The sequence below is a fragment of the Streptomyces sp. NPDC001393 genome (assembly GCF_053597455.1).
The window spans coordinates 1-54,175 of sequence record NZ_JBSFIH010000028.1; the positions used below are offsets into that span (position 1 = coordinate 1).

57 protein-coding genes and 5 pseudogenes (1 of these 62 cut by a window edge) are annotated in these 54,175 nt (G+C 71.4%); 31 read left to right on the forward strand and 31 right to left on the reverse strand.

The window, feature by feature from the left end; genetic code table 11:
* The 5 genes and pseudogenes from ACWC2T_RS26670 to rpmG all read right to left on the reverse strand — a co-directional run.
* A pseudogene (locus ACWC2T_RS26670) lies at positions 1-913 on the reverse strand (hypothetical protein); the annotation flags it as partial.
* 338 nt (positions 914-1,251) lie between these two features.
* Complete coding sequence (rpsR, locus tag ACWC2T_RS26675) at positions 1,252-1,494, reverse strand: 30S ribosomal protein S18 (RefSeq protein WP_450672888.1); 243 nt, start codon at positions 1,492-1,494, stop codon at positions 1,252-1,254.
* Positions 1,495-1,575: 81 nt separating this feature from the next.
* Positions 1,576-2,754 carry a CobW family GTP-binding protein gene (locus ACWC2T_RS26680; protein WP_450672889.1) on the reverse strand — a complete coding sequence of 393 codons (1,179 nt, stop codon included), beginning with the start codon at positions 2,752-2,754 and terminating at the stop codon, positions 1,576-1,578.
* Positions 2,751-3,008 carry a type B 50S ribosomal protein L31 gene (locus ACWC2T_RS26685; protein WP_450672890.1) on the reverse strand — a complete coding sequence of 86 codons (258 nt, stop codon included), beginning with the start codon at positions 3,006-3,008 and terminating at the stop codon, positions 2,751-2,753. Before ACWC2T_RS26685 ends, ACWC2T_RS26680 begins: the two co-directional genes overlap by 4 nt.
* A 5-nt stretch (positions 3,009-3,013) precedes the next feature.
* On the reverse strand, positions 3,014-3,178 hold the full coding sequence (gene rpmG, locus ACWC2T_RS26690) for a 50S ribosomal protein L33 (RefSeq protein WP_014150502.1): 165 nt from the start codon (positions 3,176-3,178) through the stop codon (positions 3,014-3,016).
* 74 nt (positions 3,179-3,252) lie between these two features.
* Between rpmG and rpmB the strand changes: the two genes are divergently transcribed.
* Both rpmB and rpsN read left to right on the forward strand, forming a co-directional pair.
* Positions 3,253-3,489 carry a 50S ribosomal protein L28 gene (gene rpmB, locus ACWC2T_RS26695; RefSeq protein ID WP_450672891.1) on the forward strand — a complete coding sequence of 79 codons (237 nt, stop codon included), beginning with the start codon at positions 3,253-3,255 and terminating at the stop codon, positions 3,487-3,489.
* Entirely contained in the window at positions 3,489-3,794 is a 306-nt protein-coding gene (rpsN, locus tag ACWC2T_RS26700) for a 30S ribosomal protein S14 (RefSeq protein ID WP_450672892.1), read from the forward strand. The genes rpmB and rpsN overlap by 1 nt, the downstream gene beginning before the upstream one ends.
* Positions 3,795-3,929: 135 nt before the next feature.
* Here rpsN and ACWC2T_RS26705 read toward each other — a convergent pair whose 3' ends face one another.
* Positions 3,930-4,604: a hypothetical protein gene (locus tag ACWC2T_RS26705; protein ID WP_450672893.1), complete on the reverse strand. Its 675-nt coding sequence runs from the start codon at positions 4,602-4,604 to the stop codon at positions 3,930-3,932.
* A gap of 842 nt (positions 4,605-5,446) precedes the next feature.
* Between ACWC2T_RS26705 and ACWC2T_RS26710 the strand changes: the two genes are divergently transcribed.
* The 3 genes from ACWC2T_RS26710 to ACWC2T_RS26720 all read left to right on the forward strand — a co-directional run bounded on the left by ACWC2T_RS26710 (position 5,447) and on the right by ACWC2T_RS26720 (position 8,306).
* On the forward strand, positions 5,447-6,316 hold the full coding sequence (locus ACWC2T_RS26710) for a hypothetical protein (protein ID WP_450672894.1): 870 nt from the start codon (positions 5,447-5,449) through the stop codon (positions 6,314-6,316).
* Between the two features lie 180 nt (positions 6,317-6,496).
* Positions 6,497-7,222: a lysophospholipid acyltransferase family protein gene (locus ACWC2T_RS26715; RefSeq protein WP_450672895.1), complete on the forward strand. Its 726-nt coding sequence runs from the start codon at positions 6,497-6,499 to the stop codon at positions 7,220-7,222.
* Between the two features lie 61 nt (positions 7,223-7,283).
* Entirely contained in the window at positions 7,284-8,306 is a 1,023-nt protein-coding gene (locus tag ACWC2T_RS26720; protein WP_450672896.1) for an NAD-dependent epimerase/dehydratase family protein, read from the forward strand.
* Positions 8,307-8,429: 123 nt separating this feature from the next.
* On the opposite strand, the gene ACWC2T_RS26725 is transcribed toward ACWC2T_RS26720, so the two are convergent.
* The 8 genes from ACWC2T_RS26725 to ACWC2T_RS26760 all read right to left on the reverse strand — a co-directional run bounded on the left by ACWC2T_RS26725 (position 8,430) and on the right by ACWC2T_RS26760 (position 15,307).
* Entirely contained in the window at positions 8,430-10,055 is a 1,626-nt protein-coding gene (locus tag ACWC2T_RS26725; protein ID WP_450672897.1) for an alpha/beta hydrolase, read from the reverse strand.
* A gap of 142 nt (positions 10,056-10,197) precedes the next feature.
* A complete protein-coding gene (locus ACWC2T_RS26730; protein ID WP_450672898.1) occupies positions 10,198-10,965 on the reverse strand; it encodes an urease accessory protein UreD in 768 nt (255 codons plus the stop codon).
* Complete coding sequence (ureG, locus tag ACWC2T_RS26735; protein ID WP_450672899.1) at positions 10,953-11,630, reverse strand: urease accessory protein UreG; 678 nt, start codon at positions 11,628-11,630, stop codon at positions 10,953-10,955. Before ureG ends, ACWC2T_RS26730 begins: the two co-directional genes overlap by 13 nt.
* Before the next feature lie 95 nt (positions 11,631-11,725).
* Entirely contained in the window at positions 11,726-12,400 is a 675-nt protein-coding gene (locus ACWC2T_RS26740; RefSeq protein ID WP_450672900.1) for an urease accessory protein UreF, read from the reverse strand.
* 10 nt (positions 12,401-12,410) lie between these two features.
* Complete coding sequence (locus ACWC2T_RS26745) at positions 12,411-14,132, reverse strand: urease subunit alpha (protein WP_450672901.1); 1,722 nt, start codon at positions 14,130-14,132, stop codon at positions 12,411-12,413.
* Positions 14,125-14,436, reverse strand: a complete 312-nt coding sequence (locus ACWC2T_RS26750; RefSeq protein ID WP_450672902.1) for an urease subunit beta — start codon at positions 14,434-14,436, stop codon at positions 14,125-14,127. The genes ACWC2T_RS26745 and ACWC2T_RS26750 overlap by 8 nt, the downstream gene beginning before the upstream one ends.
* An 11-nt stretch (positions 14,437-14,447) precedes the next feature.
* A complete protein-coding gene (locus ACWC2T_RS26755) occupies positions 14,448-14,750 on the reverse strand; it encodes an urease subunit gamma (RefSeq protein WP_450672903.1) in 303 nt (100 codons plus the stop codon).
* A gap of 251 nt (positions 14,751-15,001) precedes the next feature.
* Positions 15,002-15,307 (reverse strand): type II toxin-antitoxin system Phd/YefM family antitoxin, encoded by a 306-nt coding sequence (locus ACWC2T_RS26760; RefSeq protein WP_450672904.1) that lies wholly within the window; start codon positions 15,305-15,307, stop codon positions 15,002-15,004.
* A gap of 87 nt (positions 15,308-15,394) precedes the next feature.
* Here ACWC2T_RS26760 and ACWC2T_RS26765 point away from each other — a divergent pair, with 87 nt between their 5' ends.
* The 3 genes from ACWC2T_RS26765 (at position 15,395) to ACWC2T_RS26775 (ending at position 17,392) form a co-directional block, all read left to right on the forward strand.
* Entirely contained in the window at positions 15,395-16,030 is a 636-nt protein-coding gene (locus tag ACWC2T_RS26765; RefSeq protein WP_450672905.1) for an ATP-dependent Clp protease proteolytic subunit, read from the forward strand.
* A gap of 7 nt (positions 16,031-16,037) precedes the next feature.
* Complete coding sequence (locus ACWC2T_RS26770) at positions 16,038-16,343, forward strand: hypothetical protein (RefSeq protein WP_450672906.1); 306 nt, start codon at positions 16,038-16,040, stop codon at positions 16,341-16,343.
* A gap of 575 nt (positions 16,344-16,918) precedes the next feature.
* Positions 16,919-17,392, forward strand: coding sequence for a C40 family peptidase (locus tag ACWC2T_RS26775; protein WP_450672907.1), 474 nt, complete (start codon positions 16,919-16,921; stop codon positions 17,390-17,392).
* A 7-nt stretch (positions 17,393-17,399) separates the two neighbouring features.
* On the opposite strand, the gene ACWC2T_RS26780 is transcribed toward ACWC2T_RS26775, so the two are convergent.
* Positions 17,400-18,047, reverse strand: coding sequence for a LysE family translocator (locus tag ACWC2T_RS26780; RefSeq protein WP_450672908.1), 648 nt, complete (start codon positions 18,045-18,047; stop codon positions 17,400-17,402).
* Positions 18,048-18,131: 84 nt separating this feature from the next.
* On the opposite strand from ACWC2T_RS26780, the gene ACWC2T_RS26785 reads away from it, so the two are divergent.
* Positions 18,132-19,055 carry a LysR family transcriptional regulator gene (locus tag ACWC2T_RS26785; protein ID WP_450672909.1) on the forward strand — a complete coding sequence of 308 codons (924 nt, stop codon included), beginning with the start codon at positions 18,132-18,134 and terminating at the stop codon, positions 19,053-19,055.
* Between the two features lie 220 nt (positions 19,056-19,275).
* Here ACWC2T_RS26785 and ACWC2T_RS26790 read toward each other — a convergent pair whose 3' ends face one another.
* Complete coding sequence (locus tag ACWC2T_RS26790) at positions 19,276-19,734, reverse strand: ATP-binding protein (RefSeq protein WP_450672910.1); 459 nt, start codon at positions 19,732-19,734, stop codon at positions 19,276-19,278.
* Positions 19,735-19,948: 214 nt separating this feature from the next.
* Here ACWC2T_RS26790 and ACWC2T_RS26795 point away from each other — a divergent pair, with 214 nt between their 5' ends.
* Together ACWC2T_RS26795 and ACWC2T_RS26800 are read left to right on the forward strand one after the other, a co-directional pair.
* On the forward strand, positions 19,949-20,809 hold the full coding sequence (locus tag ACWC2T_RS26795; RefSeq protein WP_450672911.1) for a helix-turn-helix domain-containing protein: 861 nt from the start codon (positions 19,949-19,951) through the stop codon (positions 20,807-20,809).
* A 9-nt stretch (positions 20,810-20,818) separates the two neighbouring features.
* Positions 20,819-21,040 carry a DUF397 domain-containing protein gene (locus ACWC2T_RS26800; RefSeq protein ID WP_450672912.1) on the forward strand — a complete coding sequence of 74 codons (222 nt, stop codon included), beginning with the start codon at positions 20,819-20,821 and terminating at the stop codon, positions 21,038-21,040.
* A gap of 92 nt (positions 21,041-21,132) precedes the next feature.
* Here the strand turns inward: ACWC2T_RS26800 and ACWC2T_RS26805 are convergent, their stop codons facing one another.
* On the reverse strand, positions 21,133-22,260 hold the full coding sequence (locus ACWC2T_RS26805; RefSeq protein WP_450672913.1) for an 8-amino-7-oxononanoate synthase: 1,128 nt from the start codon (positions 22,258-22,260) through the stop codon (positions 21,133-21,135).
* Between the two features lie 147 nt (positions 22,261-22,407).
* On the opposite strand from ACWC2T_RS26805, the gene bioB reads away from it, so the two are divergent.
* The 4 genes from bioB (at position 22,408) to ACWC2T_RS26825 (ending at position 26,479) form a co-directional block, all read left to right on the forward strand.
* Positions 22,408-23,643 (forward strand): biotin synthase BioB, encoded by a 1,236-nt coding sequence (gene bioB, locus ACWC2T_RS26810; protein ID WP_450672914.1) that lies wholly within the window; start codon positions 22,408-22,410, stop codon positions 23,641-23,643.
* Positions 23,636-24,925 (forward strand): adenosylmethionine--8-amino-7-oxononanoate transaminase, encoded by a 1,290-nt coding sequence (locus tag ACWC2T_RS26815; RefSeq protein ID WP_450672915.1) that lies wholly within the window; start codon positions 23,636-23,638, stop codon positions 24,923-24,925. The genes bioB and ACWC2T_RS26815 overlap by 8 nt, the downstream gene beginning before the upstream one ends.
* A gap of 1 nt (position 24,926) precedes the next feature.
* On the forward strand, positions 24,927-25,643 hold the full coding sequence (gene bioD, locus ACWC2T_RS26820) for a dethiobiotin synthase (RefSeq protein WP_450672916.1): 717 nt from the start codon (positions 24,927-24,929) through the stop codon (positions 25,641-25,643).
* Between the two features lie 146 nt (positions 25,644-25,789).
* Positions 25,790-26,479, forward strand: a complete 690-nt coding sequence (locus ACWC2T_RS26825) for a class I SAM-dependent methyltransferase (RefSeq protein ID WP_450672917.1) — start codon at positions 25,790-25,792, stop codon at positions 26,477-26,479.
* Here the strand turns inward: ACWC2T_RS26825 and ACWC2T_RS26830 are convergent.
* A pseudogene (locus ACWC2T_RS26830) lies at positions 26,480-26,770 on the reverse strand (fic family toxin-antitoxin system, toxin component); the annotation flags it as partial.
* Between the two features lie 72 nt (positions 26,771-26,842).
* Between ACWC2T_RS26830 and ACWC2T_RS26835 the strand changes: the two are divergent.
* Together ACWC2T_RS26835 and ACWC2T_RS26840 are read left to right on the forward strand one after the other, a co-directional pair.
* The gene (locus ACWC2T_RS26835; protein WP_450672918.1) at positions 26,843-28,081 is read left to right on the forward strand and encodes a tyrosine-type recombinase/integrase; all 1,239 of its coding nucleotides are present in this window, start codon (positions 26,843-26,845) and stop codon (positions 28,079-28,081) included.
* 185 nt (positions 28,082-28,266) lie between these two features.
* Positions 28,267-30,576 (forward strand): tyrosine-type recombinase/integrase, encoded by a 2,310-nt coding sequence (locus ACWC2T_RS26840; RefSeq protein ID WP_450672919.1) that lies wholly within the window; start codon positions 28,267-28,269, stop codon positions 30,574-30,576.
* 21 nt (positions 30,577-30,597) lie between these two features.
* On the opposite strand, the gene ACWC2T_RS26845 is transcribed toward ACWC2T_RS26840, so the two are convergent.
* The 3 genes and pseudogenes from ACWC2T_RS26845 to ACWC2T_RS26855 all read right to left on the reverse strand — a co-directional run bounded on the left by ACWC2T_RS26845 (position 30,598) and on the right by ACWC2T_RS26855 (position 31,641).
* Positions 30,598-31,182, reverse strand: a complete 585-nt coding sequence (locus ACWC2T_RS26845; protein ID WP_450672920.1) for a hypothetical protein — start codon at positions 31,180-31,182, stop codon at positions 30,598-30,600.
* 122 nt (positions 31,183-31,304) lie between these two features.
* Positions 31,305-31,391, reverse strand: a pseudogene (locus ACWC2T_RS26850) (fic family toxin-antitoxin system, toxin component); the annotation flags it as partial.
* 4 nt (positions 31,392-31,395) lie between these two features.
* Positions 31,396-31,641, reverse strand: a complete 246-nt coding sequence (locus ACWC2T_RS26855) for a toxin-antitoxin system HicB family antitoxin (RefSeq protein WP_450672921.1) — start codon at positions 31,639-31,641, stop codon at positions 31,396-31,398.
* Between the two features lie 117 nt (positions 31,642-31,758).
* On the opposite strand from ACWC2T_RS26855, the gene ACWC2T_RS26860 reads away from it, so the two are divergent.
* The 8 genes and pseudogenes from ACWC2T_RS26860 to ACWC2T_RS26895 form a co-directional block, all read left to right on the forward strand.
* Complete coding sequence (locus ACWC2T_RS26860; protein ID WP_450672922.1) at positions 31,759-32,550, forward strand: ABC transporter ATP-binding protein; 792 nt, start codon at positions 31,759-31,761, stop codon at positions 32,548-32,550.
* Between the two features lie 4 nt (positions 32,551-32,554).
* The gene (locus ACWC2T_RS26865; RefSeq protein ID WP_450672923.1) at positions 32,555-35,125 is read left to right on the forward strand and encodes an ABC transporter permease; all 2,571 of its coding nucleotides are present in this window, start codon (positions 32,555-32,557) and stop codon (positions 35,123-35,125) included.
* A 45-nt stretch (positions 35,126-35,170) separates the two neighbouring features.
* A complete protein-coding gene (locus tag ACWC2T_RS26870; RefSeq protein ID WP_450672924.1) occupies positions 35,171-36,058 on the forward strand; it encodes an LLM class F420-dependent oxidoreductase in 888 nt (295 codons plus the stop codon).
* A gap of 45 nt (positions 36,059-36,103) precedes the next feature.
* A complete protein-coding gene (locus ACWC2T_RS26875; RefSeq protein WP_450672925.1) occupies positions 36,104-36,529 on the forward strand; it encodes a GNAT family N-acetyltransferase in 426 nt (141 codons plus the stop codon).
* A 153-nt stretch (positions 36,530-36,682) separates the two neighbouring features.
* The gene (locus ACWC2T_RS26880; protein WP_450672926.1) at positions 36,683-38,026 is read left to right on the forward strand and encodes a hemolysin family protein; all 1,344 of its coding nucleotides are present in this window, start codon (positions 36,683-36,685) and stop codon (positions 38,024-38,026) included.
* Complete coding sequence (locus tag ACWC2T_RS26885; protein ID WP_450672927.1) at positions 38,023-39,036, forward strand: hemolysin family protein; 1,014 nt, start codon at positions 38,023-38,025, stop codon at positions 39,034-39,036. Before ACWC2T_RS26880 ends, ACWC2T_RS26885 begins: the two co-directional genes overlap by 4 nt.
* A 555-nt stretch (positions 39,037-39,591) precedes the next feature.
* Positions 39,592-40,440: an SGNH/GDSL hydrolase family protein gene (locus tag ACWC2T_RS26890; RefSeq protein ID WP_450672928.1), complete on the forward strand. Its 849-nt coding sequence runs from the start codon at positions 39,592-39,594 to the stop codon at positions 40,438-40,440.
* A 96-nt stretch (positions 40,441-40,536) separates the two neighbouring features.
* Positions 40,537-40,647 (forward strand): annotated as a pseudogene (locus tag ACWC2T_RS26895) (IS481 family transposase); the annotation flags it as partial.
* Here the strand turns inward: ACWC2T_RS26895 and ACWC2T_RS26900 are convergent.
* From ACWC2T_RS26900 to ACWC2T_RS26915, 4 genes are all read right to left on the reverse strand, one after another.
* Entirely contained in the window at positions 40,648-41,340 is a 693-nt protein-coding gene (locus tag ACWC2T_RS26900) for a hypothetical protein (protein ID WP_450672929.1), read from the reverse strand.
* On the reverse strand, positions 41,340-41,948 hold the full coding sequence (locus ACWC2T_RS26905; RefSeq protein ID WP_450672930.1) for a hypothetical protein: 609 nt from the start codon (positions 41,946-41,948) through the stop codon (positions 41,340-41,342). The genes ACWC2T_RS26900 and ACWC2T_RS26905 overlap by 1 nt, the downstream gene beginning before the upstream one ends.
* Positions 41,936-42,382: a hypothetical protein gene (locus ACWC2T_RS26910; RefSeq protein WP_450672931.1), complete on the reverse strand. Its 447-nt coding sequence runs from the start codon at positions 42,380-42,382 to the stop codon at positions 41,936-41,938. The genes ACWC2T_RS26905 and ACWC2T_RS26910 overlap by 13 nt, the downstream gene beginning before the upstream one ends.
* 290 nt (positions 42,383-42,672) lie before the next feature.
* Positions 42,673-43,071, reverse strand: a complete 399-nt coding sequence (locus tag ACWC2T_RS26915) for a VOC family protein (RefSeq protein WP_450672932.1) — start codon at positions 43,069-43,071, stop codon at positions 42,673-42,675.
* Positions 43,072-43,164: 93 nt separating this feature from the next.
* Here ACWC2T_RS26915 and ACWC2T_RS26920 point away from each other — a divergent pair, with 93 nt between their 5' ends.
* Positions 43,165-44,154, forward strand: coding sequence for a helix-turn-helix transcriptional regulator (locus ACWC2T_RS26920; protein WP_450672933.1), 990 nt, complete (start codon positions 43,165-43,167; stop codon positions 44,152-44,154).
* Positions 44,155-44,447: 293 nt separating this feature from the next.
* Here ACWC2T_RS26920 and ACWC2T_RS26925 read toward each other — a convergent pair whose 3' ends face one another.
* Positions 44,448-44,621 (reverse strand): hypothetical protein, encoded by a 174-nt coding sequence (locus ACWC2T_RS26925; protein WP_450672934.1) that lies wholly within the window; start codon positions 44,619-44,621, stop codon positions 44,448-44,450.
* A gap of 594 nt (positions 44,622-45,215) precedes the next feature.
* Here ACWC2T_RS26925 and purB point away from each other — a divergent pair.
* Both purB and mug read left to right on the forward strand, forming a co-directional pair.
* Complete coding sequence (gene purB / locus ACWC2T_RS26930) at positions 45,216-46,661, forward strand: adenylosuccinate lyase (protein ID WP_450672935.1); 1,446 nt, start codon at positions 45,216-45,218, stop codon at positions 46,659-46,661.
* Entirely contained in the window at positions 46,658-47,206 is a 549-nt protein-coding gene (mug, locus tag ACWC2T_RS26935) for a G/U mismatch-specific DNA glycosylase (RefSeq protein WP_450672990.1), read from the forward strand. The genes purB and mug overlap by 4 nt, the downstream gene beginning before the upstream one ends.
* On the opposite strand, the gene ACWC2T_RS26940 is transcribed toward mug, so the two are convergent.
* From ACWC2T_RS26940 to ACWC2T_RS26950, 3 genes are read right to left on the reverse strand one after another with little or no spacing between them, the layout of a single operon-like run.
* Positions 47,207-47,650: a hypothetical protein gene (locus ACWC2T_RS26940; RefSeq protein WP_450672936.1), complete on the reverse strand. Its 444-nt coding sequence runs from the start codon at positions 47,648-47,650 to the stop codon at positions 47,207-47,209.
* Positions 47,651-47,691: 41 nt separating this feature from the next.
* A complete protein-coding gene (locus ACWC2T_RS26945) occupies positions 47,692-48,408 on the reverse strand; it encodes an ABC transporter permease (RefSeq protein ID WP_450672937.1) in 717 nt (238 codons plus the stop codon).
* Between the two features lie 2 nt (positions 48,409-48,410).
* The gene (locus ACWC2T_RS26950; protein ID WP_450672938.1) at positions 48,411-49,331 is read right to left on the reverse strand and encodes an ATP-binding cassette domain-containing protein; all 921 of its coding nucleotides are present in this window, start codon (positions 49,329-49,331) and stop codon (positions 48,411-48,413) included.
* Positions 49,332-49,447: 116 nt separating this feature from the next.
* Between ACWC2T_RS26950 and ACWC2T_RS26955 the strand changes: the two genes are divergently transcribed.
* From ACWC2T_RS26955 to ACWC2T_RS26965, 3 genes are all read left to right on the forward strand, one after another.
* Positions 49,448-50,602 carry a sensor histidine kinase gene (locus tag ACWC2T_RS26955; protein ID WP_450672991.1) on the forward strand — a complete coding sequence of 385 codons (1,155 nt, stop codon included), beginning with the start codon at positions 49,448-49,450 and terminating at the stop codon, positions 50,600-50,602.
* A gap of 14 nt (positions 50,603-50,616) precedes the next feature.
* Complete coding sequence (locus ACWC2T_RS26960; RefSeq protein ID WP_450672939.1) at positions 50,617-51,270, forward strand: response regulator; 654 nt, start codon at positions 50,617-50,619, stop codon at positions 51,268-51,270.
* 93 nt (positions 51,271-51,363) lie between these two features.
* Entirely contained in the window at positions 51,364-52,518 is a 1,155-nt protein-coding gene (locus ACWC2T_RS26965; RefSeq protein WP_450672940.1) for an ROK family transcriptional regulator, read from the forward strand.
* 251 nt (positions 52,519-52,769) lie between these two features.
* Here ACWC2T_RS26965 and ACWC2T_RS26970 read toward each other — a convergent pair whose 3' ends face one another.
* The gene (locus tag ACWC2T_RS26970; RefSeq protein ID WP_450672941.1) at positions 52,770-53,531 is read right to left on the reverse strand and encodes a GntR family transcriptional regulator; all 762 of its coding nucleotides are present in this window, start codon (positions 53,529-53,531) and stop codon (positions 52,770-52,772) included.
* Positions 53,532-53,784: 253 nt separating this feature from the next.
* Positions 53,785-54,175: pseudogene (locus ACWC2T_RS26975) on the reverse strand (sigma-70 family RNA polymerase sigma factor) (it continues 318 nt past the right edge of the window).

Below are 54,175 nucleotides of genomic sequence, written 5' to 3' on the forward strand. Positions count from 1 at the left end.
ACTCGCTCCAGCCGCGGGAGTTGGAGGCGGTGGTGAGCGCGGTGCCGCCGACGGCCGTCACGTACTGCGAGGTCGCCGGGTACTCGGCGCCGTAGCCGGAGTCGCCCGCGGAGACCGTGATCGCGACACCCGGGTGCTTGAAGTACGAGGTGTCGTCGCTGGTCTGCGAGGAGGACTCGGAGCCGCCCCAGCTGTTGGAGACGAACTTGGCGCCGAGCGTGACGGCCTCGTTCTCGGCGGCGCCGAGGTCGGCCATGCTCGCGGAGTTGGCCTCGACCAGGATGATGCTGCAGTTCGGGCAGACCGCGCTGACCATGTCGATGTCGAGCATCTCCTCGCCGGCCCAGCCGCTGTCATTGGTCGGCAGCGAGGTGGTGGAGCCGGTCTGGCTGACCTGCTTGAAGCAGCCGTTGGCCTTGGTGCAGGACGAGAGGCCGTAGGTGGAGCGGTAGGTGGCCAGGTCCGACTCGGCGTTCGGGTCGTTGTAGGCGTCCACGATGCCGACCGTCATGCCCGAACCGGCCGCGGTGGGCAGGTTGTAGGCGCTGTGCAGGTTGGCCGGGGAGAGGCCGGAGGGCGCGGCCGCGGCGAGCGCCGAGGCGAGCCGCTGCTTGATGTCGGTACGGCGCTGGGCGAAGCAGGACGCATGACCCGGCTCGGCGGTGGCGCACAGGTGCTGGGTCGGCACCTTCTGCCCGGCCTTGCCGGTGGAGTGGTAGGTCTGCCGCTCGGGGGCGGTCAGCGCCTTGTTGTTCTGCGCGACCTTGGAGGTCTGGGGATGGGTCGCGGAAGGCTGGGCGCCCGCCGTGGGCGCCGCGGTGAATCCGGCGACGGTCAGGGCGAGGGCGGGGAAGGCGACGGCGACGAGTCTTCGCAGACTCCGTCTCCGCCCGCTCGGGCGTGACTCACGCATGGGGTACTGCCTCCGGTTGACGTGGGGTATCGCACTGGATGGGCAGCCCGTGATTGCGCGTAGCGGCGGTGGATCCGCGCAGTCATGAGCATGACGCTCACAGCGTCCTGTGACGTCGCGTGAGCGTGACATGACAGGGTGCGCCAGGACCGTAGCCCCGAAGGCGGACCGCCGGGCAGTACCGGGTTGAATTCTTTACTCCTCCATAGGATGGGCTTAGCCCCTTCTTAGCAGGAGGGTTACGCACGGCAGCCTGGTCGTCGGTGCTGGATGCCGCGACGGCCAGGCGGGTTCCGGCGCCGTCGGACCCGTACGCAATGAGCGCTGACGCGTGCCGGCTAGCGGGAACCGTAGGGCAGCAGCGCCATCTCGCGCGCGTTCTTGATGGCCTGTGCTATCTGCCGCTGCTGCTGACGCGTCACGTGAGTCACCCGACGGCTGCGGATCTTTCCGCGGTCGGAGATGAACTTCCGCAGCAGATCGGTGTCCTTGTAGTCGATGTATGTGATGCCGGCGGCGTCCAGCGGGTTGGCGCGCTGTCGCTTGGCTGTCTGCCGCCGGGCGCTCTTGCTTCGGGGCACGGTCGGATCTCCTCTCTCCAGGGGATGCGGTCGGATCTCCAGGGAATGCGGTCGGACATGTGGGCCATCGGGCACAAAGGCTCAGCCCACCGGGTCGAGCAAGTCGTCGAAGGCGTGCGGCAGTTCCTTCCAGCCGTCCCTGCCCGCCGCGTACTCGTCGTCAGTGAGCAGGCACGAGTCGAGCAGGGCGGACAGACCGTCGCGGTCGAGGCCGGGCGAGGTGAAGGTGAGGTGCTGGCAGCGGTCACCGTGCTCGGGGTGCCAGTCCAGGGAGGCTGCGACGCGCCGTTCGGCCGGAACCATCTCCCAGGCGGCCTCCGGCAGGGCAGCCAGCCAGGGTCCGACCGACTCCACGCACAGCGCCCCGCCCGCGGCGTCCCACGACAGCAGCGTGTCGGGACGGTCGGCCAGCCAGAAACGCCCACGGCTGCGGGCGGCGGCACAGGCCAGGTCCTCCAGCGCGGCGTACAGGCGCTGCGGATGGAAGGGCCGCTCGCGCCGCCAGACGAGGGTGCTCACGCCGTGCTCGTCGCACTCCTGCGGCAGCAGCGCGCACGCGGGATGCAGGCGGGCGCCGGCCGCTGCCACGTCGAATCCCGCCAGCAGAGCGGCACCCAGGGCGCCGTCACGCTCCGCAGGCACCCAGCGTGCGCCGGGTGTGAGCTGAGCGAGCAACGCGCGGTCGCCGTCGTCGGCGCACTCTCCGTCCTCCCCACCGGAGCCGTCCTCGACCAGGGCGATCACCGTGGGGTACTCCAGCTGACGCGCGAAGGTGTCGGCCACGGTGCGCCGGTCGGTCGGGGCGGCGGCGAGGCCGGCATCGGCCAGGTCGTCGCCGTTGGAGAGGTACGGCAGGACGAGGGCCGGGTCGACCGCGGTGGCGACCCCGGTCAACACCAGCGGTGCGCCCGCGGCGGCGATGACCCCGGCCATGGCCTGGGGTTCGACGGAGTCCCACAGTTCGACCACGGCCAGCCGATGGCCGCCCTCCCGCGCGAGCCGCAGCAGTTCGGGGACGAGGTCCTCGCGCAGCGCGCAGCACGCGCAGTCGTTCACCAAGGGTGCGCCGCCGCTGCCCAGCAGGCCGTCGGCGTTCCGTACGGTGCGGTGCACGGCGCGGTCGACGGCGGACGTCAGGTCGTGGTGGAGCGCGACCGAGCCGGGCACCGTACGCAGGATCTTCTCTACGGCGGCCCGGCGGGCGTCGGCGTGCAACCCTGCGACGATCGCGACCGGCAGCCGCGCCTCGTCCCCGGTCACTGCTTGCTCCGTCCGCGTCCGTAGCGCCGCTCGAAGCGCTCGACGCGCCCGGCGGTGTCCAGGACCCGCTGGGTGCCGGTGTAGAAGGGGTGGCTCGCCGAGGAGATCTCGACGTCGATGACCGGGTAGGTGTTGCCGTCCGCCCACTCGACGGTCTTGTCGCTCGTGGCCGTCGACCGGGTCAGGAAGGCGAAGTCGGCGGCCCGGTCACGGAAGACGACCGGACGGTACTCGGGGTGGATTCCGGGCTTCACGGTGCTCAGCGCTCCTCACGGAAGTCGACGTGACGGCCGGCCACCGGGTCGTACTTGCGCAGGGTGAGCCGGTCGGGGTTGTTACGGCGGTTCTTGCGGGTCACGTAGGTGTAGCCGGTGCCGGCGGTGGACCTCAGCTTGATGATCGGGCGCAGTTCGTTACGGGCCATGGGCGGCAGCATACACGAGATTGGTTTTCATTTTCATTTAGCGCTACTGTGCTGCCACCAGACGAGGAGGAAACATGTCCGCTCACTGCCAACTCACCGGCCGACAGCCCGGTTTCGGCCATCGGATCTCGCACTCGCACCGGCGCAGCAAGCGCCGCTTCGATCCGAACGTCCAGAGCAAGCGCTACTGGCTGCCGAGCGAAGGCCGCCATGTCCGGCTCACCCTCTCCGCCAAGGGCATCAAGACGGTCGACACGATCGGCATCGAGGCCGCGGTGGCGCGCATCCGCAGCCGGGGAGGGAAGGTCTGATGGCGAAGAAGAGCAAGATCGCGAAGAACGAGCAGCGGCGGCTCATCGTGGCCCGCTACGCCGCGCGCCGCGCCGCGTTGAAGGCGATCATCGCGTTCCCCGGAAGCTCCGACGAGGAACGTGCCGCCGCCCAGCGCGAGCTGCGCCGGCAGCCTCGCGACGCCAGCGCCACTCGGCTGCGCAACCGCGACTCCGTGGACGGCCGTCCCCGCGGACACCTGCGCGCATTCGGCCTGTCGCGCATCCGCGTACGCGAGATGGCACACGCGGGTGAGCTTCCCGGGGTGACCAAGAGCAGTTGGTGATCCGCGCCTGATCCCCACACCGCACTCACCTGTCCAGGCAGCCGCGTCCTCGGTCCCGGTTACCACCGGGCGGGCAGTGCCGCGCTGCCTCGCGGAGATACGGGCCGCGAGGCAGCGCGGCGCGCGAGCGGTGGATCAGCCGTGGACGACGAACGTCCTGGCCTTACCGGAGCGACTCGAGCAGGACCGCTTCTCCTCTGTGGTCATCTTCCTGGACTTGACGACCACCGCGTTGCTCTGGCCGTCCGTGCCGTTCGGGGCGGGCCCCGTGATGACGTCGGGGACGAACCAGAAGTAGTGACCCCACTTCCGGTCGTCGTAATGGGTCTGCCAGGTGCCGGAGACGGTCTGCATCACCTGCGCACGGGAGATCCAGCCGACCTCACCGGGTTGGACCGTCATGTTGACGGAGCTGGTCTCCGAGTGCGAGCTCGACCAGGTGTGGCTGTAGGTCGCCGTCACGCTGAGGTCGATGAGGTCCGCTATCTTGCCGCCGACGGTCACGGACACGCCCGCCGAGTCCGTGGAACCGACCGTGTCGGACCAGGTCATCGACTGGGTGGCAGGCGAGGTGCTGCAGTTGTAGAGCGCGTCGGAGACCCGGTGGAAGCCTCCGAGGTACGCCTGGCCCAGCTTCGGGTCGTTGAAGGTGCACTTCCCTTCGCCCGAGCCGCAGTCGGACATGATCTGTGCCCGGGTCGGCTGGTCATCGGCCGAGGCCGGACCGGCTGTCGCCGCGACCGCGCCCAGGGCAGCGACCGTGAGCGCCAGCATCCGTCCGCCGTGGCGCATCCTGCGGTTGTTCGCCATACATGTGCCTTTCGCTGTGCATGAGGGGGGTCGGCGACCGCAGGAAGAGCGACCGGAAAGTCACCGCGATCACCGCCAGTTGCGCTGTCGAAGGCGCAACAACTGCCTTATGTACACCACAAGTTGCAGAAATCCCAGCCACCCCTTCAGCCCGACGTCCAGCCCTGCTGGTCGGCGCAGCTGACCGCCGCACAACCCCTGCACATTGGCGTGGCGTGACCGAGGCATGTGCCGGGAAGGTCTCCTGTTGAGCGTGAACCCTTGAGGAGGAGGGGTATGTCCACAGGGTTTACAAGGGTCTTATGCACTGCCCTGGTGAGTGCGGTCGCCGGAGGGGTATGTGCCGGGTGCGGGCACCAGGGCCCTCCGGCCCCGGAGGCTCCCAGCGCCGGCGTTGTCTCCTCGGCTTCCGATGGTTCCCGGAAACCGGCGCCGTCCCACGGGAGCTCGGTCGGTGGCGGCGCTGCGGCGGCGGGAGGTACGGCATCGTCGGGAGGCGGCACCTCGAGGTACGGTGGTGATCCGATTCCCCCCATCGCTCCGCCGCCCTCTGCCACGGTAGGCCCCCTGCCCCCGCCGGGCATCGAGCCGGGCGGCGGGAGCGGCACTACCGGGGGCAGCACAAGCGGCGGATCCTCGGGCGGCGGCACAGGCAAGGACACCTGCCCGCCGAGCGAGTCGGCAGAGGGCGAGTCGGCGGAAGCATCCCAGGCGGGCGGCGGAACGTCGGCCGGCGCGACGAGTTCGACCGGTGACACGCCCCCGGCTACCGGCCCAACGCCGAAACCCTCGTCGTCCAGGTCCGGTTCCCCCTGCCCGACGGACAGCCTCGCGGGCACCGGATGACCGACTCCGACCCGCCGGCCTCCTCGGCCCGCGTCGCGTCCCTGCCCACGGTGCTCAGCGCCGCTGTGGCACAGGCCTCCCTCATCGCGGCGCTCATGTTCTACTTGGGCGCCGTCTATCTCGCCAATTACTACTCCTACTTCCACCTGGACGTCTTCAGCCTCGGCATCGGGTACGCCGAACTCGCCATCCAGAGCCTCCATGTCCTCAACAGACCGCTGGTCATCGGGCTCGCCGTGACGCTGCTGGTGCTCCGGAATCCGACCGACTACGCCATCACCCGCCGGATCCCCAAGGCCGACCAGCTCGCGGCGGCCTGGGCGCGCTTGGCCGCGCTTCTGGTGCAGGGGCACCTGGTGGTCGTGGCGCTGGGTGTCTTGTTGTTCGCCTACATGTCACGGCTCGTCCCCTACGGATGGCTGGCCCTGGTGCTTCTCGCCGGCGGCATCCACCTTGCTCGCCTCGACGCCCGGCGCACCGGGTTCGCCGGCATCGGCCCCCGCCGCGCCAACGCCCGCACCCTAGCTGTCGCTGTGCTGCTGCTCTGGGCGGGGACGCTGGCGGCGGCCCAGATGGGCGCCGACGACGCGAAGGACGTCGGCCATCACGTCGTACGGCTCACCGGGGTGACCGTCTTCACCACCGAGCGGTACAGCATTGCCGGACCGGGAGTCGCCGTGCAGGATCTCGGCCCGACAGTGCATTTCCGCTACCGCTACACGGGGTTGCGGCGCCTCATCGACCGATCAGGGCGCTATTACCTGATCCCTGTGGGTTGGACGCGTGAGACGGCCGCGACCTACATCCTGCAGGACAGCGACAGCCTGCGCGTCGAGCTCACCCTCGGGGCACGCCCCCAGGGCTGAACCAGAACGCAGTCCTGCTCGCCCGCCTGGTGGAGGTGCAAGGGGCCGCTGTTCGCCAGTCCTCCCACCGATCCGGTTCCACGTGACTACACCCGCACATACACTGGCCCCCCGTCAGATGCCGATTGACCTGCGAGAACGCGGCGGTTGAGCCGATCCGCCAGAGTGAGGCGCGACCCCTTGTTCTACTACCTGCTCAAATACGTCTTGCTGGGTCCCCTGCTGAGACTGGTCTTCCGGCCCCGGATCGAGGGCCTGGAGAACGTGCCGGACTCCGGCCCCGCGATCGTCGCCGGGAACCATCTGTCCTTCTCCGACCACTTTCTGATGCCGGCGATGCTCAGGCGCCGGATCACCTTCCTCGCCAAGGCGGAGTACTTCACCGGCCCGGGGCTCAAGGGCCGGCTCACCGCGTTCTTCTTCCGCAGCGCCGGGCAGATCCCGGTGGACCGCTCGGGCAAGGACGCGGGGCAGGCGGCGATCCGCGAGGGCCTCAAGGTGCTGGGCAGGGGCGAGCTGCTCGGGATCTATCCGGAGGGCACCCGGTCGCACGACGGCAAGCTCTACAAGGGCAAGGTCGGCGTCGCGGTGATGGCGCTGAGGGCCGGCGTGCCGGTCGTGCCGTGCGCGATGATCGGCACGTTCGAGGCCCAGCCGCCCGGGAAGGTCATCCCGCACGTCCACCCGGTCACCATCCGCTTCGGCAAGCCGCTCGACTTCTCCCGCTACGCCGGCATGGAGCAGGAGAAGGCGATCCTGCGGGCCGTCACCGACGAGATCATGTACGCCATCCTGGCGCTGTCCGAGCAGGAGTACGTCGACGAGTACGCGGCCGTCGTCAAGGAGCGGCAGGCCGCGGAGCAGGGCACCAAGGAGCGCCGGTTCCCCCGGGCTCCGCTCAGCTGAACGCCTCTGCCGACGGCAGAAGGCCCGTCGCCCGGGCGGCCCACGTGCCCAGGCTCGCCGTATGAAAAGGGCTGTGGTGATCGGGGCGAGCGGGCAGATCGGCCGTCCGACGGTGGACGCTCTGGTGCGGGACGGCTGGGAGGTGACAGCCGCCTCGCGCGGCGGCGGCCGGGACCAGGGATGGGACGACGGGGTACGGACGGTCCGGCTGGACCGCTCCGACGACACGGCACTGGCCGCGGTGGTCGGCGACGGCTGCGACCTGGTGGTCGACGTGGTCGCCTACGACGCCGCGCACGCACGGCAGTTGACGTCCCTGGCGGGCCGTGTCGGTTCGGCGGTCGTCATCCCCAGTGTGTCCGTGTACGACGACGGCACGGGCCGGAACTTCGACACGCCGCACGAGCCGGACGGCTTTCCGGCCTACCCGGTGCCGGTCCCCGAGAACCAGCCGACGGTACCTCCGGGCGAGGCGTCGTACAGCACCCGCAAGGCCGCGCTGGAGCGCGAACTCCTCGCGGGTTCCGAGGCGTTGCCGGTGACCGTGCTGCGGCCGGGCGCAGTGCACGGGCCGTACAGTCCGCTGCCCCGTGAGCTCTGCTTCGTGAAGCGGAATCTCGACGGCCGGCGCAGACGGGTGCTGTCGTACGGGGGCCAGAGCCGGTTCCATCCGTCGAGCGCCAGGAACATCGCCGAACTGGTCCGGCCGGCGGCGGCCCGGCCCGGTACCCGGGTGCTGAACGCCTGTGACGGCGAGGCGCCGACGGTCGTCGAGATCGGCGCGGCGGTCGACGCGGTGATGGGCGTGGAGACGCGGACGACGTGTCTCGACGGCCCGCCGGAGGGCTCCGTCGGCCTGACGCCGTGGTCGGTTCCGCTGCCGGTCGTCTGCGACATGTCCGCCGCCGAGCGGGAGTTGGGTTACCGGCCGGTGGTGTCGTACGCCGACAGCCTGCCGGAGACGGTCGCCTGGCTGGCGGACGCGCTCGCCGGGCGGGACTGGCGGGAGTCCTTCCCGCTCCTCGCGAAGGCGTATCCGGACCTGTTCGACTACGCGGCCGAGGACGCCCGGCTCACGGCATGAGCGGCACGAGCGGCATGAATGGCATGAGCGGCATGAGCGGCATGAGCGGCATGAGCGGCATGAGCGGCATGAGCGAGGGGCGGCCGGAGAGTCCGGCCGCCCCTGTTCACCGTACGATCCCGGTCAGGGCTTGGGCGTGGCGTGCGGGCCGCAGGTCACATCCGCGCCGTCCAGCTTGCCGTCGATCAGGTAGGCGTCGACACGCTGGTTGATGCAGGGGTTGACCAGGCCGGTCACACCATGGGAGCCCGCGTCCTTCTCGGTGATCAGGCGGGAGCCCTGGAAGCGCTGGTGCAGGGTGACGGCGCCCTGGTACGGGGTGGCGGCGTCCCGGGTGGACTGCACGATCAGCACCGGCGGCAGGCCCTGGTGGGTCGTGACGTGGACCGGCGTCTGCTGCTTGACCGGCCAGGTGGCGCACGGCAGGTTCATCCAGGCGTTGGCCCAGGTCATGAACGGGTACTGGGCGTTGAGCCGGGTGTTGTCCCGGTCCCACTTCTTCCAGCTGGTGGGCCACTTGGCGTCGGTGCACTCGACGGCCGTGTAGACGGCGTTGCCGTTCTCCGCGGAGATGTTCCCGGCCGTGTTCGACAGGTCGGGGCCGGCGGCGTCGACCAGCGCCTTGGTGTCACCGGCGACGTACTTGCTGAACACCGTGGCGACCGGCACCCACGAGGAGTCGTAGTACGGCGCGTTCTGGAAGTAGGAGATCAGCTCGGCCGGGCCGACGACCCCGCCGATGGGGTTCTTCTTGGCGGTGGCGCGCAGCTGGAGCCACTTGTCCTGGACGGCGGCGCGGGTGGTGCCGAGGTGGAAGGCGGCGTCGTTCGCGGCGACCCAGTCCTCCCAGTCCTTCCAGCGGCCCTCGAAGGCGATGTCCTGGTTCAGGTTGGCCTGGTACCAGATGTTCTCGCGGGCGGGGTTGACCACGCTGTCCACGATCATGCGGCGCAGGTGGCCCGGGAAGAGGGTGCCGTAGACGGCGCCGAGGTAGGTGCCGTAGGAGACGCCGAGGTAGTTGAGCTTCTTCTCGCCGAGCGCGGCGCGGATGACGTCCAGGTCGCGGGCGGTGTTCGGCGTGGTCATCTGCTGGAGCATCGCGCGGCCGGTGCGGTCCAGGCAGCCGTCCGCGTAATTGCGGGCCAGCTTGCGCTGGGCGGTCTTGTCCGCCTCGGTGTCCGGCACCGGGTCCATCTTCGGCGCCTTCACGAACTCCTGCGGGTCCTCGCAGGAGATGGGCGCGGAGTGGCCGACGCCGCGCGGGTCGAAGCCGACGAAGTCGTAGGCCTTGGCGACGTTCGCCCAGATGGCGTTCTTGGTGGTGACCCGGCGCGGGAAGCGCAGGCCGGAGCCACCGGGACCGCCCGGGTTGTAGACGAGGGCGCCCTGGCGCTCCGCCTGGGTGCCGGTGTTGCCGATGCGGTCCACGGCGAGCTTGATCTGCTTGCCGTACGGGTGGGCGTAGTCCAGCGGCACGCTGACCCAGCCGCACTGGATGGGCTTCTCCAGCCCCCAGTCCGCCGGGCAGTCCTGCCAGTCGATACCGGCCTTGGCGGCGCGGGCGGCGGCTATCTCGGCGCCCTTGGCCTCCCGGTCCGGGCCGGGCCGGCCGGCGGCACTGGCCGCGGGCGCCGAGACGGCACCGGCGATCAGGGTGGCGGTGACGAGCGCTCCGGCCGAACCGAGCGCCAGCAGGCGGCTCTTCGGTCTGTTGTCCCTCAAGTGGGCCCCTCCCCCAGCTGTTTGCATCGCTGCATGTGGTCAGGCGGGATCCTCTCGGCTGTGAGGTGTCTGAGAACAGGGGTCGCCTGCCATCTTTACCAATCCGATAACCGGATGATCATGTTCGATCACCAGGGGGTACCGCCCCGCGCCCCCTCTGGGGCGTGCTTCAGCCGAGTCTGGTCAGCGCCTCGTCCAGCACCCGTCGCAGGCGCAGTGCGTCCGGTGCCACGACGCTGACCAGTGCTGCCGGACCGGCCAGAGGTACCAGGACCGCGCAGTCGTCCAGCATCCGGGGCTCGACCGGGTGCTCCGCGAACTCGGGCCGTACGACGACGAGTTGGCCCACCACACGGTGTCCCGCCAGCACGGCGGGGCCGTCCCAGCCGCCCGGCGCCCCGGGCCCGCAGGCCAGCTCCTGGTCCAGCACCGTGCGGCCCGCGACCCGCACGGTCAGCCGGCTGGTGAGCCGCCCGGGTTCCTCTCCCGCCCGTCCCAGCACCTGTTCCTCGCGGAGCACGAGCCGGGCGCCGGAAGCGAGTTCGGCGCGGGTGGCGACGTGCAGGTCGCTGCCGCGAGCCGAGATCAACTGCTCGGGCAGCCAGTGCAGTTCGGCACCGTCGGCCACGTCGAGCCGTACGTCGTAGCGGGCCTCGCCCTTGGCCTGTCCGGGCAGGGCGAGGGTGGCGGCGGCGGAGCCGACGTGCAGCCGGGCACCCTCGGTCACGCTCGCCGTGAGCGAGAAGCGGTCGCCGCCGAGCGGGCCGCTCATCGCGCCGACGACCATGACCCTCGCCTCGCAGCCGCCGGACCGGGTGCGCCGCAGCGCCAGCGGGCCGTCGCTGTCCAGGACGGGCAGCGCCGTGCCGCCACGGCCGTCGGCGCGGGCCACGATCCGCGCGTCCGCCCGGACCCCGGTGGCCGTCACGCCGTCCACGCGGCGAGCCGCTCGCGCACCCAGGCGGCCACGTCGGCGACACCCCGCTCGCCGCGCAACGACTGGAAGACGACGGGGAGTTCGGACCGCTGAGCCTTGGCGTCGGCGGCCATCCGGGCGAGGTCGGCGCCGACGTACGGGGCGAGGTCGGTCTTGTTGACGACGAGCAGGTCGGCGGTGGTGACGCCGGGGCCGCCCTTGCGCGGGATGTCGTCGCCGCCGGCCACGTCGATCACGAAGATCTGCGCGTCCACGAGCCCCTTGGAGAAGGTCGCGGTGAGGTTGTCGCCGCCGGACTCGACGAGGATCAGGTCCAGCGGTCCGACCGCGTCCTCCAGGTCCTCCACCGCTTCGAGGTTGGCGGAGATGTCGTCGCGGATCGCGGTGTGCGGGCAGGCACCCGTCTCCACGGCGGTGATCCGCTCGGGCGGCAGCACGGCCTCCCGGAGCAGGAACGCGGCGTCCTCACGGGTGTAGATGTCGTTCGTGACGACGGCGAGGGACAGCTCGTCGCGCAGGGCCCGGCAGAGCGCGGCGACGGTCGCGGTCTTCCCGGATCCGACGGGCCCGCCGAGGCCGATGCGCAGGGCACGGCGGGAGCCGTCGGGCCGGTGGGCGTCCGCGCTGACGGCGGCGGGGCCGGGGTGGGTGTGGTCGAGGTGCATGTACGGCTCCTTGTGTGGCCTGGTGCTCTCAGCCTGGCGGGTCGAAGGGGCGGAGCCCCTGGGGAGGGGACGGGCAGGGGCGGCGGGGGCGACCTCTACGACGCGAACAGCCGCACCGGCCAGCCCGCATGCCACTGCGCGCCGACCTCCAGCAAGGGTCCCGACGCGGCCGGCAGCGCATCGACCCCCTCGTCGTGCACCCTTCGCGCCGCCTCCACCGCCGTATCCGCGACGCGGTCCAGCTCGGGCGCCAGCCGGGCCAGTACCCCCGTCGCATCGAACGGGTCGAGGCTCAGCAGTCGTACGGTCGCCGTCGCCGGCCCGCTCACGCTCTCGTAGGCCGCGCAGTGCGCCGCGTCGTCAGGGCCCAGCCCGGCCGCCCGGGCCGCGAGCCCGAGCACCACCGGCTGATGGGCCCCCTTGGGGAACTGCCGTGCCAGCGCGTCGAGTTCAGCGTCCGGCCAGCTCGCCCGCGCCGCCCGCAGCAGCTGTCGGCCAAGGCGGCGCGCGGCAACCCGCAGGGCGGGAGAGGGCGTGCGGGCGTCCGCCGCCGCGTCCAGCTCCCCGGGGTCCGTGCCGAGTACGGCGGCGGCCGCCAGCGCGCCCGCGACCAGCCCGGCGGTGTGCAGCCGGCCCCGGCAGAAGTCCTCCAGGCTCGCGGCGGAGGTGATCCGGCCCGCCTTGACGGCGGCCTCCGCCCCGCCGGAGTGCGCGTGCCCTCCGGCGGGGAAGCGGCCGTCGGCCAGGACGAGAAGTGCTGCCCGTGACATCAGGATGCCATCAGAAGAGGAAGTAGCGCTGGGCCATGGGCAGTTCGGCGGCCGGGGTGGCCTCGACCAGTTCGCCGTCGATGTGCACGGCGAAGCTGTCGGGGTCGATCCGGACGTCGGGCCGGGCGTCGTTCTCGCGCATGTCGGCCTTGGTGACCGCACGCGTGGAAGCGATCGCCGCGAACCGCTTGCCGAGGCCCAGCCGCTCCGGCAGCCCGTCCTCGATCGCCAACGGGGCCACGAAGTTGACCGAGTTGGCGGCCGGGGCCCGGCCGATCGCGCCGTACATCGGGCGGGGCAGGATCGGCTGCGGGGTGGGGATGGAGGCGTTGGCGTCGCCCATCTGCGCGTAGGCGATCTGCCCGCCCTTGAGCACGAGCTGCGGCTTGACCCCGAAGAACGCCGGCTCCCACAGCACGAGGTCGGCGAGCTTGCCGCGCTCCACGGAGCCGATCTCGGCGGCGAGGCCCTGGGCGAGCGCGGGGTTGATCGTGTATTTGGCGACATAGCGACGCACGCGATGGTTGTCCGCACGTCCGTCACCGGGCAGCGCCCCGCGCCTGCGCTTCATCACATGGGCCGTCTGCCAGGTGCGCAGGATCACCTCGCCGACGCGGCCCATGGCCTGGGAGTCGGAGGAGATGATCGAGATGGCGCCGAGGTCGTGCAGGACGTCCTCCGCGCCGATGGTGGACGGCCGGATCCGGGACTCGGCGAACGCCAGGTCCTCCGGAACGGCGGGGTTGAGGTGGTGGCACACCATCAGCATGTCGAGGTGTTCCTCGGCGGTGTTGACGGTGTAGGGCCGGGTCGGGTTGGTGGAGCTGGGCAGCACGTTGGGCTGCGAGACCACGGTCATGATGTCCGGCGCGTGCCCGCCGCCGGCGCCCTCGGTGTGGTACGAGTGGATGCCCCGGCCCGCGATCGCGGCGAGGGTGTCGCCGACGAAACCGGCCTCGTTCAGGGTGTCCGTGTGAATGGCGACCTGGATGCCGGTGCGGTCGGCGACGGTCAGCGCGGCGTCGATGACGGCGGGGGTCGACCCCCAGTCCTCGTGCAGCTTCAGGCCGGCCGCGCCGCCCCGGATCTGGGAGAGCATCGCCTCGTGGGAGACGGTGTTGCCCTTGCCGAGGAAGCCGACGTTGACCGGGTACGCCTCCATCGCCTCGAACATCCGGGCGAGGTGCCAGGGGCCGGGCGTGACGGTGGTGGCCTTGGAGCCCTCGGCGGGGCCGGTGCCGCCGCCGACCAGGGTGGTGATGCCGGAGGCCAGCGCCTCGTCGGCGATCTGGGGGCAGATGAAGTGGACGTGCGCGTCGATGGCACCGGCGGTGAGGATCCGCCCGTTGCCCGCGATGATCTCGGTCTCGGGGCCGATGACCAGGTCGGGGTGGACGCCGTCCATGGTGTCCGGGTTGCCGGCCTTGCCGATCCCGGTGATCCGGCCGTCGCGGATGCCGATGTCGGCCTTGACGACGCCCCAGTGGTCGACGATCACCGCGCCGGTGATCACGGTGTCGGGGGTGCCCTCGGCCCGGGTGGCGCGGGCCTGGCCCATGGACTCGCGGATGACCTTGCCGCCGCCGAACACCGCCTCGTCGCCGGACGCGCCGGGCCCGCCGGAGCGGTCCTCCTCGATCTCGATCAGCAGGTCGGTGTCGGCGAGGCGGATGCGGTCACCGGCGGTCGGCCCGAACAGGTCGGCGTAGGCGCCGCGGGAGATCTCAGGCATCGAGGGCACCTCCGGTCTCCCCACGCAGCCCGGGCACGATCCGGGCGCCGGCGAGGGGTACGAGTTCGACGGAGACGGGAATGCCGGGCTCGAAGCGCACGGCGGTGCCGGCGGCGACGTTCAGCCGCTTGCCGCGGGCCGCGGCACGGTCGAACTCCAGGCCGGGGTTGGCCTCGGCGAAGTGGTAGTGGGAGCCGACCTGGACCGGCCGGTCGGCGGCGTTGAGGACGGTGAGGCGGGTGACCTCGCGGCCCTCGTTGACGAGGACGGGGTCGTCCGCGAACAGGATCTCTCCGGGAATCATCACGGCCCCCCTCAGATGATCGGCTCGTGGACGGTGACGAGCTTGGTGCCGTCCGGGAAGGTGGCCTCGACCTGGACGTCGTGGATCATCTCGGGGACCCCGGCCATGACGTCGTCCCGGCTGAGGAGCTTGCGACCGGAGGACATGAGTTCGGCGACCGTACGGCCGTCACGCGCACCCTCGAGGATGTGCGACGTGATGAGGGCGACCGCTTCCGGGTGGTTGAGCTTGAGCCCGCGGGCCCTGCGCTTCTCGGCCACGTCGGCCGCCACGTGGATCAGCAGCCTCTCTTGCTCGTGCGGGGTCAGTTGCACGTCCCACCTCACAGTCCTTGCTCCGGACCGTGCGGGGTCCGGTTGCCGCAGCCATCACGACGGGGATAGGTGTAACACACAGACAAATACCCGGATCGTCGTCAATCCGGGCAGAAAAACCCCTGATGGCGTGGATCGGCAGGCTAGAACGCCGGAGTTTCAGCGACGTTAACCAGACCTTGATCCACCGATGACCGGGCGATGGGAGCCCCGATACCCCGACACCCGCGCGGGGCGGGCACCCGCGCAGATCAGGACACGCCGGGACCACGGTGCTCGGCGGCCATGCCGGGACCGCGGTGCTCGGCGGCGATCCCGAACCGCTGCTGTTCGCGCGGGGCGGAACCGACCTCGCGGACACCCGAGACCGAGCTGATGACCTGCTCCTCGGCCGGCTCCCCGAGCGCGTCCAGCCGCTCCAGATCGGCGGCCGACACCAGCGCGACCAACGGCCTGCCGTGCCGCGTCACAACGACGCGCTCACCGCCGTACACCACGCGGTTGATCAGGTCGGCGAGCTCAGCCCTGGCTTGCGTCACCGGAATCTCGTAGGCCATACCGCCATCGTACGTCAGGTACGTCCTGTACATTTTTTACAGAAGCCGAGCCGACCGGAGGCGCGTGCAATGAGGAGGGGTATGCCCATGTCCCGAGCGTCCGCCCGTTATGTCCTGCCCGAATTCACCGAGCGCACCAGCGGCGGCGTCCGCACGCTCGACCCCTACGGCAAGCTGTTCGAGGACCGGATCGTCTTCCTCGGGACCGCGCTGGACGACGCGGCCGCGAACGACGTGATGGCGCAGTTGATGTACCTCGAACACGCGGCCCCGGAGCGGGACATCACGCTGTACGTCAACTCCCCCGGCGGCACGTTCAGCGCCCTGACGGCGGTCTACGACACGATGCGCTACGTCAGTTGCGACGTGGCGACCTACTGCCTGGGACAGGCCGTCTCCCATGCCGCGCTGCTGCTCGCGGCCGGCACGCCGGGCAAGCGGTTCACCCTGCCCGGCGCGCGCATGGTGATCGAACAGCCGCAACTCCCCGAACCCTTGCAGGGCCAGTTCAGCGACCTGCTCATCCAGGCCGAGGAGTTGGCCCGACTCCGCACCCTGGCGGAGGAGATGCTGGTACGGCACACCGGGCGCACACCCGAGCAGGTACACCGCGACCTGGAGCGGGACTTGGTCCTGGACGCCCCCGCGGCGCTGGCCTACGGCCTGGTGGACGCCGTTGTGCCCGGCCGGCGGAGCACCCCCGGCGCACCGGGCGCGAGGTGAGCCGCCGATGCTGCCGGACCTGCCGCCGCTGCCCGCACTGACCCGCGCCGAAGGCGACCTGATCGACCGTTACCTGGAGGCCGCCGACCTGCTGGGCCGCATCAACCCCGCGCACGGCGGGGACACCTACCGCGGGCTGCGCGCAGCCCAGGCCCTGGTGCGCAAGGCCGCAGAGCTGCGTGACGCCCTCGCGTCGATGCACCAGCGGGGCGAGGCGGAGCTGTACGGGGACACGCTGGCACGGGCGTTGCGGGTGCTGGACGGCGAACGCCGTACCGCGCGCGTCGCGCTCCCGACCGATGGCGGCGGCTGATCCGGACGCCGGACCGGGCCGAATCTGACGACTTGTCGACATAGCTCGCCCGGACGGGACTTGAAACGGCCCGAACGATGTACCGCCGACCGGTGTATATCCAGATCGTTTTTCGCGCCTCCCGACTTGCGCTCCACACCGGTCGGCAGTTCGCGGGAAAGCGCTTCGCCCCAGGTCCGGGGCTACGTCCCGAACCTGACGCTGTCTCGAACAGCACACTGTCCACCCGAACGGGCGAGTGGTGAGTAACGCCACAAATCCGCGGATGCGTTGGGATTTTCGGACCGGTGTGGGTGAAGATCCCGTCCGACGACAAGCCCCCGCCACCGCGGCGGGGCGGTCCGGGCGGACGCCGAGTCCTGCCGCCACCCGGACGACCGGTCGACAGGAGTGGATCGGCAGGAGTGGAGGACCCAGGCAAGACGGGTCGCCGGAACGAATGTCCGTCTGTTCGTCGCAGACGGCCTGAGGTTCCGAGCAGCCCTTGGGGTGAAGCCGCGGCAACGCGGCCGGGCAACTTCGCCAGCCCGAATCCGACAGGTCATCCTTCACAGGCGGCTGACGAAGGGTTGCGCATGACTGCGCTCAATCGTGTCCCGTCGCTCATGGCCCGGGCCGGTACGGCCTCGGCCCTCACCCTCGCCGCCGTCGGCGGCTCGATCGCGGTTCCCGGGCTCGCCACCGATGCCTCGGCCGCGACGCTCGCGACAAAAGCCCTGCAGGTTGCGGCCTCCGAGAAGGGGGCGCCGTACCGGTACGGCGCCACCGGGCCGCACAGTTTCGACTGCTCGGGGCTCACGCTCTACTCGTTCAAGAAGGCGGGCAAGACCCTGCCGCGTACCGCCGCCCAGCAGTACAACAAGACGCACCACATTTCCGCCGGCCAACGCAAGGCCGGTGACCTGGTGTTCTTCCACTCGGGTTCCTACGTCTACCACGTCGGCATCTACGCGGGGCACGGGAAGATCTGGCACGCGCCGAGGACCGGGGACGTGGTGCGGCTCCAGAAGCTCTGGACCAACAACGTCTGGTATGGCAGGGTCAGCTGACCCACCATCAGGGCAGCAGCGGCTCCAGCAGCAGGGCCGCTCCCAGCACCGTCAGCGCCACCCCGGTGCCCGCCTGGAGCCCACGGGCGGCCCGGGGCCGGCGCAGCCATCTGCCCAGGCGGTCGACCAGCAGCGCGACCACCTGGAACCAGAGCAGCGCCAGCGCGAACACGATGAGCGCGAGCAGCAGGGTCCGGGGCAGTGCGGGGCTCCCGGCGGGCACGAACTGCGGCAGCAGGCTGAGGAAGGTCAGCGACGCCTTCGGATTGAGGACGTTGGTGACGAAGCCCTGCCGCAGCGGATGCGCCGGCTCGGCCGCCCTCTCCCCGGCCGCCCTCTCCCCGGCCGCCCTCTCCTCGGGCGCCTGGACGGCGCCCCGCAGCGACCACAGCGTGCGCACCCCGAGCTGCAGCACATAGGCGCCGCCCAGCAGTTGCAGCGCCCGGAACAGCGCGGGTACGGCCACCAGCACGGCCGCGACACCGGCCACCGCCAAGGCGGCGTGCACCAGGAGTCCGCCCGCGATGCCGAGTCCGCAGACCGCGCCGGCCCGGCGCGACACCAGCGCGTTGCGTACGACCACGGTGAAGTCCGCGCCCGGCATGGCGACCAGTCCGGCGGCAATGCCGGTGAAGGCGATGAGCTGTCCGTCCATGCGGCCAGACTGCCTCGGTAGGGCCTTCAGCAGGTATTTCGAGTCTTCTGAGTCAGCCTAAAGCAATGCTTTAGGCTTGCACCCATGTACGACCCCACCCGGCTGGCCGCGCTGGTGGCCGTCGCGGAGGCCGGATCCATCACCCGGGCCGCCGACCGCCTCGGCTACACCCCGCCGGCCCTCTCCCAGCAGCTCGCCAAGCTGGAACGGGAGGCCGGTGCCGCGCTGCTGGTCCGGCACCATCGCGGGGCCCGGCTGACCGAGGCGGGCGAGGTGCTGGTGGCACGGGCCCGGCGGGTTCTGGACGAGCTGGAACAGGCCCGGCACGAGCTGGCCCGGCTGACCGGACTCACCGGCGGCGCCCTGCGGCTCGGCACCTTCCCGACCGCCGGGGTGCATCTGCTGCCGCCGGCGCTGAGCGCGTTCCGCCGGGCGCATCCGGACGTGACGCTGTCGGTCGCGGACTACGACCCGCCGACCGGGGTCACGGCCGTGGCGGCCGGCGAGGTGGACCTGGCGCTGACGCACACCTACCACCCGGCCGAGCCCTCCCCTGTGCCGTCGTCGGTGTGTCTGGAGCCGGTGCTGGTGGAGGAACTGGTGCTTGTGACCGCGCCGGGTCACGCCCTGAGCAGCACCTCCTCCCGGCTGCCCCTGGCCGAGCTGAGCGGCCAGCCGCTGATCAGCATGGCACCGCAGCATCCGGCCCGCCGGGAGATCGAGGCCCTGCTGTCCGACGCGGGCGCCACACCGGCCCTGCTGGTCCCGACCCCCGGTTACGCCGTGGTCTGCGCGCTCGTCAGCGCCGGGCTGGGGGTGGCCGTCGTCCCCGAGATGGTGGCCCGCACGGCGGCCACACCGGTCGGCGTACGCCCCCTGGAAGCGGGCCTGCTGCGCCGCACCATCTCGGTGGCCCACCGCCCGGACGAATCCACACCGGCCGCGGACGCCTTCCGCGCCCTGCTCCGCGGAGCCTTCGGCCGAGCGGGCCGCTCGCCGGGAACGTGAGCCACCCGAGCGCAGGCAGTTCGTGGCGCGCTGAGGCATCCTCGTCCAGCACCGAAAGGGAAAGCCTCGCCGCCACCCGGCCCACCGTCTCCCGTACCCGACGTCCTCGCCTCCTGGCCGCCTCTGGAGTCGCCGTCACCCCACGCTTGTCCTTCCCCCGCCCCCTCCTGGATGCGGCACGCAGTGAAAGCACCAGCACCACGCGCCCCCGCCCGCAGGGCTACGGCTCCTGTGGGCCGGCTGCGGGCACCGGCTCGGCCGGGAGGATCCACGGGAGTTCGATGGAGACCGTCTTGCCGCCCTCGCGGGTGGGGCGGACGCGGAGTTTGCCGCCGCACTCAGCGGTGAGCCAGCGGATGATGACCAAGCCGCGGCCGTTGTCCTGCTGGACGGCGGCGGGCAGTCTCTTCGGAAAGCGTGGATGACTGTCCGTGACGCCGATGCGGAGGTGTTCGTCGCGGTCCAGGGCGATGTCAACCGTGAAGGTGGGTGACTGACCGAAGGTGTGCTGTACGGCGTTCGTGGCGAGTTCGGAGACGATGAGCCGCACGGTGTCGGCCGTCTCGGTGTCCGACGGCAGGCCCCACTCCGCGAGCGTACCCACGACATACGTGCGGGCGGCGGAGACCGAGGCGGGATCGCTCGGCAGAGTGACGGATGCTTCCAGATGGTCTGCCATGGCGACGTCGTCCCTTTCCCACGGGACCGCAGTCCGACACGGAGCCGGATGGTTCGAGTACGGTCCCGGACTGGTGCTTGCTCGTCAGCCTGCCATCACGGGACCGGTCACGGGGAGCGATCCACCAAGATATGCATATATCTGTCGCCCGAAGCGGTGAACTCTACGACGGGAGACCGTATTTGGGCGGCCCGGAAGGAGTAAGGAGGAGCCCATGCAGAACGGGCCGGCAGTGCGCCGCCGCAAACTGGGCGCCGAACTGCGCACGCTGCGTACCGGTGCTGGGCTCACGAGCGGTGAGGCGGCCCGGCTGGTCGGCTGGCACCAGTCGAAGGTCAGCCGTATCGAGACCGGCGCCAGTGGTGTGAAACCAGCCGATGTGCGGTTACTCCTCGACGCCTACGAGGTGCGGGACGGGCAGCTGCGCGAGTTGCTGCTGATGCTGGCGGGCTCCGAGGACACGGGCGACCGGGACCGCTGGTGGCACGCCTACCGCGGGGTGCTGCCGCCCACGTACCGGGACTTCATCAGCCTGGAGTCGCAGGCCAGCACGATGCGCACCCTGGAGACCACGGTCGTACCGGGCCTGCTGCAGACGCCCGAGTACGCCCGGGCGGTGACCCGGGCGGCCGTGAAGGACCTGGACGAGGAAGGCCTGGACGCGCTGGTGGAGGTGCGCCTGGCCAGGCAGGACGTGCTCCGCGCCGACCGGCCGCTGCGGCTGAGCGCGGTGCTGGACGAGGCGGTGCTGCGGCGCGAGGTCGGCGGCCCCGAGGTGATGGCCCGGCAGCTGGAGCGGCTGACGGAGGCGGCCCGGCTTCCCCAAGTCCGGCTCCAGGTACTGCCGTTCGGCGCCGGAGCGCATGTCGGCCTCACCGGACCTTTCGTTATCTTGTCATTTCCGAGCACTTCTGATCTGGACGTGGTTGTTCTCGACCAGCTGACGAGTAGCCTCTACCTGGAACGGAAAGAAGACCTCATGGCCTACGCGGAGGCCTTCGACACCCTTCGGATGCACGCCCTTTCACCCGAGGACACGTTGGACTACATCGCCGGGATAGGTGACGGCGCGTAAGGAGGCACCATGTCAGCACTGCCTCGGAACGTCCCTGCCAGTACCGACCTGCACGACGTGCACTGGCTGCGCAGCAGCTACAGCACGGGAGCCAACAACTGCGTGGAGACGGCCCGGCCGCGCTCCGGCCCCGGGGCCGGACTGCTCGCCGTGCGCGACTCCAAGAACCCGGCCGGACCCGCGCTGCTCTTCTCCGCCGGGAGCTGGGCCGGTTTCCTCAGCACTCTCTGATCAGAAGCGATCCCAACCGATCATCCCAATCGATCATCCCGACCGATCACTCGTAACCACCCAAGGTTGAAGCACGGCCGTGTCACGCCGACTCATGGTCGCGTTTCGCCGATCACCCGTACAGCGCGTTCGATCTCGGCCCCGGACAGGTCCGCGCGAGCGGTCAGCCGCAGCCGTGAGATGCCGTCGGGCACGGAAGGAGGACGGAAACAGCCCACGGCGAGCCCCGCGGTACGGCAGTCGGCCGCCCAGCGCACCGCCTGCTCCGGGGACGGAGCCCGCACGGAGACCACCGCGGCGTCCGGACGCACCGCTTCCAGACCCGCGGCGGTCAGCCGTGCGTGCAGTTCCGCGGCCACCTCGCGGGCGCGCGCCGCGCGCGCCGGCTCGCGGACGAGCAGCCGCAGCGCCGCGAGCGCGGCGCCGGCCGCCGCCGGCGCCAGGCCGGTGTCGAAGATGAAGGTCCGGGCCGCGTTGACCAGGTGGTCGATCACCCGCGCCGGGCCGAGCACGACGCCGCCCTGACTGCCCAGCGACTTGGACAGGGTGGCCGTGACCACGACGTCCGAGGCACCGGCGAGCCCCGCCGCGTACGGCGCGCCCCGGCCGCCGTCCCCCAGCACCCCGAGCCCGTGGGCGTCGTCCACGACCAGTCCCGCGCCGTGTGCCCGGCACGCCGCGGCCAGCCCGGCCAGCGGTGCCCGGTCGCCGTCCACCGAGAACACGGTGTCCGACACGACGATCGCCGGCCCCTGGTGCGTGGCCAGGGCCTTGCGCACCGCCTCCGGATCGGCGTGCCCCACGACCTGCCGCTCGCCCCGGGCCAGCCGGCAGCCGTCGATGAGGGATGCGTGGTTGCCCGCGTCGGAGACGATCAGCGAGCCGTGCGGGCCCAGCGCGGTGACCGCGGCCAGGTTGGCGGCGTAACCGGAGGAGAAGACCAGCGCCGCCTCGAACCCGCAGAAGGCGGCCAGCTCGCGCTCCAGCTCGGTGTGCAGCTCGGTGGTGCCGGTGACGAGCCGGGAGCCGGTGGACCCCCCGCCCCAGGTCCGGGCGGCCCGGGTGGCCCCCTCGGCGACCTCGGAGTGGTGGGCGAGGCCCAGGTAGTCGTTGCTCGCCAGGTCCAGCAGGGCCGAGTCGGCGGGGCGGGGGCGCAGGGTGCGTACGAGTCCGGCGCGGCGACGCGCCTCGGCCTGCTCGTCGATCCAGCCGAACGCCATGTGTCCTCCGGGGCTTTTGTAGGTAGCGGACAGACACTAGCGGCACGATCAGCCGCCCACGGTGTGGCAATACCCACACGGTGAACCGTCTCCGTTGTGCAAACTCTCCTTGGCCCGGGGCGGTCCGGTAAGACAGGATCGGACCTCATGGACCTGCTGAACACGCTGGTGGACAAGGGGCTTCGGCGCGAGCTGCCGACCCGCGAGGAAGCACTCGCCGTACTGGCCACCTCCGACGACGATCTGCTCGATGTGGTGGCCGCGGCCGGCAAGGTGCGCCGGCACTGGTTCGGCCGGCGCGTGAAACTGAACTACCTGGTCAACCTCAAGTCCGGCTTGTGCCCGGAGGACTGCTCCTACTGCTCCCAGCGGCTCGGCTCGAAGGCCGACATCCTGAAGTACACCTGGCTCAAGCCCGACGAGGCCTCCAAGGCGGCCGCCGCGGGCCTCGCGGGAGGCGCCAAGCGGGTCTGTCTGGTGGCGAGCGGCCGCGGTCCGACGGACCGGGACGTGGACCGGGTCTCGGACACCATCCGGACCATCAAGGAGCAGAACGAACACGTCGAGGTGTGCGCCTGCCTCGGTCTGCTCTCCGACGGCCAGGCAGAGCGGCTGCGCGAGGCGGGCGCGGACGCGTACAACCACAACCTCAACACGTCCGAAGGGACGTACGCGGACATCACGACCACGCACACGTACGCCGACCGGGTGGACACGGTGCAGAAGGCGCACGCGGCCGGGCTGTCCGCCTGCTCCGGTCTGATCGCGGGCATGGGCGAGAGCGACGAGGACCTGGTCGACGTGGTCTTCAGCCTGCGTGAACTGGACCCGGACTCGGTGCCGGTGAACTTCCTCATCCCGTTCGAGGGCACCCCGCTGGCCAAGGAGTGGAACCTCACCCCGCAGCGCTGTCTGCGGATCCTCGCGATGGTCCGGTTCGTCTGCCCGGACGTGGAGGTCCGTATCGCGGGCGGCCGTGAGGTCCATCTGCGCACGATGCAGCCGCTCGCGCTGCACCTGGCCAACTCCATCTTCCTCGGCGACTACCTGACCAGCGAGGGCCAGGCCGGCAAGGCCGACCTGGAGATGATCGCGGACGCCGGGTTCGAGGTGGAGGGCGCCGGCGAGGTGACGCTGCCGGAGCACCGGGTCGAGGCCGCGGGCGGCTGCGGGTCGGTCTGCGGCTCGCACGAGGGATGCGGCTCGCACGAGGGCTGCGGCTCGCACGGGGGCTGCGGCTCGCACGAGGGCGCGGACGCCTGCGGTCACGAGGGGGCGGGTGTCTGCGGTACGACGACGGCGCCGGCCGCGCAGGAGGCGCGCACCGATCTCGTCGCCGTCCGCCGCCGGGGCGCCGGAACGGATCTCGCGCCCAATGCCTGATCTGCCCGGCCTGACCGTGCCCGAGCTGCTGGAGCTGGACCGACGGCATGTGTGGCATCCGTACGGCCCGATGCCCGGACGTGCCGAACCGCTCGTCGTGGAGTCGGCGAGCGGGGTCCGGCTGCGGCTCGCGGACGGCTCGGGCGAGTTGGTGGACGGCATGTCCTCGTGGTGGTCGGCGATCCACGGCTACAACCACCCAGTCCTCAACGAGGCGGCGCACGGCCAGCTCGGGCGGATGAGCCATGTGATGTTCGGCGGGCTGACGCACGAGCCCGCCGTACGCCTCGCCAAGCACCTTGTCGACATGTCGCCAAGTGGCCTGGAGCACGTCTTTCTCGCGGACTCCGGTTCGGTGTCGGTCGAGGTCGCGGTGAAGATGTGCCTGCAGTACTGGCGCTCGCTAGGCCGGCCCGGCAAGCAGCGGCTGCTGACCTGGCGGGGCGGCTACCACGGCGACACCTGGAACCCGATGTCGGTGTGCGACCCCGAGGGCGGGATGCACGCGCTGTGGTCGGGGGTGCTGCCGCGGCAGGTTTTCGCGGACGCACCGCCGACCGAGTACGAGGAGTCGTACGCCGATGGACTGCGCGAACTGGTCGCCCGCCACGCGGACGAGCTGGCCGCGGTGATCGTGGAGCCGGTCGTGCAGGGCGCGGGCGGCATGCGCTTCCACTCCCCCGCCTATCTGCAGGTGCTGCGCGAGGCATGCGACGCGCACGACGTGCTGCTGGTGTTCGACGAGATCGCCACCGGCTTCGGCCGTACCGGCGCGCTGTTCGCGGCGGAGCACGCGGGCGTCACCCCGGATGTGATGTGCGTGGGCAAGGCGCTGACCGGCGGCTATCTGACGCTGGCGGCCACGCTGTGCACCGCGCGGGTCGCCGACGGCATCTCGCGGGGCGAGGTGCCGGTGCTCGCGCACGGACCGACGTTCATGGGCAACCCGCTGGCGGCGGCCGTGGCCTGCGCCTCCATCGAGCTGCTGCTCGGCCAGGACTGGCAGTCGGAGGTCAAGCGGATCGAGGCGGGCCTGTGGGACGGCCTGTCGCCGGCGCGCGAGCTGCCCGGTGTGAAGGACGTCCGCGTCCTCGGGGCGATCGGCGTCGTCCAGCTCGACCACGAGGTGGACATGGCCGCGGCCACGCGGGCGGCCGTACGCGAGGGCGTGTGGCTGCGGCCGTTCCGCGACCTGGTCTACACGATGCCGCCGTACATCACCTCGGACGAGGACGTGGCACGGATCGCGCGCGCGGTGTGCGCCGCGGCGCGGGAGGGATGACATGCCGGTACTGGTGATCACGGGCACGGGCACGGAGGTCGGCAAGACCGTCACCACCGCCGCGGTGGCGGCCGCCGCGCTCGCGGCCGGCCGCTCGGTGGCCGTGCTCAAGGCCGCGCAGACGGGCGTACGGCCGGACGAGCGCGGGGACGCCGACGAGGTCGCGCGGCTGGCGGGCGCGGTCACGGCCACGGAACTGGCCCGCTACCCCGAGCCGTTGGCACCCGGCACGGCGGCGCGGCGGGCGGGCATGGCCCCCGTCCGTCCGCACGAGGTGGCCGAGCGGGCGGCCAAGCTGGCCACCGAGCACGACCTGGTGCTGGTCGAGGGAGCGGGCGGGGTCCTCGTCCGCTTCGACGCGGCCGGCGGCAACCTGGCCGACGCGGCCGGGCTGCTCGGCGCACCGGTGCTGGTGGTCGCCCAGGCAGGGCTGGGGACCCTCAACACCACCGAGCTGACCGCGCTCGAACTGCGGCGCCGGAACCTGGAGTTGGCCGGCGTGGTGATCGGCAGCTGGCCCGACTCCCCCGACCTCGCCACCCGCTGCAACGTGACCGACCTGCCGGAGATCGCGGGAGCCCCCCTGCTCGGCGCGATTCCCTGCGGGGCGGGGGCCCTGCCACCGGCCGCCTTCCGCACGGCGGCCCCGACGTGGCTCGCCCCCCGCCTGGACGGGAGCTGGGACGCGGAGGCCTTCCGGATACGCCAGGCACCGTAGCCACCACAGCCGACGCGCGGCAGGACCCCGGACCGGGTGACGGGCCGGGGCGGGGTCCAGGGGCGGAGCCATGGCGTGCTGCGGCAGGGGTGCGAGAGGCGCCGTACGGGGGAAACTCTTCCTAGGCCGTCCCCGGGAGGTTCGCCATGCGGCTGCTGTCCGGCTCCGAGAAGGTGGCGCGAAGTCCCGTCCACCATCCCCTGTTCGCCCGGTTCTATGCCCGGTGCAGTGCGCGTGCCGAAGCCCGGCTGGGCATGGCCGGGATCCGGGAGCAGCTGCTCGCCGGGGTGTCCGGGCGGGTGATCGAGATCGGCGCGGGCAACGGGCTGAACTTCGCGCACTACCCGGACACCGTCGCGGAGGTCGTCGCGATCGAACCGGAGCCGCTGCTCAGGAAGTTGGCGCTGGAGTCGGCCCTGCGCGCCCAGGTTCCGGTCGACGTCGTGCCGGGCGCGGCGGAGGCGCTGCCGGTCAAGAGCGAGGCCTTCGACGCGGTCGTACTGTCCCTGGTCCTGTGCAGCGTCCGGGACGTGGGCCGGGCGCTGAGCGAGGTGCGGCGCGTGCTCAAACCGGGCGGCCAGGTGCGGTTCTTCGAGCACGGCCAAGGCGGCGGCCCGGCGATGCGGCTGGCCCAGCGCACCCTGGACCGGACCCTGTGGCCCGCCCTGACCGGCGGCTGCCACCTGGCCCGCCGGCCGGTGGCCGCGCTGCGCGAGGCCGGGTTCACTCTCGGCCCGCAGCGGCAGGTGCTGGTGCCGGAGAAGGGCCCGGCACTGCCGTCCTCGTACTGCGCGCTCGGGGTCGCCTGGCGGCCGGACGAGCCGGATGCGCGCTGATCACACGCCCCAGCGGCGCAGCTCGCGCGCGATGTCGTCCACGCCGGCCGCCCCTTCCTTCACCAGCCGGGCGAGATCCCGCACCTGCTCGGGTGTGGTGACCACCTTGACACCGCTGGCGACGAGGTAGGCATAGGCGACCGCCGAGGCGAACAGCGCGTTGGAGCGCTCCAGCGCGGGCAGGTGGATCAGCAGCTGGAGCAGGGCGGCGGCACGGGCGTGCGGGTCGCCGTACACGGGCACGCCGAATATCTCGGCGCGGTGCCGGGCGACGGCGGCGACCAGCGCGCCACGTTAACTGAACTGGTTTCCTTCTTACTGCAGGTCAGGTGACGTTTCTGAGATTCGGGCGTTAGTCGGTCCATGAGCGACTCAGAGACGCCTGTACGTGATCTGTCGGCCTTGGTCGTCCCCCAGGTCGGCAAGCTGGTGAAGACCGAGGACGTGTGGGAGCCGTACCGACTGGTGGATGCGTCCGGCGCGGTGGTCGAGCCGGTAGCGGAGTACTTCCGGGATCTGCTGGGCTGCCACCGGTCCGAGTCGACGGTGTACGCGTACGGCAACGGGCTGCTGCGGTGGTGGCGGTTCCTGGCGGCTGTCGGGGTCGACTGGGACCGGGCGACGCGGGTCGAGGCCCGGGACTTCATGCACTGGCTCCAGCACACTGACAAGCCGCGCGTCGGCCGCGCAGAGCGGAAGGCCGGGGACGCGGTTAACGCAGTGACCGGCAAACCGAAGCCTGGCCGGAAGTACCAGGCATCGACGCGGGCCCACACCGAGACAGTGCTGCGGAAGTTCTACGAGTTCCACCAGGAAGCAGGAACCGGACCGTTGGTGAACCCGTTCCCGCTGGTCAGGGCCCGCGCATTGGGCCGGGCGAACGCGCATCACAACCCGATGGACCTTTTCCGCAATGAGCGCCAGGGCCGCTACCGGCCCAAGGTCCCCAAGCGGATCCCACGGATGATCCCGGACGACCGGTTCAACGAGATCTTCGCCGCGCTCAGCTCGAACCGAGACCGCGCCCTGGTGGCTTTCTGGGTGTCCACCGGGGCCCGCGCCTCCGAGCTTCTGGGGGCCAGATTCTGCGACGCCGACCCGGGACAGCAGCTGATCACCGTGATTCGCAAGGGCACCGGGGCGGTGCAACCGCTGCCCGCGTCGCCGGATGCGTTCGTCTGGCTTCGGCTCTACCAAGCCGAGCTACGCGGTCGGCTGCCTAAGGGCCGATCGCGGCCTCTGTGGTGGACTCTGCGCCGACCGCTGAAGCCGCTGACCTATCACGCTGCTCACCGCATGTTCGAGCGCGTGAACGCGGACCTGGGCTCCAACTGGACCCTGCATGACCTGCGGCACACCGCGGCCTACCGAATGTCGCGGGACCCCAAAATCCCGCTCGTGGACGTCCAGTGGGTCATGGGCCACGCGAGCTTGACGACCACACAGCTCTACATGACGCCCACGGGCGACGAGGTCATCGAGAATGTCCTGGCGCATCATGCCAGGCAAGAGGCGAATGCCGCCGCCCGGCAGGCGCCACCTCCGGCTCCTGGCTACTCGTCCGAGAGCTTGGACGTGCTGTTCGGACGGGTGGCCCTGTGAAGCCGGCCGGACCTCGTGGGACTGTCGCCCGCCGAACCGGGTTGAGTCTGCCAGAGCAGCGCGAGGAGCAAGGCATCGGCGCTCAGAGCCAGGCTGCCCTCCGTGCCCGCTACCCAGCCCGCATGAACCCGGCTTCCTGGCCGGCGGCTGAGCGGTGTCCTGATGATCTGGTCGAGATGCTCTGCATGGGGGTTCGCTCCACGACGCTGCCGAGCGTCCGGCGCGGGGTCACAGCGGTACTCGGCTGGCTCAGCACCCACCCGGGCCTGAACTGGCAGGAAAAGTGGCTCGCCAGCGGTGCTGAGGAGCATCTGGGCGACGACAGCTGGAAGGCGTTGGCAGAGCCCTGGCTACAAGCCCGCGGCTGGGACAAGGACTACGGTTTCAAGGATCTTGGCACCGGCCTTCGTCGGCTCATCTGCGCGGACGTCTTCCGTCCCAGCATGCGCTGGATGCTCAGCCACCCCTTCACCAGCCTGGTCGCCGCTATGGGGGAGATCCGGGACCCGGAGGGCTTCGCCCGCCTTCGGGACCAGATCGCGGGCATGACACCGGTGCCGCGGCGCTTCTCCTCCGGCGTCGCCCTCAAGCGCATCTCGACCATCCTGGCCGCCAAGGGCGGGATGGTCGCCGACATCACCGTCGGAGACTGCATCGAGATCCTGGACACCCAGGACACCACACACTCACGGGGCGGCCAGGGCAAGACGCTCTTCTATCAACTCCTGGTGGGCTATGGGTGCTTCCCACCGGACGCACCTTTGAGCGCCCGCGCCTTCCGCGCCGCCCAAGGCCAGATGACGTGCGAGCAGCTGATCGACCGCTACGGACTCCAGTGCCGCCCCGTTCGAAATCTGCTCGTCGAGTACTTGAAGGAACGCCAGGCGGCGCTCGACTACACGACCCTCAAGTCTCTCTCCTACACGATCGGCCTCCTGTTCTGGCGCAACCTGGAGGAACATCACCCGGGCATCGATTCGCTGGACTTGCCACCTGATGTCGTCACCGCCTGGAAGCAGCGGATCATGTTCAAGAGCCGCGCCGTCCGGGGAACCGACGGCACCCTCAGCGAGGTCAAGGAGCCGCGGACCAACGTCAACCACTGTCTGACCCTGGTGCGGGCCTTCTACCTGGACATTGCTCAATGGGCAGCCGAGGAGCCGGCCCGCTGGGCAGCGCACGTCGCCCCCTGCCCGATCCGCGCGCACGAGGTCAGTCAGCGCAAGCAGATCGAACGGGCCCGGGCACGCATGCACCAGCGCACCCGTCACCGGCTCCCCCTGCTGCCGGCCGTGATCGCCATCGCAGAGCGTCGCCGCGCGACCGCCGCACAGCTGCTGGCCGTGGCCAAGGAGACCGAGCCGGGCACCACTCTCACCTTCGAGGGCATCACCTACCTGCGGCCCACCACCGTCCGCAGGGACGCCAACACGATCCGCGTCACCGACACGGCCACTGGAGAAGTACGCAACCTCACCTACGAGGAGCACGCCACGTTCTGGGCCTGGGCCGCGATCGAAGTCCTGCGGCACACTGGCATCCGGATCGAAGAGCTGCACGAGCTCAACCACCACAGCTTCGTGCAATACCGGCTGCCCACCACTGGCGAACTCGTCCCCCTCCTCCAGGTCGCGCCATCCAAGACCGACACCGAACGACTCCTGCTGATCAGTCCCGAACTCGCTGACGTCCTCAGCACCATTGTCAGCCGCGTCCGCGGAGCCGACGGCGCCATCCCGCTTATCAGCGCCTACGACACCCACGAACGCGTCTGGAACCCACCCCTCCCACTGCTGTTTCAGTACAAGCTCGGCACCGAGGACCGGCCGGTCACCGGAACCGTCCTCCGCAGGTTCATCAACGACATCCTCCAGGGCGAGGGCCTGGTCGACCCCGACGGCCAGCCGCTACGGCTCACGCCGCACGACTTCCGCAGGATGTTCGTCACCGACATGATCATGAACGGTCTGCCCCCGCACATCGCCCAGATCATCTGCGGCCACCGCGACATCAACACCACCATGGGCTACAAGGCGATCTATCCCCAGGAAGCCATCGAGCAGCACCGCGCGTTCATCGCCCGACGCCGGTCCATGCGGCCCAGCGAGGAATACCGCACCCCCACCGACGAGGAGTGGGAGGAGTTCCTGGGCCACTTCGAACTCCGCAAAGTCTCCCTCGGCACCTGTGGACGCGCCTACGGCACCCCCTGCATCCACGAGCACGCGTGCGTCCGCTGTTCGATGCTCCGTCCGGACCCCGCCCAGAGGCCCCGCCTGGCCGAGATCCGCGACAACCTCATCGCCCGCATCGAGGAAGCCGAACGTGAAGGTTGGCGCGGGGAAATTGCCGGCCTCAAAGTCAGCCTCGCCGGGGCGGAGGCCAAGCTCGCACAGCTCGACGGCCGCTCCGCCGTCCACCTCGGCATGCCCGACCTCAGCCGCGTGGTCGGGCGAACCGTCACCGGCCCAGAACCCTCAGCACACGATGACTGACGCAGCGAGGCCGGGCTCGGCTCATCGCCAGCCCGGGTTGTCGGTGGGCACGAATTTTCCAAAGAGTGACTCGTACTCATCCCCGGACTCAGTGACTACCAGGTGGTCCGGTTCCGTCCTCATCACGGCACTCCTCAACCGGGCGACGAGTTCGGACACAGGCACCCGGTCCAGTGACAAGGCCGCAGCAACCTGCGCCCGATGCTCGACAATCGCAGGCTCGTCGCTGACTCGATCCTTTTCGAGGAGTACAGCAGCGGCCTCCATGGCCTCCAGCCTTCCGCCGCCCGAGAACTTCAGGCAGTCCTGCCACACAGCCAGACCAGTGATGATCTCCAACGCTTGCTTCAAGTCATCGGCGATCAGACCGCCCTGGCCCTCGGAACTGGCATACATCACGGGGCGACGCCCGTCTTCGTCACGGCACAGGAAGAAGGTCCCGCCGGCCCAGTCACCAGCGATGGCCTCCAGCGAGGCACCAGAGGCCGCGCGGACCGCCTCGCCGTGTTCATTGCAGGAGATGCCGAACTCGAAGGAGGAATGCAGCAAGTCAGCGACGTCCGGGGTGTCCCGGATCAATGCGAGCAGATGATCGGTTGAGGTCACGGCGCGGACCTTAACAGGAGCCACCGACACAGACCCGACCCAAGAAACAAAGAAGCACCTCGCCGGAAGCGAAGTGCGAACGTGGATCCCTCACTCGGAGGCTATTCAGTTAGTTCAGAGAAACCCCAGTCGGTGACCTGCGGGTCCCCGGGTGTCTTCTGTTCGGCGAGCATGAGGAGCCAGGCGAGGTCGATGCTGAGCTCGTTCAAGGGATCAGCGGCCGTCCTCGATACCGGCACCGGTGCCGCGGGTCTCGGCGAACTCCTCGGCGAACACGGACTCGTACTGCTTCATGAAGTCGGCGGCGGCCTCGACGAATGTACGGCCGGCCTCGCCGGTGTCCTGTCTGACCAGCTCTTCGATGTACCGGTTGACGCTGATGCCGCGGGCCAGGGCGCGTTCGCGGGCCGCGCGGGCGGTGCCCTCGTCCACGCGCACGTTCAGCTGGGTCTTCGCCATGCCTCGACGCTAGCGCCGGCGCGCTAGCAAGGCAAGGGTGCGCCGAACCGGTGCGCCGGGTCGGCTTGTCGCCTACGCTCGCCCGGGACGGGCGGTTCAGGCGACCGGGAGGCGCTCTTGTCCACACCTGCTGCGCAGCACCCGCCGGGCGGCGCGGTCGCGGCCCGCGCCCGCGGGCTGACCAAGGCCTACGGCTCCGGCGAGACGGCCGTCATCGCCCTGGACTCGGTGGACGTGGACATCGCGCGCGGCCGTTTCACCGCCGTGATGGGGCCCTCGGGGTCCGGGAAGTCCACGCTGATGCACTGTCTCGCGGGGCTCGACACGGTGTCGGCGGGCCAGGTGTGGCTGGGCGACACCGAGATCACCGGGCTGCGGGACCGGGAGCTGACCCGGCTCAGGCGGGACCGGGTCGGCTTCATGTTCCAGTCCTTCAACCTCATCCCGACGCTGACGGCCGCCGAGAACATCACCCTGCCCATGGACATCGCCGGCCGCAGGCCCGACCCGCGGTGGCTGGACCAGGTCATCGACACGCTCGGCCTGCGCGACCGCCTCACGCACCGGCCCGCCCAGCTCTCCGGCGGTCAGCAGCAACGGGTCGCGTGCGCGCGGGCGCTGGCCTCCCGGCCGGAGCTGATCTTCGCGGACGAGCCGACCGGCAACCTCGACTCGCGGGCCGGCCTGGAGGTGCTGGGCTTCCTGCGCGGCGCGGTGGACGATCTCGGGCAGACGGTCGTCATGGTCACCCACGACCCCGGCGCCGCCGCCCACTCCGACCTGGTGCTCTTCCTGGCCGACGGGCGCATCGTGGACGACATGGAACGGCCCACGGCGGACGCCGTACTGGAACGCATGCGTGTCTTTCCCGGGGCGAACCCCCGGACCCCGACCGCCGGAGAGGACTGACCGGGTGCTCAAGGCGACCCTGAGGAGTTTCCTCGCACACAAGGGGCGGCTCGCGCTGTCCGCGCTCGCCGTGATCCTGTCCGTGGCGTTCGTCGCGGGCAGTCTGATCTTCTCCGACACGGTCACGCGCACGTTCGACCGGCTGTTCGCCTCCACCGCCGCCGATGTGACGGTCCAGCCGAAACAGCTGGACCTGCGGTCGGCCCGGGTGAGCGGCTCGGTCCAGACGCTGCCGGCCGCGCTGCGGGACCGCGTGGCGCGGGTCGACGGGGTCGCGGCGGCCCGCGCCGAGGTGTCGGTGCAGAACGCCGTCGTGGTCGATGGCCGCAACCGGTCCGTCGGCCCGACCACCGGGGCCCCGACCATCGCGATGGCCTGGTACGTCACCCACCGCAGCCCCGTGAAGCTCACCTCCGGCCATGCCCCGCACGGCGCGGGTGAGGCGCTGCTGGACGCCGACACGGCCGACAAGAAGCACGTACGGATCGGCGACGCGCTGACCGTGCAGGCACAGCCGGGCACGTTCCGGGTGCGGGTCGTCGGCATCGCCACGTTCACCACCACCAACCCCGGCGCGGCCCTGGTCTTCCTGGACCCGGCGGTGGCGGGCCGCGAACTGCTCGGTTCCCCCGCCAGGGCGACCAGCATCGCGGTGGACGCGGTCAAGGGGGTGTCCGACGCGGAGCTCAAGCGGCGTGTCGCCCGGGCGATCGGCACCGGGACCTACGACCTGAAGACCGCGAACGAGCAGGCCAAGTCGGCGGCGGCCAGCCTCGGCACCTTCCTCGACGTGATCAAGTACGTGATGCTGGGCTTCGCCGGTGTCGCCCTCCTCGTGGGCGTGTTCCTCATCGTCAACACCTTCTCCATGCTGATCGCCCAGCGCACCCGTGAACTGGGCCTGCTGCGGGCCCTCGGCGCGGACCGGCGGCAGGTGCGGCGCTCGGTGCTCGCGGAGGCGCTGCTGCTCGGGCTGGTCGGTTCCACGCTCGGCCTCGCGGCCGGGATCGGCCTTGCGCTGGGCCTGATCCGGCTGATGGGCGCGTTCGGGATGAACCTGAAGGCCACGGAGATGGTCATCGGCTGGGGCACGCCCGTCGCAGCGTACGTCGTCGGTCTCGGCGTCACGTTCGTGGCCGCCTATCTGCCCGCGCGGCGCGCGGCGGCCGTCTCGCCGATGGCGGCGCTCGTGGATGCGGAAGTCGCCGGTGTGGGCAAGCCGTTGCGGACACGGGCGGTCGTCGGCGCGGTGATCGGAACGGTCGGCGCGGCGGCGCTGGCCGGGTGCGTGGCGGCCACGAAGACCGCCCAGGCGGCCTCGCTGCTCGGTCTCGGTGTGGCCCTGACCCTGATCGCGACCGTCGTCGCCGGTCCGCTGCTGGTGCGGCCGGTGATCCGGGTGCTGGGCGCGGCCTTCCCCGCGCTGTTCGGCCCGGTCGGCCTGATGAGCCAGCGCAACGCCCTGCGCAACCCGCGTCGTACGGGGGCCACCGCCGCCGCGCTGATGGTGGGGCTGGCTCTGGTCGGCGGGATGTCGATGGCCAGCGCCTCGATGTCCGCGTCCTTCGACCAGCAGATCGACAAGACGCTCGGCGCCGACTTCATCGTCCAGAACACCAACTTCACCCCGTTCACCCGGCAGGTGCGGGACACCGTGGCCCGGACGCCCGGCGTGGCGCTCGTCGTACCGCAGCGGCTCACCCAGGTCGCCGTACGGCTGCCGAAGGGCGACCGGGTCACGACGGCCGCCGCCGCGTACGGTCCCGGGCTGGACGACGTCGTGCACCTCACCTACGCGCAGGGCGGTTCGGCGGCGGCGCTGGCAGAGGGACACCTCGCCATGGATGCCGACTTCGCCAGGGACCACGGCGTGCGCGTCGGCAGCGTCCTCCCGGTCGCCTTCCCGGGCGGGCGGCACGCCGAGCTGACGGTCGCCGCGCTCACCAAGCAGCAGACGGCCGAGGGCTTCGGCGCCCAGGGCGGCCTCTACTTCGGCCTCGCCACCCTGGAGAAGTACGCGCCGGCCGCGCTGGACTCCGCGCTCTACGTCAACGCGGCCACCGGCACGAAACCGCAGGACCTGCGTCCCCGCCTGGAGCGCGCGCTGAGGCCGTACCCGCAGGTCCAGGTGCGCAACCAGACCGACTACAAGAACCTGGTCCACGACCAGATCGCCGTCCTGCTCTATCTGGTGTACGCGCTGCTCGGGCTGGCGATCGTCATCGCCGTGCTCGGGGTGGTCAACACCCTCGCCCTGTCGGTGGTGGAGCGCACCCGGGAGATCGGGCTGCTGCGCGCGATCGGGCTCGGGCGACGGCAGTTGCGCCGGATGATCCGGCTGGAGTCGGTGGTGATCGCCGTGTTCGGCGCGGTCCTCGGGCTGGCGCTGGGACTCGTCTGGGGCGTGTGCATGCAGCAGGTGCTGGCCCTGCGCGGGCTGACGGCGCTGGCGATCCCCTGGAGCACGATCGTCGCCGTCGTGATCGGCTCGGCGGTGGTGGGCGTGGTGGCGGCGCTGCTGCCGGCGCTGCGGGCGTCGCGGATGAACGTGCTGGCGGCGATCGCCCACGAGTGATGGAATCGCAGCGATCACCAAGTCGGCTGCCCTGTAGGAGAGTTCATGCCGCGTCCGTTCCGCTTCGGGGTCAACCTGCTCACGCCCGCGCCGGCCGCCGACTGGCGTGCGAAGTGCCGACGCGCCGAGGAGCTGGGCTACGACGTGATCCTCGTCCCCGATCACCTCGGGATGCCCGCTCCGTTCCCGGCACTGGTCGCGGCGGCCGAGGCGACGCGTCGGCCCCGGCTCGGCACGTTCGTGCTCAACGCGGGGTTCTACCACCCGGCCCTGCTGGCCCGTGAGGTGGCGACCACGGACGCGCTCACGGGCGGGCGCCTCGAACTCGGGCTGGGCACCGGGTATGTGCCGGCCGAGCACGAGGCGGCGGGGCTGCCGTACGGCTCACCGCGCGAGCGGGTGGACCATCTGCGGCGCACGGTCGAGGAGCTGGAGCGACTGCTCGGCTCCGAGGAGCACGAGCCCCGCCCCGCCCAGCCCCGGGTGCCGCTGTTGATCGGCGCCAACGGCGACCGGATGCTGCGGCTGACCGCCGAGCACGCCGACATCGCGGCCTTCACCGGAGCCCGGCCGGGACCCGCTCCCGGATCGCTGGAGCCGCTGACCGCCGAGGAACTGGACGAGCGGGTGGCGCGCTACCGGGGCCTGGCGGCCGGCCGGGCGGAACCGGCGGAACTGAACCTGCTGATCCAGCTCGTGGCGGTCACCGACGACCCGGAGCCCGTACTGAAGCCGCTGCTGGAGCGGCAGCCGCAGCTGACCCCGGACGCCGCGCTGGCCCTGCCCATCGTGCTGGCCGGTCCGCTTCAGGAGCTCGTCGCCCGGGTGCGGGCACAGCGCGAGCGGTTCGGCTTCTCCTACCTGACCGTGCTGGAGCCGTACATGGAGGCCTTCGCGCCGGTGATGGAGCGGCTGCGCGCAGAGTCCGCATGATGGAAATCCCCGCGCGCGGCTCACGCGGCATGCTCCGATGATCACATGACCGATCTGTGTATCCGCCCGGCAGCCCGCACCGACCTCGACTCCGTCCTCGCCTTCTGGAAGACGGCCGCCGAGGGCACCAGCATCAGTGACGACCGGGACGGGGTGGAGCGGCTGGTGGCCCGCGACCCCGAGGCGCTGATCCTGGCCGAGCAGGGCGGCGAGCTGGTGGGCACGGTGATCGCGGGCTTCGACGGCTGGCGCTGCCATCTGTACCGGCTCGCGGTACATCCGGAGCGGCGCCGTCAGGGCATCGGCTCGGCGCTGCTGGCCGCCGCCGAGGAGCGGTTCGCGGGGCTCGGCGGGCGGCGCGCGGACGCGATGGTCCTGGTCCGCAACGAGACCGCGCACCACGCCTGGGGCGCCGCCGGTTACGGCCCCGAGGAGCACTGGCGGCGCTGGGTGAAGCCGCTCACCGACTGAAGACACTGAGCCATCTTTGCCCATCCTTTACCATGGAGGGAGCACTCGGCCCTCTGTGAAAGGTTGTGAGCGTCCGCCCATGGGCGAGCCTCCCGGTCCGTGCCATCGCGCGTCGTGTCGCGCCCTGTCCGATCATGGGACGGGGGTGACCCGATGACCGAAGTGCTGCTCCTCCTGGTGGCCATCCTGCTGTCAGTGGCCTGCGGCGCCTTCGTGGCGGCGGAGTTCTCGCTGACCACGGTGGCGCGCGGCGAGCTGGAGCGGGCCGCCGAGCGCGGTGAGCACGGCGCCGCCGGCGCCCTGAAGGCCGTACGGAACCTGACCTTCCAGCTCTCCGGCGCCCAGCTCGGGATCACCGTGACCAACCTGGTCGTCGGCATGCTCGCCGAACCGTCGATCGCCAAGCTGCTCGCCGGCCCCTTCCGGGCGATGGGTCTGTCGGAGGGTGCGGCGAGCTCGGTCGCCCTGGTGCTCGGTACGGCCCTGTCGACGGTGTTCCTGATGGTCGTCGGCGAGCTGGTGCCGAAGAACTGGGCGATCTCCGCGCCGCTGGCCATGGCCAAGCGGGTCGGCAACCCGCAGCGCTTGTTCAGCGCGGTCTTCCGGCCCTTCATCACGCACCTGAACAACACGGCCAACCGCGTCGTGCGCCGGTTCGGCATCGAGCCGGCCGAGGAACTGGCCTCCGCACGCGGTCCGCAGGAGCTCGCGGCCCTCGCCCGGCACTCCGCCAAGGAGGGCGCCCTGGAGCCGGACACCGCCGAGCTGTTCGTGCGGACGCTGAACCTGGCCGATCTGACGGCGGAGAACGTGATGACCCCGCGCGTCCAGGTCATCGCCCTCGAGTCGCAGGCGACCTGCGAGGACGTGGCGAACGCGACCCGGGCCACCGGCCTGTCCCGGTTCCCCGTCTACCAGGGCAGCCTGGACTCGGTCGTCGGGACCGCCCACATCAAGGACGTCCTGGCCGTCCCCGCCGACCAGCGGCGCCATCGCACCGTCGCCCAGGTGATGCGCGAGCCGCTGCTGGTCCCCGAGTCCCTGACCGTCGACCGGCTGCTGGACCGCCTCGGCGGCAGGCGCACCATGGCCGTCGTCATCGACGAGTACGGCGGCACGGCCGGCGTGGCGACCCTGGAGGACATCGTCGAGGAGGTCGTCGGCGAGGTGCGGGACGAGCACGACCCGCACGAGACGCCCGACCTCGCCCCCGCCGGGGCGGACGAGCAGGGCCGGGCCCTGTACTCGGCCGACGGCGCCGCCCGCACCGACCAGCTCGCGCGGGTGGGACTACGGGTGCCCGAGGGGCCGTACGAGACCCTGGCCGGCCTGGTCGCGACCCTGCTGGGCCGGATACCGGTGACCGGTGACACGGTCCAGGTCGCGGGCTGGCGGCTGGACGTGGTGGACGCCACGGGCCGCCGGGCGGCGCGGGTGCTGCTGCACGCGCCCCTGGACGACGAGCAGGCCCAGGAGACCGCGGAGGGGGCGCGATGACCGCCGTACAGCTGCTGATCGGTCTGGCTACCCTGGTCGTCAACGCCTTCTTCGTCGGCGCCGAGTTCGCGCTGATCTCCGTGCGCCGCTCGCAGGTCGAACCCCTCGCCCAGGCGGGCGACCGGCGCGCGAAGAGCGTGCTGTGGGGCCTGCAGCACGTCTCCGCACTGCTGGCCGCCGCCCAGCTCGGCATCACGCTGTGCACGCTGGTCCTGGGTGTGGTCGCCGAGCCGGCGATCGCGCATCTGCTGGAGCCGGTGTTCCGCGCGGTCGGTGTGCCCGTGAGCGCGGGTCACGCGGTGTCCTTCGTGATCGCGCTGACCCTGGCGACCTATCTGCACATGCTGCTGGGCGAGATGGTCCCGAAGAACATCGCGCTCGCCGAACCGGTGCGCAGCGCGCTGCTGCTCGGCCCGCCGCTGGTCGCGCTCTCCCGTACCCTGCGCCCGGTGATCTTCGCGGTCAACGCCTTCGCCAACGGGCTGCTGAAGCTGCTCAGGGTGGAGGCGAAGGGCGAGGTCGCGGCCACCTTCACGGACACCGAGCTCGCCGAGATCGTCAAGGACGCCAGCCAGGCGGGTCTGATCGACGACCGCGCGCAGGAGCGGCTGCACGACGCCCTGGAGCTGGGCAGCCGGCCGGTGCGGGATGTCGTGGTGCCGCTGCAGCGAGTGGTGTACGCGCATATGGGCGTCACCCCGGAGCAGTTGGAGCGGCTGTCGGCCGACTCGGGCTTCTCCCGGTTCCCGGTGGTCGACGTGGGCCGTCGGATCGTGGGCTACCTGCACGTCAAGGACGCGCTGGACGCCTCGCCGCGGGACGTGCCGTTCCGGCTGCGGGACATGCGGCCCATCGCGCGCGTACGGGAACGGACCCCCCTGGACGACGTGCTCACCGCGATGCGCGGCAGCCGTACCCATCTCGCGGCAGTACTCGGCGACGACGGCCGCCTGGCAGGCCTGGTGACCATGGAGGACGTGCTACGCCAACTCTTCGGCCAACCCGCCTGAGCCTCCACCGGATCCGCCGGGGCTGAAGGGGTGGGGCGGGGGCGGAGTGTGGGCGGGGCTGGGGCTGGGAGGCCGGGGCCGGAGGCACGGGTGGGGCTGGGGGCTGGGGGTCCAGCGGGGGCCGACCGGCCGGGGGGCGGGGCGGATCGGGGCCTGGGCAAGTCCGGGGGCCGGGCGGGTCCGGTGGGGCTGACTGGCCGGGGGTCCAGCGGGGGCCGACCGGCCGGGGGCGGGGCGGATCCGGGCCTGGGCAAGTCCGGGGGCCGGGCGGGTCCGGTGGGGCTGACTGGCCGGGGGCGGGCGGATCCGGGCCTGGGCGCTGGAGGACCGGGCGGGTCCAGAAACCGGAGGCCTGGGCGGCCCCGGGCGCTGGAGGACCCGGCGGATCCGGCGGGGCTGACCGGCCGGGGGTCGGACGGGTCGGAGCTCGCGCGGGTCCAGGGGGCGGAGTGTGGGCGGGGCTGGGGTTGGGAGGCCGGGGCCGGAGGTGGGGTGGTGGGGGTTTCTGGGGTGACCGACCGGCGGGTATGGAGGCGGGATACCATCGCTGACGCCATGCAGACGAATCCCACTCCTCCCCCGTACAACAGCCTGGTCGCGGTCGGCGACTCCTTCACCGAGGGCATGTCGGACCTGCTGCCCGACGGCTCCTACCGGGGCTGGGCCGACCTGCTCGCCGCGCGGATGGCCGACCGCACGCCGGGCTTCCGGTACGCCAATCTGGCCGTGCGCGGGAAGCTGATCGGGCAGATCGTCGACGAGCAGGTGGACGCGGCGGCGGCCATGAACGCCGACGTGATCACGCTGGTCGGCGGGCTCAACGACACCCTGCGACCCAAGTGCGACATGGGCCGGGTGAAGGGCCTGCTGACCGAGGCCGTGGAGCGGCTGGCGCCGGCCTGCAAGCAGCTGGTGCTGATGCGCAGCCCCGGTCGGCAGGGCCCGGTGCTGGAACGGTTCCGGCCCCGTATGGAGGAGCTGTTCGCCTGCGTGGAGGAGCTGGCCGGCAGGCACGGCGCGGTCGTGGTCGACCTGTACGAGGCACCCGCGCTGGCCGACCCCCGGCTGTGGGACGTGGACCGGCTGCACCTGACGGCGGAGGGGCATCGCCGGGTCGCCGAGGCGGTGTGGCAGACGCTCGGCTACGAGCCGGAGGACACCGAGTGGCATGTGCCGATGCCGGCCACGGTGCCACCGGGCTGGCTGACGCGCCGCGTGGCGGACGTGCGGTTCGCCCGCGAACACCTGCTCCCCTGGATAGCCCGGCGCCTGACCGGCCGCTCCTCAGGGGACGGCCGGACAGGCGCCCACTTCAGCGCTGAGCTGGGCAAAGCCTTCTGGGTCACCCCAGCGGACCACACAAACCCCGGCCCTGTGACGGACTGGCGACGGGTGGGGCCCTGACCCTGAGCCCGCCCGGCGTGCGCCGATTACAGTAAGTCGCGGGCGGGCTCGCACCGACCGTATTCCTGCGCGCCGACGGCGCGGGATGCGGAGCACTGGCAGCTGCTGAGGCCAGGCCGCTTCCAGGTCAGCCACACCACCGCCGCCCGCTGGGCCGGCCGCTACCGCCGGCAGGGCGCCGAGGGCATGGATGACCGCTCCAGCCGCCTAGCGCCGCTTGCGCTTCTTCTTGCTCCGGTTGTCGGCGCTCGGCTTGGCACCGCTCGGCCGGCCGGGCGCCGTCGGGTTCGCCACGGCCTCGTGCAGGCCGATCCGGCGAGTCCGCCAGACAGTCAGCTCCCACAACCCGATCGCAACGCCGACGCCCACGACGCCGACGGGGAGGGAGCTGAAGTCGGGATCGGCGGGCTGCGGGGCCAGCCAACCGCTCGGGTCCACCAGCAGGTCCTCGGTGGTGCCCGCGTCCTCCGTGCCGTTGCAGCCCATGCCGACGATGTCGGCGTGGTCCATCGGCCTGCCGTCGGTCCGCTTCAGCCTGCAGTGGTAGATCGGGCCGGTCTTGCCCTTGGTCGTATACACCGAGGTGATCCGTACCTCGGCACGCTGTCCCTGGCTCTGCATCAGCGCGGCCTGGAAGACCAGCCCGGAGCCGAGCACGACGGCCAGTCCGATGATCAGCCCGGCGAAGAACACCCACCCCTTGGTCGCGGTCGCCATCAGCACCGCGATCGCAAGGGCCACGGTCAGCACACCGAGGATCAGCGCCGCCGGAAACCAGTCCGGGCTGGTGCCGAGCACGCCGATGCCCACCATCAGCAGGGGGACGAGCGCGGCTATGCGGGCGAGCCGCCGCACCACGTGCGGGGGCCAGGCCACGTTCTTCCGGGACCCCTGCGCCATCAGCGGGCCTCGAACCGGCGCAGCCCGACCCGCCGGGACAGCCAGACCAGCAGCTCGAAGAGCACCAGTACCACCGGCAGGGCCCACGCGGCGATGTCGATCCCGCTGTAGTCCGTCTCGGCCGGCTCCGGGGCCGTCCAGCCGTGCGGGTCGACGAGCACGTCCTCGGTCCGCCCGACTGCCATCGGCCCGTCGCAGGAGTCGTTGCCCAGCTCGGCGTGCTTGAGCGGCTTGCCGTCCACCCGCCCCAGAAGGCAGGTGTACTCCGGCCCGTGCTTGCCCTGGTACGTCTTCACCGAGGTGACCCGCACCTGCACCCGCTGCCCTTGGTGCGCCATCACCTCCGCCTGCAGCACCGGCCCCGGCCCGGACAGCGCGGCGATCCCCACGATCACCCCGCCGACGATCAACCACCCGTTCGGCGCTGCGATGACCATCAGCGAGAGAGTCGCGATCAGCGCGAAGGTCCCGAGCACCAGTCCGAGCCCGCTCCAGTCCGGATTGGCGGCCAGCAACGACAGCCCGACGATCACCGGCGGACCGAAAAACGCCATCGCGGTGAGGCAGCGGACCTGCCGGGACGAGGTGGCGGTGGCTATTCGAGGCACGGCGTCAGTGTGACGAACGGGGTCGTCAGGCTGAAAAGCGGGGGTCCGTCGTAGCACGCGCCGTTGTCGGTGAGGCAGCGGCGGATCGGTGTGATGCTGTGGGCGGCGAAGAAGGCAACGGCCCGGTGCCGGAAGGCGACCACGGTGACAGCCTTCTCGTCGTCCGGGGCCTCGGTGCAGGCGAACCAGGCGTGGTCGTCGAGCGCCGAATGCAGGTACGTGTATCCGACCGTGCCGGTGCGGGAACCGGTGCGTTTGGAGGCGCGGGCGGACTCGGTGCCGACGCCGTGCATCAGCCGGCCGCCGCCGTTCGGGATGCGTCCGAGCTTCTTGACGTCGACGTGAACCAGGTCGCCGACCCGGTCGTGCTCGTAGCGGATGACCTCGCGCAGCTGCTCGCCGGTCGGTGGATCCAGGTCCCGGAGCCGGCCCACGTCCTCGCCTCACCAGGATGCGGTGCACGGTCGCCGGCACGAGTGCGACGCTGTGCAGCCACTGCAGGTCGGCGGCGAGCCGGGTCGGCCCGTGCTTGGTCTGCCGCCGCAGGTCAGCGATGTCCGCGATCGGACGTCCGGCGTCGTACCGCAGGCACAAGCGCAGACGTCCTTCGGGGGTCAGCGGTGCGTTCCGATGTCCCCTGCTGGTGGCGCTCCCGGACTCGGCGGCCGCGTTCACCGGGAGCCCCGGGATCTCAGGGCTCCCCCACGAGCGGCTGTGCGTGGCGTCAGCGTGCGAACTTTTCGATGGCCGCTGGGGTGACGGGGGTGAAGAAGTTGACGAGGTTGCCGTCGGGGTCACGGAACAGCAGCGACCGGTTGCCCCAGGGCATCGTGGTGGGCTCGGTGACGAAGTCGGTGACGAAGCCGGTCAGGTTCTGGTGAACGCGGTCCACGTCGTCGACGAGGAACTCGGTGATCACGCTGTGATTGTCCGCCGGGCGGGCAGAGCCCGGAGCGAACAGCGGGACCGTGCGGGTGCCGGCGATCGCGAGGGTGGCGCCCGCGGTCTTGAGTTCGGCGAAGTCCTCGGTGGCCCACATCGCCCGCGACCCTGTGGCTCGCTCGTAGAACTCGACGAGGCGCGCTACGTCGCTGGTGATGATGCGGATCGAGACGAAGTCCATGGGGATCTCCTCGGCTGTGCTGGAGGCGTGCACGTCGCAGGCTAGGAGAAATAGTGGACAGAATCGGTCCTGTATTCGCGTTAGGCTGCGAACGTGCCTCGACCCACCGGCCGCGTGCTGACACTCCTGGAACTGCTGCAGTCGGGCGGCACCCGGTCGGTGGCCGAACTCGCCGACCGGCTCGGTGTCGAAGGGCGCACCGTGCGGCGGTATGTGGACCAGCTGATCGACCTGGACGTCCCCGTGGAATCGGTGCGCGGCCGCTACGGCGGGTACCGGCTCGCCCCCGGGTACCGCCTGCCTCCGCTCATGCTCAGCGACGACGAGGCGCTGGCCGTGCTGCTCGGCCTGGTCGCCGGTCGCCGAGCGGGGTTGACGACGACGGAGCGCACGGCGAGCGAGACGGCAGCGGCGAAGATCCGGCGGGTGCTGCCCAAGCACATCGCCCGCAGGCTCGACACACTCCTGGAGGCCGTCGCCTTCACGGATCAGCCCAGTGATTTCGACACCCCGAACGCTGAGGTCCTGCTCACCGTCGCCGATGCGGTGCGCCACCGCCGACCGGTCTCGATCCGCTACACCGACCGCGACGGACGGCGCAGCGAACGCACGCTGCACGCGTACGGGATCGTCGCCCACGCGGGTCGGTGGTACGTCACGGGCAAGGACGCCCAGATCGGCGCGGACCGAACCTTCCGGCTCGATCGCATCGCAGACGCGCGGACCCTGCCCGGCTCATTCGAAGCGCCCGCGGGTCCCGATCCGGCACAGCGCATGTTGTCAGCCTTCGCCACGGCCGAGTACCGGCACGAGGTGACCTTGCGGATCCACGGGACGGTTGAGCAGATCCGTGCCCACCTTCCCGCCAGCGTCGCGAACCTGGCGGAGTACGCGCCCGTGGCAGGCGAGCACCAGGCGACCGAGCGCTGGCTGCGCGTCGAGCTACGGGCGGAGCGGCTGGACTGGTTGCCTCCGGTACTCGCCTCACTCGACCGGCCGTTCGTCATCGAGCGCCCCGATGAACTGCGCGACCTCGTCATCGCACTCGCCGATCGCCTCGCGTCCTACGCTCGCCAAGCCTGACCACGAGGAACCAATGTCATGAGACGGCACGCCTAAACCGGTGGAATGCACGTATTCGGAGGTGACGTATTCCTCTGGGGCGGTGGAGCTCTACTGGTGGGGCGGCGCCCGAGGGCGTGCCCTGCGCCGTGCGATGGACGTCGTCCGTCTTGAGGGTGATAGCGATTCTTGAAAGCGGCTCTGACCGCAGTTCCGTGACGCCACCCGTCACCGCTGTCGCCCGGCGATGACGCCGTTGATCAGAGTTGCCCACCGTCGGTCGGCGCCGTCCCGGTCGCGGCCGCCGGGACCGGTCAGTAGATGGCGAACCCAATCAGCACCAAGCCCCAGGGCGCGAAGATCACTGGAATTGATATGAGCCAGCCCATCCTCCAGGAGGTCCTGGACCCGATGAAGACGCAGAACAGCGCCATCAGGATTGTGTAGATCAGGAAGGCGTATGCGATGACCACCGCACCGGAACCCACCGTGCCTCCTCGTGAGATCTGCCGCGCGGATGACGGCAGTTCCTTCTCGACTCCCGGACCCCTAGTTGAACATGTTCAAATCCTGTGGGGTCAAGCGTTTCGGGAAGATTGCATACGGAGGTTGGCGTGGGCAGCCGGCCGGTGCCGTGAGGCAGGGCCGCCGTGGCCGTAGGTGCATCGGCGTCTCGTGCTGCCCCCCTTGTAGATGCGCCGGGGCTGTTGCTCTTGCGGGCGCACCAGCCGTTGCGGATCGGGACGGGGCCAGCGGCCTCGAGGGCCGCTTGTGGCATTTCGCGGCCAGTTCGGCGGCGGTCGTGAAGTAGACGCGGTGCCCCGCCTCGACCGCGGCCGGGGCGACCGCGAACATGGTCTTGCCAACCCTCACCAGGCCGAACTCATGGCTCAAGCAGACTCTCCAAGACACACCCAGGCCCATTCGACACGCCGGGCGACATCACGGACGGCCGCCCGCCGAAGCGTCCGGAACTGCTGCCGTACGAGGCCCAGGCGTAACACGGTGACCGGGGTCTCGTAGCTTCCGCCGAACCGGGGCATGGCGTTGGCCTGCACAAACCACCAGTAGAATCAGTACACGTGACTTCTGCCGCGCCCGCCAAGCCCCGCATCCCGAACGTCCTCGCCGGACGCTACGCCTCCGCCGAGCTCGCCACGCTCTGGTCCCCCGAGCAGAAGGTGAAGCTGGAGCGGCAGCTCTGGCTCTCCGTGCTGCGCGCCCAGAAGGACCTCGGCATCGAGGTGCCGGACGAGGCGATCGCCGACTACGAGCGCGTCCTCGACACCGTCGACCTCGCCTCCATCGCCGAGCGCGAGAAGGTCACCCGGCACGATGTGAAGGCGCGGATCGAGGAGTTCAACGACCTCGCCGGGCACGAGCACGTGCACAAGGGCATGACCTCCCGCGACCTCACCGAGAACGTGGAGCAGCTGCAGATCCGGCTCTCACTGGAGCTGATGCGCGACCGTACGGTGGCCGTGCTGGCGCGCCTCGGCAAACTGGCCGGCGAGTACGCCGAGCTGGTCATGGCCGGCCGCTCGCACAACGTGGCCGCGCAGGCCACGACGCTCGGCAAGCGTTTCGCGACCGCCGCCGACGAGCTGCTCGTCGCCCACGGCCGCGTCGAGGAGCTGCTGGGCCGCTACCCGCTGCGCGGCATCAAGGGCCCGGTCGGCACCGCACAGGACATGCTGGACCTGCTCGGCGGTGACGCCTCCAAGCTCGCCGAGCTGGAGAACCGGATCGCCCGGCACCTGGGCTTCTCGCAGGCGTTCACCTCCGTCGGCCAGGTCTACCCGCGCTCGCTGGACTACGAGGTCGTCACCGCCCTCGTCCAGCTGGCCGCCGCCCCCTCCTCGCTCGCCAAGACGATCCGGCTGATGGCCGGGCACGAGCTGGTCACCGAGGGCTTCAAGCCCGGCCAGGTCGGCTCCTCCGCCATGCCGCACAAGATGAACACCCGCTCCTGCGAGCGCGTCAACGGCCTCATGGTGATCCTGCGCGGCTACGCCTCGATGACCGGCGAGCTGGCCGGCGACCAGTGGAACGAGGGCGACGTGTCCTGCTCGGTGGTGCGCCGGGTCGCGCTGCCGGACGCGTTCTTCGCGCTGGACGGCCTGCTGGAGACCTTCCTGACGGTCCTCGACGAGTTCGGCGCCTTCCCCGCCGTCGTCGCCCGCGAGCTCGACCGCTACCTGCCGTTCCTCGCCACCACCAAGGTGCTCATGGGCGCCGTGCGGGCCGGGGTCGGCCGTGAGGTCGCGCACGAGGCGATCAAGGAGAACGCCGTCGCCACCGCGCTCGCCATGCGCGAGCAGGGTGCCGAGCGCAACGACCTGCTGGACAAGCTCGCCGCGGACGACCGCCTGCCGCTCGACCGCGACCAGCTGGCCGCGCTGATGGCGGACAAGCTGTCCTTCACCGGTGCCGCCGCCGACCAGGTCGGTGTCGTCGTCGGCCGGATCGAGGAGATCGTCAAGCAGCACCCGGAGGCCGCCGGGTACACCCCCGGAGCGATCCTCTGACCCGCCTGACGAAGGCGGACCTGGAGGCCGCCCGCGACCGTCTGGTACCGGACGTCGTCGCGGACGGCCTCCGGGTGCTCTTCTGCGGCATCAACCCGGGGCTGATGACGGCGGCGACCGGTCACCACTTCGCCCGCCCCGGCAACCGCTTCTGGCCGGTGCTGCACCTGTCGGGCTTCACGCCGAGGCTGCTGAAGCCGGCCGAGCAGCAGGAGCTGCTGTCGTACGGGCTGGGCATAACGAACGTCGTGGCGCGGGCGACCGCGCGGGCCGACGAGCTGACCGCCGAGGAGTACGTCGAGGGCGGGCAGCTGCTGAGCGAAAAGGTGACACGGCTGCGGCCACGGTGGCTCGCCGTGGTCGGGGTGACCGCGTACCGGGCCGCCTTCGGCGACCGCAGGGCGCAGGTGGGGCCCCAGGAGCGGGCGCTCGGGGGCACCCGAGTGTGGGTGCTGCCCAATCCCAGCGGCCTGAACGCCCATTGGACGGCGGCGACGATGGCGGAGGAGTTCGCCCGGCTGCGACTGGCCGCCGAATGCGGGTGATCACGGCGGGTCCGTCTCGGTCACTATCCCGAGGAGCTGGAACGGCAGCTCCTTGTACCCGTGGGACACACCGAGGGCGACCCATCTGCCCGACTCGGGCGCCTGCCACAGGTGCACGTCCGGCACGTGCTCGCTCAGCCCGGCCCAGGGTTCCGCCATGTCCTCTCCCTCCATCGCCCGGCCGAAGACGCTGCTCAGGCTGAAGCGTTGCGGCAGTCCCCACCGCTCGGTGAGCCGCTCCGCGAGACCGTCGCGGTCGGCCTCGTACTGCGCCGCCGTCTCCTCCCACTCCGTGCCGTCGTCCTCCCAGAAGTCACCACTCGTCTGTAAGGCCACTATGTGGAATCCGGGCCCGCTCTCGCCGTGCTCCGTCCGGCTGTGATCCGCGGGGAACCCACGGGCGCACAGCAGGTCGATGACGGTCAGGCAGTTCGCGATGTCCATGCGATCCAGTAAAGCGGGCGGCACTGACAATTGGCGGGCCGTCAGGCGTCCCGGCGGTCGAGGGTCCAGGTGGCCGCGAGCAGCGCCGCCGTCGTCCACAGCGCGCTCACGGCGAGTCCGCTCCAGGGGCCGAGGGGGCCGTCCCAGGAGCTGTGCAGGACCACTTGGCCGGCCCGGTCGGGCAGGAAGTCGGCGATGCCCGAGGACATGTCACCGACGACGAAGGACACGATCAGAAGGAACGGGATCAGGACGGCGAGGGTCGCGACGCCGCTGCGCAGGACGGCGGCGAGTCCGGCCGCGAACAGCGCCATCAGCGTGAGCTGGAGGCCGCAGCCGACGACGCCGCGCACTCCCTGTGCCCAGGTCGGGCCGGACGCACCGAGGACGGACCTGCCCACCAGCAGCGTCACCGCCCCGGTGAGCAGTCCGACGGCGAGGACGGGCAGCGCGATCGCCGTGGCCTTCGCGGCGAACCAGCGCCGCCGGTCCGGCACGGCCGCCAGCGTCAGCCGCAGCGCGCCGCCCCGGAACTCCGACGACACGGCCGTCGTACCGAAGGCGATCGCGGCGATCTGGCCGAAGCTGATGCCGAAGAACGCCGAGAACAGCGGGTCCGTGTCGCCGGAGTGGGGGGACGCGGAGGCGAGCGCGGAGAACGCGGCTGTGGCGAGCAGGATCGCGGCGAGGGCACCGACGAGCGGGCGCAGCGTCCGGATCTTGATCGATTCGGCGTGCAGAACCGATGTGAACGGCATGGTCAAGCCTCCTGGGGCTGGGCGGTGAACTCGGCTTCGGCGGCGGTCAGATCGAAGTAGGCCTGCTCCAGGGTGGCCTCCTGGGTGGCCAGTTCCAGTACGGGTACGCCCGCCTCGGACATGAGCCGGCCCAGGTCGTCCACGCGCGCGTGCCGCACGAGCCACGTCCCGTCCTCGTGCCGGGTGGCGTCGTGGCCGTGCCGGGCCAGCAGGTCGCCGAGCGCGGCGGCGTCGGTGGTGCGGATCCTGACCTGCGGCCGTACACGCGCGTGGATGAACTCCTGGACGGGGGTGTCGGCGAGGAGGCGGCCGCGGCCAAGGATCACGAGGTGGTCGGCGAAGGCGGCGGTCTCGTGCATCAGATGGCTGGAGACCAGGACGGTACGGCCCTCCGCGGCGAGCCCGCGCAGCAGGGTGCGGATCCAGGCGATGCCTTCGGGGTCGAGGCCGTTGGCGGGCTCGTCCAGGAGGATCACCTCGGGGTCGCCTAGCAGGGCCGCGGCGATGCCGAGCCGTTGGCGCATGCCGAGGGAGTAGGTCTTCACCCGGCGCCGCCCAACCTCGGCGAGGCCGGTCTGCTCCAGGACCGTGTCGACCCGGTGGCCGGGGATGCGGTTGCTCACCGCCAGGGCCCGCAGATGGTCGTGTGCGGTGCGGGAACCGTGCGCGGCGCGCGCGTCCAGCAGGGCGCCCACCCGGCGCAGGGGCTCGCGGAGTTCGGCGTAGGCCCGGCCGCCGATCGCGGCGGTGCCGGAGGTGGGCCGGTCCAGGCCGAGGACGAGCCGCATGGTGGTGGACTTGCCCGCGCCGTTGGGGCCGAGGAAGCCGGTGACGCGGCCGGGGCGGACACGGAAGGTCAGGCGGTCCACGGCCCGCCGGGCGCCGTACTCCTTGGTGAGGTCTCGTACGTCGATGCTGGTCATGGCTTCAGCCTCGCGGTTTCCGGCAGTTGACTCCTCCCCCGCCGGTGGAGACCGTCTCCCCCGGGCGGGGGAGGCCCGTTGTCAGTGCCGTTTGCGACGATGACGTCATGGTCCACATGCCCCGCTTCCTGCGCCCGCTGCTGCGCGGTACGACGTACACGCGGCTGCTGCACCTGTGGGTGCCCGTGCTGATCGTCAGCGTGTGGATGTTCATCGACATGTCGACTCCCTGGGTGCCCGCACTCGTGCTCGTCCCGCTCGGCCTGCTGCCCGCCGTGCGCAGAGGCGAGGGGGTGCAGGCCCGGCTGCTGCTGACGCCCGGTGAGGAGGAGCCGGGGATCTCCGAGACGCCGTCGAGCAGTTGGCGGGACCGGATGCGCACGCTGGTGTGGCTCGAGCTGCGGATGGCGCTCGGCTGGGTCGCCATGTTCGCCACAGTGTGGGGACTGCTGCTCACCTATGAAGTGGCCGCGTGCGCCTGGAGACAGGTGCCGTCCGACATCCCGTTCCTGAACCAGCTGTCCCCGAACCGGGCGTACGCGCTGCTGGCGCCGCTCCCTCTGCTCGCCCTGTACGGGGTCGTCGTCGGACTCGGCAAGCTGATCACCGCGTGCGCGCGCCAGCTCCTCGGGCCGTCCGCCGCCGAGCGGCTGGCCGCCCTGGAGGAGCGCACCGACCAGCTCCTCGAACGCACGCGTATCGCGCGGGAGTTGCACGACTCGATCGGGCACGCCCTGACGGTGGCGGTGGTGCAGGCGGGGGCGGCGCGGGCGGCCGGTGATCCGGAGTTCACCGACCGGGCCCTGGAGGCCATCGAGGAAACCGGCCGGGCCGCGCTCGAGGATCTGGAGCGGGTGCTCGGAGTGCTGCGCGAGTCGGAGCGGCCGGTGAGTGCCCGGCCCACGCTGGCCGACGCCGACCGTCTGCTCGACTCGGCGCGTGCCTCCGGCGCCAAGGTCGACGCGGAGGTTACCGGGCCCGTGGCGGCGGTGCCGGGGCTCGTCTCGCGGGAGGGGTACCGCATTCTCCAGGAGGCGCTCACCAATGTGCTGCGGCACGCGGGGGCCGTGCCGGTGCGGGTCCGGGTGTGCGTCGCCGACGGCACGCTCGTCCTGGAGGTCCGCAATCCGCTGACGGCCGCGATACCCGGGCCCGGGCGGGGCAGCGGTCTGCGCGGCATACGGGAGCGCGCCGCGCTGCTCGGGGGCAGCGCCCGTACCGGGCCGGACGAAGGGGACTGGCAGGTGCGCACGGAGCTGCCGCTCGGCTGATCTACGCTGGCCGGATGCCGATCACCGTGCTCCTCGTCGACGACGAACCCCTGGTCCGCGCGGGTCTGCGGGCCGTGCTGGAGGCCCAGCCCGACGTCGCGGTGGTGGGCGAGGCGGCGGACGGGGCGGCGGTCATCCCGCTGGTGCGCCAACTGCGTCCCGACGTGGTCGCGATGGATGTCCGCATGCCGCTGATGGACGGGATCGAGGCCACGCGCGCGGTGCTGCGCACGGTCGCCGCCCCGCCGAGGATCCTCGTGGTGACGACCTTCGAGGAGGACGAGTACGTGTACGAGGCACTGCGTGCGGGAGCCGACGGCTTCCTGTTGAAGCGGGCACGGCCGGCCGAGATCGTCCACGCGGTGCGGCTGGTGGCCGAGGGCGAGTCGCTGCTGTTCCCCGCGTCGGTACGACAGCTCGCGGCCCGGTACGGCGGTCCTCGCCGGCAGCGTGCCCCGCTTGCGGAGGCCGGTCTGACGGAGCGGGAGGCGGACGTGCTGCGGCTCATGACGCGCGGGCTGTCGAACGCGGAGATCGCCGCTCGGCTCGTCGTGGGCACGGAGACGGTCAAGTCGCATGTGAGCGCCGTCCTGGCCAAGCTCGGTGCGCGCGACCGCACGCAGGCGGTGATAGCGGCGTACGAGTCGGGGTTCGTGGAGCCGGGGTGAGCCGGGCCGGCCCGCGCGGAGCCCGGCACTCGCCGGGGCGCGGCGGGCCGAGTACGATCCGCCCAACACGCCCGCGAGCTGGAAGGACCGACGGTGGGGCAGCTGACCGGCGGCGATCCCTCGCTGCTGCGAAGGATCAATTCCGCGGTGGTGCTGCACGCGCTGCGTGCCATGGACTGCGCGACGCTCACCGAGATCACCCGGGCCACGGGACTGTCCCGGCCGACCGTCGAGGGCGTCGTCGAAGGGCTCATCGAGGGCGGACTGGTCGTGGAGACCGCGGCCGACGAGGGCACCGCGCGCCGTCAGGGGCGGCCCGCGCGCCGGTTCCGCTTCCGGGCCGAGGCGGGGCATCTGCTGGGCCTGGAGATCGGGCCGCACCGGGTCGCCGCGCTGCTGTCCGACCTGGACGGGCGGGTGCTGGGCGCGCAGGCCAAGGAGGTCGACGAGACGGCGCCGGCGGACGAGCGGCTGGACCGGCTGCGCGGCGCGGTCGCCGAGCTGCTGCGCCGGGCCGGCGTCGCGCGCGGCTCGCTGCGGGCCGTGGGCGTGGGCACGCCGGGGATCGTGGAGGCCGACGGCACGGTGCGGCTGAGCACGGCGCTGCCGCAGTGGACGGGCCTGCAGCTGGGTGAACGGCTCAGCCGCTCCTTCAAGTGCCCGGTGCTGGTGGAGAACGACGCCAACGCGGCGGCCGTCGCCGAGCACTGGAAGGGCGCGGCCACCGAGTCGGACGACGTGGTGTTCGTGCTGGCCGGCCTGAGCCCGGGCGCGGGTTCGCTGATCGGCGGACGGCTGCACCGCGGCTACGGCGGGGCGGCCGGGGAGATCGGCGCGCTGCATCTGCTGGGCCGTGAGGCGACTCCGGAGACGCTGCTGTCCACCACCGACGAGCCGCTGCACCCGCTGGACGAGCAGGCGGTCGCCGAGGTGTTCGCGCTGGCCCGGAAGGGCGACCAGCGCGCCCGGGCGGCCGTGGAGCGGTTCATCCAGCGGCTCGTGCACGACGTGGCCGCGCTGGTGCTGGCGCTGGATCCCGAGCTGGTGGTGATCGGCGGGTGGGCGGCCGGTCTCGACGGCGTCCTGGAACCGCTGCGCCGTGAGCTGGCCCGCTACTGCCTGCGGCCGCCGCAGGTGGCCCTGTCCGTGCTGGGCGAGGCGGCGGTGGCGACGGGGGCGCTGCGCCTGGCCTTGGACCATGTCGAGGAGCAGTTGTTCGCGGTCGACAGCACGGTGACGCGGCGCTGAGCTTTGGCCGTGCGGTGACGCGGCGCTGAGCCCTCGCCGTGCGGTGACGCGGCGCCGGGCCCTCGCCGTGCCGGGCGCGGTGGTCTCGCTGCTGCGGCGCCGACGTGGCCCGTCGCGCAGTTCCCCGCGCCCCTGAGGTGGGCAGCCCCGCCCCGCGCTGTGGTGTTACCCGGAGATGCGGGGATCTGCACACGTTTCCCCGCGCCCCCGAGGTGGGGTGCCCCGCCCGGCGCTCGAGAGGTATCCGGTGCTCAGGAGGCCTGGCGTTCGGGGTCGTGGTGTATCTCGACGTCCGGTGTGTCGCCGAAGGTCAGCCGGCAGGTGTCGGCGCGGTAGGTGGCGACGGAGAGTGCGGCGGTGCGGCCCGCGGCGAAGAAGCGGGTGGTGACGACGAGGACCGGGGAGCCGGGGAGCCGGTCGAGGTCCTTGGCGTCGTCGGCGCGGGCGGAGCCCAGTTCGACGGCGCGGTCCTGGCCCTCGAGGGTCAGGTGCTGGAGCTCCCGCAGCACCGCACGCGCGCGTGCCGGGCCGGACGGGGCGTCGATGGCGGTGAGATCCGGGACCGAGGCCGCCGGGATGTAGAGGAGCTCGGTGGCGACCCGCTGGCCGTGGGACATCCGGGAGCGGCGCACGATGTGCACGGGCTCGTCCGCGCCGGTCTCCAGGGCCGTGGCTACGGCGGCGGGCGGCACCGCCTGGTCGCAGTCGCCGGGCTGCCAGGCGTCCGAGGCGGCACCCGGCCAGTCGTGCTGCTCGGTGCCGACGGCCACGCCCACCCGCGGGGGCGCGACGGTCGTACCGACACCGCGGCGGCGCTGCAGCCGGCCTTCCAGCTCGAGCTGCTCGAGGGCCTGGCGGAGCGTAGCGCGGGCCACGCCGAAGCGGGCGGCGAGGTCGCGCTCGTTGGGCAGGATCTCGCCGACCGAGAACTCGGAGTCGAGTGCCTCGCTGAGCACGGTCTTGAGATGCCAGTACTTCGGTTCCGGCACCGATTCCAGCTGCGTGGTCCCCACCCTGTCCTCCGCAAGAGCCGTGGTCCGGCGGTTTTTCGCGCCCTTGTTTATTAAAGGTTGTTGCACTTCTCTGCGACCATAGGGCGGCCTTCACCCTTGGTCAAGACCAATCCTCGTTTCCCCTGGGCACCGCGCGGCCGACCTGCCGCGGAGCGTTCACACGGCGTTCGCGCACGACGGTGTGTGACATCGCGGCAAAGCCCCCGTCGCGGGACGGGGCTCGCGGGGCGCGGGTGATGCGGCGGTGTGGGACTCAGCGGTCGGCGAGGTGCCGCAGCCTGTCCGGGTTGCGGGCGATGTACACGGTCGCGACGCGGCCGTCGGCGACGTCCACCTGGACCAGGCTCTCGGGCTTGCCGTCGCGCAGGGACATGAGCCCGTCCATGTCGCCGTCGGCCGCGGCGGCGAGGAAACGTTCGGTCAGCTCGCGTCGCCGGCCGGGGTCGACGTCGTAGCGCGGGCGTCGCTCGTCGACGTGCCGGCGCGCCCGCCCGGCCAGTTGCCGTACCGCCGCCTCACCGCGGTCGAGCAGGGCGGCGATCTCCGCACACGGGTAGCCGAAGGCCTCCCTCGGCACGAAGACGGCCCGCTCCAGCGGCGACAGCGGCTCCATGACGACCAGCAGGGCGAGCGAGACGCTGCCG

What these genes read in the sequence shown, in the direction of transcription:
- rpmG (WP_014150502.1), bottom strand. Translation starts at nt 3,178, where the DNA reads ATGGCCCGTAACGAACTGCGCCCGATCATCAAGCTGAGGTCCACCGCC.
- rpmB (WP_450672891.1), top strand. Translation starts at nt 3,253, where the DNA reads ATGTCCGCTCACTGCCAACTCACCGGCCGACAGCCCGGTTTCGGCCAT.
- rpsN (WP_450672892.1), top strand. Translation starts at nt 3,489, where the DNA reads ATGGCGAAGAAGAGCAAGATCGCGAAGAACGAGCAGCGGCGGCTCATC.
- ACWC2T_RS26705 (WP_450672893.1), bottom strand. Translation starts at nt 4,604, where the DNA reads ATGGCGAACAACCGCAGGATGCGCCACGGCGGACGGATGCTGGCGCTC.
- ACWC2T_RS26710 (WP_450672894.1), top strand. Translation starts at nt 5,447, where the DNA reads ATGACCGACTCCGACCCGCCGGCCTCCTCGGCCCGCGTCGCGTCCCTG.
- ACWC2T_RS26720 (WP_450672896.1), top strand. Translation starts at nt 7,284, where the DNA reads ATGAAAAGGGCTGTGGTGATCGGGGCGAGCGGGCAGATCGGCCGTCCG.
- ACWC2T_RS26725 (WP_450672897.1), bottom strand. Translation starts at nt 10,055, where the DNA reads ATGCAAACAGCTGGGGGAGGGGCCCACTTGAGGGACAACAGACCGAAG.
- ureG (WP_450672899.1), bottom strand. Translation starts at nt 11,630, where the DNA reads ATGCACCTCGACCACACCCACCCCGGCCCCGCCGCCGTCAGCGCGGAC.
- ACWC2T_RS26740 (WP_450672900.1), bottom strand. Translation starts at nt 12,400, where the DNA reads ATGTCACGGGCAGCACTTCTCGTCCTGGCCGACGGCCGCTTCCCCGCC.
- ACWC2T_RS26745 (WP_450672901.1), bottom strand. Translation starts at nt 14,132, where the DNA reads ATGCCTGAGATCTCCCGCGGCGCCTACGCCGACCTGTTCGGGCCGACC.
- ACWC2T_RS26750 (WP_450672902.1), bottom strand. Translation starts at nt 14,436, where the DNA reads ATGATTCCCGGAGAGATCCTGTTCGCGGACGACCCCGTCCTCGTCAAC.
- ACWC2T_RS26760 (WP_450672904.1), bottom strand. Translation starts at nt 15,307, where the DNA reads ATGGCCTACGAGATTCCGGTGACGCAAGCCAGGGCTGAGCTCGCCGAC.
- ACWC2T_RS26765 (WP_450672905.1), top strand. Translation starts at nt 15,395, where the DNA reads ATGTCCCGAGCGTCCGCCCGTTATGTCCTGCCCGAATTCACCGAGCGC.
- ACWC2T_RS26770 (WP_450672906.1), top strand. Translation starts at nt 16,038, where the DNA reads ATGCTGCCGGACCTGCCGCCGCTGCCCGCACTGACCCGCGCCGAAGGC.
- ACWC2T_RS26775 (WP_450672907.1), top strand. Translation starts at nt 16,919, where the DNA reads ATGACTGCGCTCAATCGTGTCCCGTCGCTCATGGCCCGGGCCGGTACG.
- ACWC2T_RS26780 (WP_450672908.1), bottom strand. Translation starts at nt 18,047, where the DNA reads ATGGACGGACAGCTCATCGCCTTCACCGGCATTGCCGCCGGACTGGTC.
- ACWC2T_RS26785 (WP_450672909.1), top strand. Translation starts at nt 18,132, where the DNA reads ATGTACGACCCCACCCGGCTGGCCGCGCTGGTGGCCGTCGCGGAGGCC.
- ACWC2T_RS26790 (WP_450672910.1), bottom strand. Translation starts at nt 19,734, where the DNA reads ATGGCAGACCATCTGGAAGCATCCGTCACTCTGCCGAGCGATCCCGCC.
- ACWC2T_RS26795 (WP_450672911.1), top strand. Translation starts at nt 19,949, where the DNA reads ATGCAGAACGGGCCGGCAGTGCGCCGCCGCAAACTGGGCGCCGAACTG.
- ACWC2T_RS26800 (WP_450672912.1), top strand. Translation starts at nt 20,819, where the DNA reads ATGTCAGCACTGCCTCGGAACGTCCCTGCCAGTACCGACCTGCACGAC.
- ACWC2T_RS26805 (WP_450672913.1), bottom strand. Translation starts at nt 22,260, where the DNA reads ATGGCGTTCGGCTGGATCGACGAGCAGGCCGAGGCGCGTCGCCGCGCC.
- bioB (WP_450672914.1), top strand. Translation starts at nt 22,408, where the DNA reads ATGGACCTGCTGAACACGCTGGTGGACAAGGGGCTTCGGCGCGAGCTG.
- ACWC2T_RS26815 (WP_450672915.1), top strand. Translation starts at nt 23,636, where the DNA reads ATGCCTGATCTGCCCGGCCTGACCGTGCCCGAGCTGCTGGAGCTGGAC.
- bioD (WP_450672916.1), top strand. Translation starts at nt 24,927, where the DNA reads ATGCCGGTACTGGTGATCACGGGCACGGGCACGGAGGTCGGCAAGACC.
- ACWC2T_RS26825 (WP_450672917.1), top strand. Translation starts at nt 25,790, where the DNA reads ATGCGGCTGCTGTCCGGCTCCGAGAAGGTGGCGCGAAGTCCCGTCCAC.
- ACWC2T_RS26835 (WP_450672918.1), top strand. Translation starts at nt 26,843, where the DNA reads ATGAGCGACTCAGAGACGCCTGTACGTGATCTGTCGGCCTTGGTCGTC.
- ACWC2T_RS26840 (WP_450672919.1), top strand. Translation starts at nt 28,267, where the DNA reads ATGGGGGTTCGCTCCACGACGCTGCCGAGCGTCCGGCGCGGGGTCACA.
- ACWC2T_RS26855 (WP_450672921.1), bottom strand. Translation starts at nt 31,641, where the DNA reads ATGGCGAAGACCCAGCTGAACGTGCGCGTGGACGAGGGCACCGCCCGC.
- ACWC2T_RS26870 (WP_450672924.1), top strand. Translation starts at nt 35,171, where the DNA reads ATGCCGCGTCCGTTCCGCTTCGGGGTCAACCTGCTCACGCCCGCGCCG.
- ACWC2T_RS26875 (WP_450672925.1), top strand. Translation starts at nt 36,104, where the DNA reads ATGACCGATCTGTGTATCCGCCCGGCAGCCCGCACCGACCTCGACTCC.
- ACWC2T_RS26880 (WP_450672926.1), top strand. Translation starts at nt 36,683, where the DNA reads ATGACCGAAGTGCTGCTCCTCCTGGTGGCCATCCTGCTGTCAGTGGCC.
- ACWC2T_RS26885 (WP_450672927.1), top strand. Translation starts at nt 38,023, where the DNA reads ATGACCGCCGTACAGCTGCTGATCGGTCTGGCTACCCTGGTCGTCAAC.
- ACWC2T_RS26890 (WP_450672928.1), top strand. Translation starts at nt 39,592, where the DNA reads ATGCAGACGAATCCCACTCCTCCCCCGTACAACAGCCTGGTCGCGGTC.
- ACWC2T_RS26900 (WP_450672929.1), bottom strand. Translation starts at nt 41,340, where the DNA reads ATGGCGCAGGGGTCCCGGAAGAACGTGGCCTGGCCCCCGCACGTGGTG.
- ACWC2T_RS26915 (WP_450672932.1), bottom strand. Translation starts at nt 43,071, where the DNA reads ATGGACTTCGTCTCGATCCGCATCATCACCAGCGACGTAGCGCGCCTC.
- ACWC2T_RS26940 (WP_450672936.1), bottom strand. Translation starts at nt 47,650, where the DNA reads ATGGACATCGCGAACTGCCTGACCGTCATCGACCTGCTGTGCGCCCGT.
- ACWC2T_RS26945 (WP_450672937.1), bottom strand. Translation starts at nt 48,408, where the DNA reads ATGCCGTTCACATCGGTTCTGCACGCCGAATCGATCAAGATCCGGACG.
- ACWC2T_RS26950 (WP_450672938.1), bottom strand. Translation starts at nt 49,331, where the DNA reads ATGACCAGCATCGACGTACGAGACCTCACCAAGGAGTACGGCGCCCGG.
- ACWC2T_RS26955 (WP_450672991.1), top strand. Translation starts at nt 49,448, where the DNA reads ATGCCCCGCTTCCTGCGCCCGCTGCTGCGCGGTACGACGTACACGCGG.
- ACWC2T_RS26960 (WP_450672939.1), top strand. Translation starts at nt 50,617, where the DNA reads ATGCCGATCACCGTGCTCCTCGTCGACGACGAACCCCTGGTCCGCGCG.